Here is a 55,211-nt window from a genome sequence, read left to right as displayed (position 1 = left end):
AGGACCGCCCGTCATCCTCGGGCTCGGGCAAGCGACCGCCGCGCAGGTTGACCTGCAGCGCGGCCAGCATGCGGTCGGGCAGAGACAAGGTCGCATCGCGCGCCTGCCGGGTCTTCAGGAAGTCCTCGCGCGTCGCGCCGTCGAGATGCACGTTCCGGCGTTGCTCGGCCACCGTCGCCATCGGCTGCACCTCGGCACCCTCGTCGGGATAGTCATGGCCGATGAACAGCCGCGTCTCGTCCGGCAGCGACAAGAGCCGCCCGAGCGAGTCGTACAGGACCGAGGCGCTGCCGCCCGGAAAATCCGCCCGCGCGGTTCCGGCCTCGGGTCGCAGGAAGGTATCCGCCACGAAGGCGGCATCGCCCACGAGATAGCTGACCGAGGCCAGCGTGTGGCCCGGCGTCGTCAGCACCCGCAGCGTCATCTGCCCAAACGCGATCTCGTCACCCTCGCGAAACAGTCGGTCCCAGTCGCGGCCGTCGGCAGGGAAAGCCTCGGGCAGGTTGTAAAGGTCGCGCCAGAGCGCCTGCACCTCGGTCACCCGCGCGCCGATGCCCCGCCGCGCGCCCAGCGCGTAGCCGAGGTAATGCGCGGCCGAGAAATGATCGGCATGGGGATGGGTGTCGAGCACCCAGCCGATCCTCAGCCCCTCGGACCGGACATGGTCGAGAATCCTGTCGGCATTGGCGGTCGTGACCCGGGCCTCGGCCGGGTCGAAATCGAGCACCGGGTCGATCACGATGCCCTCGCGGGTGGCGGGGTCGTGGACCACGTATTGCAGGCTGCCTGTGGCCTCATCGTGGAACGATGTCACTGCGGGCGAAGCTGTCATGGGAAATTCTCCGGTCGTTTAAGCGTCCGGGGGATCTTTATCCCCCTGGACGAGAACAACCGGCATGGCGGACAGTTCCGCCGGAAGCGATGCGGCAGAGCCGGAGCGGGAGGTTATGAATGGAGGGTTCCGCAAGTGCAGAACCCTCCATCACCCCACGTGCACCCTAGCGCACCACACGTGAATTCTATGAGGGCCCTGCCGTCCTGGCGGGCATGAATTGACCATACGCCGACCACGCCCTTTGCACAAACCCAATGTTCCCGGCATTTTATACGACTTGCTGGAAACAGTTCCGGGGCAGGGCGGACTCTGTTGCGGTTCGTTCGGCCGGACCTAGCCGTAAATGTGTTCCTTCCCGAAATGCCGCACCAGCATGTAGTACAGCACGGCACGGTACTTGTGCGGGTTCGACACGCCATAGGTCTCGATCGCGGCCTGGATCGCCTCGTCCAGATCTGGACTGTCGGGCAGGCCCAGCTTGCGGATCAGGAAATTGGTGCGCACGGTTTCGATCTCACCCGGCTGGGTGGCCGCCACGACCTCGGCATCGGCATCGTAGATCGCCGGGCCGCAGCCGATGGTGACCTTGGTCAGCAGATCCATGTCGGGCTCCATCCCGCATTTGGTCTTGAGATCCTGCGCGTATTTCTCGATCAGCTGATCGCGCTTTCCCATCTTTCTTCCTCCTCCTTTGTCCTGAGGCCTCCTCGCCGGGATCGAGCCTAGGCGCACCGGACCGTCGGGCAAGGAAAATCCGGACGCAGCGCCGGCCGATGTGTCGCTTTCGCGTCTTGAGACCGGCGGGCGCAGGGTGTCAGATCGCGCCCAGCCTAGGACAGAGGGGCCAGGACAGAGGGGAAAACGACATGACCTACCTGAAGACCACACCGACCCGCGAGGGCTTCTTCGGCAGCTATGGCGGCGCGGTGTTGCCGCCGCCGCTGGAACCGCATTTCGCCGAAATCCGCGAGGCCTATGACCGGATCTCGAAATCTGCCGATTTCATCCGCGAGCTGCGCTACATCCGCACCCATTTTCAGGGGCGGCCGACGCCGGTCTCGTACCTGAGGAACCTCAGCGATCTTTGCGGCGGCGCGCAGATCTATGCCAAGCGCGAGGATCTGAACCATACCGGCGCGCACAAGCTGAACCATTGCATGGCCGAAGGCCTCTTGGCGAAATTCATGGGCAAGACCAAGCTGATGGCCGAAACCGGCGCGGGTCAGCATGGCGTGGCGCTGGCCACCGCCGCGGCCTATTTCGGCATGGAGTGCGAGATTCACATGGGCGAGATCGATATCGCCAAGGAAGCGCCCAACGTCACCCGGATGAAGCTTCTGGGCGCGACGGTGGTGCCGGTTTCCTTCGGCGGTCGGTCGCTGAAAGAGGCGGTCGACAGCTGCTTTGAAAGCTATATCGCCCAGGCCGATCACGCGCTTTTCGCCATCGGGTCGGTGGTGGGGCCGCATCCCTTCCCGATGATGGTGCGCAACTTCCAGCATGTGGTGGGCGTCGAGGCGCGCGAGCAGTTCCTGGACATGACCGGCGAGTTGCCCGACATGGTCGCGGCCTGCGTCGGCGGCGGGTCGAACGCGATGGGGATCTTCTCGGGCTTCATCGAGGATGACGTGGCGCTTTACGGGGTCGAGCCCGCGGGCACCTCGTCCAATCTGGGCGATCACGCCGCGTCAATCGCCTATGGCGAGGATGGCGACATCCACGGGTTCCGCACCATCGTGCTGAAGGACGCGAAGGGCGAACCGGCACCGGTGCACACCGTCGCCTCGGGGCTCGATTATCCCGGCGTCGGGCCGGAGCACGCGCATCTGCACCGCAGCGGACGGGTCACCTACACCACGGCCGACGATACCGAAGCGCTTAAGGCGTTCTTCGAGTTGTCGCGCCGCGAGGGCATCATTCCCGCGCTGGAAAGCGCCCATGCCGTGGCCTTCGCGATGCGCGAGGCCCGGGCCAATCCGGGCAAGTCGATCCTCGTCAACCTGTCGGGGCGCGGCGACAAGGATATCGACTATGTGACCGAGACCTTCGGCTTCGGCGAGGCTCTCTGAGCCGCGCGGCCGGACCTGCATAAAGCAAGGCGCCGCCCGGAAATCCGGACGGCGCCAGCCTCGCGGATCGCGCGGGGTTCAGTAGCGGTAATGCTCGGGCTTGAAGGGGCCTTCGGGCGTCACGCCGATATAGGCAGCCTGCTCGGGCGACAGGGTCGACAGCTTGACGCCGATCTTGGCCAGATGCAGCCGGGCAACCTTTTCATCCAGATGCTTGGGCAGGATGTAGACGCCGGGTTGATAGTCGCCCTCCTTGGTGAACAGCTCGATCTGCGCCAGCACCTGGTTGGTGAAGGAGGCCGACATCACGAAGGACGGGTGGCCGGTCGCGTTGCCGAGGTTCAGCAGGCGGCCTTCGGACAGCAGGATGATGCGGGCGCCCGAGGGCATCTCGATCATGTCCACCTGGTCCTTGATGTTGGTCCATTTGTGGTTCTTCAGCGCGGCCACCTGAATTTCATTGTCGAAATGGCCGATATTGCCGACGATGGCCATGTCCTTCATCTCGCGCATATGCTCGATGCGGATCACGTCCCTGTTGCCGGTCGTGGTGATGAAGATGTCGGCCGAGGCGACCACGTCTTCCAGCACGACCACCTCGAAGCCGTCCATCGCGGCCTGCAGCGCGCAGATCGGGTCGACCTCGGTCACCTTTACCCGGGCGCCAGCGCCGCGCAGCGAGGCGGCCGAGCCCTTGCCGACATCGCCATAGCCGCAGACCACGGCGACCTTGCCGGCCATCATCACGTCGGTGGCGCGGCGGATACCGTCGACCAGGCTTTCCTTGCAGCCATACTTGTTGTCGAATTTCGACTTGGTGACGCTGTCATTGACGTTGAAGGCCGGGAAGGGCAGCAGGCCGTTCTTGTGCAGGTCGTAAAGCCGGTGCACGCCCGTGGTGGTCTCTTCCGAGACGCCCTTGATCGCGTCGCGCTGCTTGGTGAACCAGCCGGGAGTTTCGGCCAGCCGCTTGCGGATCTGGGCAAACAGCGCCTCTTCCTCTTCCGAGGTCGGGACGGCGATCAGGTCTTCCTCGCCATTCTCGACCCGCGCGCCCAGCAGCACGTAAAGCGTGGCGTCACCGCCATCGTCGAGGATCATGTTGGCGGTGCCGTCGGCGAACTGGAAGATCTTGTCGGTATAGGCCCAGTACTCGGGCAGCGTCTCGCCCTTGATGGCGAAGACCGGGACCCCGGCCTTTGCGATCGCAGCCGCGGCGTGGTCCTGGGTCGAGAAGATGTTGCAGGACGCCCAGCGCACATCGGCACCCAGCGCGACCAGCGTCTCGATCAGCACGGCAGTCTGGACCGTCATGTGCAGCGACCCGGCGATACGCGCGCCTTTCAGCGGCCTGGCCTCGCCGTATTCCTCGCGGAGCGCCATCAGGCCGGGCATTTCGGTTTCAGCGATGTCCAGTTCCTTGCGGCCGAACTCGGCCAGCGCGATGTCCTTGACGATGTAGTCCGGCGCCATGGCGCAACTCTCCTCGTAATTGTCGGCTCGAAGGGCACATACCATCACGCGGATGGCTCGACAATGCGGCTGCGCCGTGGCAATCGGGCGTCCCAAGGGAAACGGATCGCTATGAAACAAGCACGCGCATGGCAGAGGATGCTGTCGGGGCGCAGGCTCGACCTGCTGGACCCGACGCCCTTCGATATCGAGATCGAGGACATCGCCCATGGCCTTGCCTTCGTGGCGCGCTGGAACGGGCAGACCCGGGGCGATTACCCCTATTCAGTGGCCGAGCATTCGCTGCTGGTCGAGGAAATCTTCGGCCGGATGCAGCCCGAGGCGCCGGTCCGCTGGCGGCTGGCCGCTCTTTTGCACGATGCGCCCGAATACGTGATCGGCGACATGATCTCGCCGGTGAAGGCCGCCGTGGGCCCAAGCTATGGCGAACTCGACAAGCGGCTGGCCTCGGCGATCCATATCCGCTTTGGCCTGCCAGCCGCGGTGCCCGACCGGATCAAGAAGGCGATCAAGCGGGCTGACAGCCTGTCGGCCTGGCTTGAGGCGACACAGATCGCGGGGTTCGACGCGACCGAGGCGAACCGGTTCTTCGGCCGTCCCCGGCCCGAGCTGATCGAGGGGCTCGAAATCCGGCTGCGCCCGCCGATCGAGGTACGCGCGGCCTATACCGCCCGCCATGCCGCGCTGATGGCGCGTCTCTAGCGCTTCTGCCCGATGGGACGGCGGCGCGGCAGATGAACCTCGGGCACCACCGGACGGTCGGGCAGGCGGTGATTGATCCGGTGCTCCTGACGCGAGGCCAGCAGAAGCATATCTGACAGGATGGCGAACATCGGGGGCTCCTCCCTTTCAAAGCTCTCCATCGTATTGTTAAGCTGTGACGGGAAGATCCGAGAGTCAGGAATTCTTTTGCCCTGTGAGCTAATCTAACAGATGGCCGATATCGACTGGACCCGCCTGCCGCCCCTGACGGCGCTGCGCGCCTTCGAGGCGACGGCGCGGCTGGAAAGCTTTTCGGCGGCGGCGCGGTCCTTGAACGTGACCCATGCGGCCGTCGCCCAGCAGGTGCGGGCGTTGGAGGATCATCTGCAGCTGGCTCTGGTCCGCCGCGACAGCCGCGGCATGACAGCAACGCCCGAGGGCGCCCGGCTGGCCGAGGCTCTGGGCGAGGCGTTCCGGAAGATCCAGGACGGGATCGACGCGGTCCGGGCGACGGAAGATGCAAGCCCGCTGAAGATCTCGCTGACACCTGCCTTTGCCGAAAACTGGCTGATGCCGCGGCTTGGCACCTTCTGGGCGGCGCATCCCGATATCGAGCTGGCCCTGATCCCCTCGACCGCGCTGGTCGATCTGCGGACTGGAGGCTATGACCTGGCGATCCGCTACGGGTCCGGCGCATGGCCGGGGCTTGAGGCCAACCCGCTGACAAGTACCCGGTTCGTGGTCGTCGGAACGCCCGAGCTGGCGGGCGATCCCCGGCCCGGAAGCTTCGCCGAGCTGACCCGCTTCACCTGGCTGACGGCGCAGGATTCCCCGGAACAGGCGCTCTGGGCGGAAAGCGCGGGGTTGAGCTGGAAGCGGGTGCGCGCGACGTCCTTCCCGACGACCGGCCTGTCGCTGGCGGCGACGCGCGCCGGGTACGGGCTGTCGATCCAGCCGATCACCCTGGTCGAGGACGATCTGGCCGCAGGCAGGCTGGCCGCGCTGTTCGAGCAGGACTCTCAGGGGCTCGGCTATCACATCGTGACCCGGCCGGGACACCATGCCCCGCGGCTGCGCGCCTTCATCAATTGGCTGCGGCACGCGGCGGGGCCGCAGGTCGGGATCTGAGCCCGACCCGAGCCGCCGGTCTTACCGCGGGCTGCGCTTGGCCAGGATCCGCTGCAGCGTCCGGCGGTGCATGTTCAGCCGCCGCGCGGTTTCCGAAACGTTGCGGTCGCATTGCTCGTAGACCCGCTGGATATGCTCCCAGCGCACGCGGTCGGCCGACATCGGATTGTCGGGCGGCGGCGGCAGCGCCTCGCCATTCGACAGAAGGGCGGCGGTGACGTCATTGGCATCGGCCGGCTTCGACAGGTAGTCGGTCGCGCCGATCTTGACCGCGGCGACGGCGGTGGCGATGGCGCCATAGCCGGTCAGCACCACGATCTTGGCATCGGGACGCTTTTCGCGAAGGGTCTCGACCACGTCGAGCCCGCTGCCATCCTCCAGCCGCAGGTCGACCACGGCATAGGCCGGGGGCCGCGCCGAGGCGATGGCCTTTCCGGCAGCGACCGTCTCGGCCATTTCGGGCTGGAACCCCCTCTTTTCCATTGCCCGCGCGAGACGCCGGAGAAACGGTTCGTCGTCGTCAACGATCAACAGCGACGGGTCGTCCCCGATTTCATACTCCTGCTCAGCCATGCGACACCCTCCTGGTGAGCGTAATATTCCGGACGTTCTAGAATGTTAACAGGGCAGGGTCAATTTAACTCGTTCCCTGTCATGGCTTTCCCGCGCCGTTGTCGACAAAGCACGCGACCCGCGCGGCCATGTCCTCGGGCGTGGTATCCCGGTCGAAAACCTCGACCACGCCCGTTTCCGGGAAGGCGAGGTAGGTGAAGGTCGAATGGTCGATCAGGTAATAGGGGTCCTCGGGGTCACGGATCCGAAAGAAGGTGCGGTAGGCGCGGCTGGCCGCCTGCACCTGATCGGGCGTGCCGGTCAGGGCCAGCATCCGCGGATGCATCATCGCGGCGAAAGCCGCCAGCGCCTCGGGCGTGTCGCGGGCAGGGTCGACCGAAATGAAGACCGGCCGCACGTCATAGCCGCGGGTTTCCAGCAAATCGACCGCATCGGCATTGCGGGCATTGTCGAACGGGCAGACATCCGGGCAGAAGGTATAGCCGAAATAGATCAGCGTCGGGCCTTCGATCACGTCGGCTTCGGTCCGGAGGGCGCCGGTCTGGTCGGTCAGGGCAAAGGGGCCGCCCAGTTCCGACAGGCCGGGCCGGGGACCGCCGCTGCGGCAGGCCGCGAACCGGTCCTCGGGCGCCCAGGGCCCCCAGATGAAAAGCGCGGGCACCGCGACCGCCGCCAGAAGCGCCACGGCCGCGCCTGCCAGAATGTAGCGTCTCATGCGTGCCTCCCTTGCCGTCCGTCCCCCTGCGGTTAGCGCATTGATCGGCCCTCGTGCCGCGATTAACAAGGGGAAAGCCTGAACCTGGGGGTCCGATGTCCGATATCGCAACCGGCCTGCTGCCGCCGACCGAGCGCAGCAACTGGATCCGCCTGCGGACCCTGATCCTTCTGCGCTGGGCCGCCATCGCGGGCCAGGTCGTCGCCATCGCGGTGGCCATTCTCTATTTCCACATCCAGCTGGATCTGGGGCTGTGCCTGCTGGTCGTCGGCGCCAGCGTGCTGGCCAACGTGATCGCGGTCGCGATCTATCCCGAGAACCGGCGCCTGTCTGAAAACGAGGCGATGCTGACGCTCCTGTTCGACGTGGTGCAGCTGTCGGCCCTGCTGTTCCTGACCGGCGGGTTGAACAACCCCTTCGCGCTGATGTTGCTGACGCCGGTCACCATCTCGGCCACGGCGCTGGGGCGGATGTCGACGCTGTTCATCGCCCATACCGCCTTCGCGCTGATCACGCTGATGACCTTCTACCATGTGCCCCTGGTCGATGCGTCGGGCGAAATCCAGCGGCTGCCGCATCTTTTCCTGTTCGGCTTCTGGGCCGCGCTGGTGATCGGGATCTCGTTCCTCGGGCTTTATGCCGACCGCGTGACATCCGAGATGAACAAGATGACCGATGCGCTGGTGGCAACGCAGATGGCACTGGCGCGCGAGCAGAAGCTGACCGATCTGGGCGGCGTGGTTGCCGCCGCCGCGCATGAGCTGGGCACGCCGCTGGCCACGATCAAGCTGATCAGTTCGGAACTGCTGGACGAGGTCGAGGACAAGCCGGGCCTGCGCGAGGACATCGAGACGCTGCGCGAACAGGCCGACCGCTGCCGCGATATCCTGCGCTCGATGGGCCGCGCCGGCAAGGACGACCTGCACATGCATACCGCGCCGCTGAAGGCGGTGATCGACGAGGCGGCCGAACCGCATCTGGATCGCGGCAAGGAGATCATCTTCAGTTTCGATCCGATTCATGGCGGCAGCCCGCGGATGCCGGTGATCTACCGCCGCCCCGAAGTGATCCACGGGCTGAGGAACCTCATCCAGAACGCCGTCGATTTCGCCGAAAGCCGGGTCTGGGTCGTGGCGCAATGGACCCAGGACGAAATCAGCGTGCGGATCATGGATGACGGGCCGGGCTATCCCTCGCATCTGCTGGGCCGCATCGGCGATCCGTTCGTGCGGATGCGCAAAAGCTCCGAACATCAGAAGAAGCGCCCCGAATACGAAGGCATGGGGCTTGGGCTTTTCATCGCCAAGACGCTGCTGGAACGCTCGGGCGCGAGGCTGAGCTTTGCCAACGGGCGCGACCCGATGCTGACCTCGGAACGGTCCGATCAGCGCGGCGCGGTGGTCGAGGTCGAATGGTCCGCCTCCAAGATCGGCGTCAGCGCCGAGGCACAGCTGGCGGCTCTGGGAGAGAACACTCCGATCGAAGCCTGAGACCGCCACATCCCGCACACGCATACGTTGAGTTAACTGGAATTTAACCAAGATGACGTTTTACTGAACAAACTGGCTAAAGGAGCACCGCCCGCACCATGGACATCGACTTGAACTCTGCGCTGGTTCTTGCGGGCGTATCCCTGATCAGCGCACTGGTGGCCGTGTTCCTTTTGCCATTCATTCCACGCCGGGCCCCGTCCCCGGGCGCCGAGTCCAGAAACAGCATGGTGTTTCTCTTCGATGGAGAACATCTGGTGGATGCCACGCCGGACGGGCGCCGGTTTCTGGCAGGCGGCCCCAAGGGCCTGACCGACTGGCAGCGGTTCTGCGCCCTGATCGTGCCGCGTTTCCCCGGTTTTCCCGAACGAATGGAGCGGTTGCCCAAGGACGGTTCGGCCCTTCTGACCGAAGCCGGGGGCGAGGCGCAACTGACCGCGACCTGGCTTGACGGGGTGATCCGCCTGACCCTGCAGATGCCGCGCTTCAACGAGGATGCGGGCCTGACCGACGCCCAGAGCCTGGCCGCGCTGACCGCGGAACTGGCCACGCTCCGCGATGTGGTCGAAGCGATGCCGACCCCGGCCTGGCAGCAGGACGACAAGGGAGGCGTGGCCTGGGCCAACAGCGCCTATCTCGACATCGTGCGCAGCCGCCATGACAAGGGCCAGATCGTCTGGCCGCTGCCGGTCCTGTTTTCACAACCCAAGGGGGAACCGGGCGCGCCGCACCGTCAGGCCATCGACACTGGCACCGGGACTGGCCGCGAGCGCTGGTTCGACTGTGTGGCCGTCGAGGCCCATGGCGCCTCGCTGCATTTCGCACTTCCGGCCGATGCCACCGTCCGGGCCGAGACCGCGCTGCGGAATTTCGTTCAGACCCTGACAAAGACCTTTGCCGAACTGCCCATCGGTCTGGCCGTCTTCAACCGCAAGCGCGAACTGGTGCTGTTCAATCCCGCCATGTCCGAGCTTTTCAACCTCGAGCCCGAATTCCTGACCGGACGGCCCACGCTTCTGAACGTGCTCGACCGGCTGCGCGAAACCCGGATGATGCCCGAGCCCAAGAATTACCGGTCCTGGCGCGAACAGATCCTGCGGCTGGAACGCGATGCCAGCGACGGCGTCTATTCCGACACCTGGACCCTGCCCGGCGGGCAGGTCTACCGGGTCACCGGACGGCCGCATCCCGACGGCGCCGTGGCCTTCCTGTTCGAGGATATCAGCACCGAAATGTCGATGACCCGCCGCTTCCGCGGCGAGATCGAGACCGGGCAGGCGGTCATCGACTCGCTGCCCGAGGCCATCGTGGTGTTTTCCAGCGCCGGGGTCCTGACCCTGTCGAACAGCGCCTATGCCGAGCTTTGGGGCGAGGACCCGCGCCTGGTGATGGGTACCACCGATATCGCCGGAGCCACGGCGAAATGGCAGGCGCAATGCCTGCTGACTCAATCCGAGGCCGCGGCCGACCTGTCGCACCGCATCCGCCAGCGCGAAGCCTGGAGCTGCGAGCTGATCCGCCGCGACGGCCGGCGGCTCGACTGTTTCCTCAAACCGGTCGCGGGCGGCTGCATGATGGTCGAGTTCCGCGCCGCGAGCCAGGCCGATACGGCGGGCGCCCGCCCGGTGCCGCGCGCCTCGATGGGCTGATCCGACTTGCGGGGCCTCGGGCAGGCGTTAAACATGCGCCCATGTCCGGAACCCGTCTTTCCCTTTCGCTGGCCGCCGAGGCCCAGACCCGCGCCCTGGCCGACCGGCTGGCGGCGGCTCTGGGGGCGGGCGACACGCTGCTGCTCGACGGGCCGATCGGGGCGGGCAAGACCGCCTTCGCCCGCGCGCTGATCCAGGCGGCGCAGACCCGCGCCGGGCTGCCGCCCGAAGACGTGCCCTCACCGACCTTCACCCTGGTCCAGACCTACGAAGCCGGGCCGTTCGAGATCTGGCATGCCGATCTTTACCGGCTGGGCCATCCCCACGAGGTGCTGGAACTTGGGCTTGACGAGGCGTTCGACCTGGCACTTTGCCTGATCGAATGGCCCGACCGGCTGGGCGATCTGGCCCCGGCAGACGCCCTGCGCCTGACCTTCGGCCCCGGCCCGTCCGAAACCGCCCGGACGCTCGATCTCGTTTCGGCCGACCCGTCCTGGGCCGACCGCCTGTCCTTCCTTGCCGCAAAAGACGACCCCGATGCGTGACACTGCCTGCGCCGATTTCCTCGCCCGCGCCGGATGGGCCGAGGCCCGCCGTGCGCCCCTTGCAAGCGATGCCTCGAACCGCCGTTACGAGCGGCTGACGCGCGGGACAGAGACCGCCGTGCTGATGGATGCCGATCCGGCGCGCGGCGAAGATGTGCGCCCCTTCATCGCCATCGCGCGCCACCTGACCGGGCTTGGCCTGTCGGCCCCCGCGATCCTGGCCGAGGACGCGGCGCAGGGCTTTTTGCTGCTCGAGGATCTGGGCGACGCCCTGTTCGCCCGGGTGCTTACCGACGATCCCCGACCGGAAGACACGCTTTACGCTGCCGCGACCGACCTGCTGGCCGATCTGCACCGCGCGGCCCCGCCTGCGGGCCTCGCCGCCTATGACGCCGAGACCATGGCCGATCTGGCCTGCCTCCCGTTCCAGTGGTACCTGACCGGGCTTGGCAGGCCCGCGCCCGAGGCAGAGATCGCGGCCTTTCGCGCGACGATCGGGACCCTGCTGGAGTCCACCGCACCGCCCTCGGTGCTGATCCTGCGGGACTATCACGCGGAAAACCTGATCTGGCTGCCCGACCGCAGCGGCGCCGCCCGGGTCGGGCTTCTCGATTTTCAGGACGCACGCGTGGGCCATCCCGCCTACGATTTGGTGTCGCTTCTGGAAGACGCGCGCCGCGACGTGCCCCCGGCGCTTCAGGCCCGGATGCGCGCGCGGTACGTCGCCCGCACCGGAAGCGACCCCGACGCCTTCGCCCGCGCCTACGCCCTGACCGGCGCCCAGCGCAACCTGCGCATCCTGGGCGTTTTCGCCCGGCTGTGCCTGCGCGACGGCAAACCCGGCTATCTGCGGCTGATGCCCCGTGTCTGGGCGCATCTGATGACCGATCTCGACCACCCGGCGCTGGCCGAACTGCGCGACCGCACGCTTCAGCTGCTGCCGCCGCCCGACCCCGACCGCCTTGCCAGGATCGAAAGCCGATGCGCCCGACGGCCCTGATGCTGTTCGCCGCCGGGTTCGGCACCCGGATGCGACCGTTGACCGACGACCGGCCCAAGCCGCTGATCGAGGTGGCAGGGCGGCCGCTGATCGACCATGCGCTGGCGCTGGCCGAAGGCGCCGGGCTGAACCGCATCGTCGTGAACGCGCATTACCGCGCCGGGCAGATCGAGAGCCATCTGGTCGGACGCCACGGCATTGCGGTCTTGCGCGAGGACCCTCAGATCCTCGATACCGGCGGCGGGCTGCGCCATGCGCTGCCGCTGCTGGGCGAAGAGCCCGTCTTCACGCTGAACAGCGACGCGGTCTGGACCGGGCCGAACCCGCTGGCCACGCTGGCCGCCGCCTGGGACCCGGCCCGGATGGACGGGCTTTTGCTGCTGATCCCGCGCGGCCGCGCGACCGGTCACGCCGGGACGGGCGATTTCCTGACCGATGCCGACGGCCGCCTGACCCGTGGCCCGGGCGCCGTCTATTCGGGCGCTCAGATCCTCAGGACCGACGGGCTGGCCGAGATCCCCGAGCCGGTCTTTTCGCTGAACCGGCTCTGGGACCGGATGCTGGCCGAGGGGCGGCTTTTCGGCGTTCTGCATCCCGGCGGATGGTGCGATGTGGGCCACCCCGGCGGGATCGCCGAGGCCGAGGCGCTGCTGGCGGGGCAGACCGATGCTTGAGGGCCCAGCGCCCCGCCTCTATGGCCTGCCGCCCGGCGCGGACTTCCCGCGCGAGCTGCTGATCGGGCTGGAACAGAGACTGTCCGGTGCCTCGCCCGAGGCCTGGGCCGAAGTCGAGATCTGGGTCAATACCGAACGCATGCGGCGGCGTCTGACCGCCCTTTTCCAGGCCGGGCCGCCGCGTCTGCTGCCGCGCATCCGGCTGGTGGCCGAGCTTTCCCGCCATCCGATCCTCGCCGATCTGCCCGCGCCCGTTTCGCCGCTTCGGCGGCGGCTGGAACTGGCGCAACTGGTCCGCGCTCTGCTGGACCGCGCCCCCGATCTGGCGGCGCGCAGTTCGGCCTTCGATCTGGCCGACAGTCTGGCCGCGCTGCTGGACGAAATGCAAACCGAGGGCGTGCCGCCCCGCGTCCTGCACCAGCTCGATGTCGGGAACCTCTCGGCGCATTGGGCGCGGGCGCGGCAATTCCTGACGCTGGTCGAGGACTGGCTTGGCGCCGACCTTTCGGACCGGCCCGGCACCGGCGCCCGCCAGCGGCTGGCGGTCGAACGGCTTGCCGCGCGCTGGCGCGCCGATCCGCCCCGCCATCCCGTCATCGTCGCGGGCACGACCGGGTCGCGCGGCGCGACCGCGCTGTTCCTCAGGACGGTCGCCGGTCTGCCCCAGGGTGCCGCCGTGTTGCCGGGCTTCGACTTCGACATGCCCGCCGCGATCTGGGAAGGCCTGGACGACGCGCTGGCCGCCGAGGACCATCCCCAGTTCCGCTTTCTCCGAATTCTCGATGACATGGGGCTGGCCCCCGAGGCGGTTGCGCCCTGGGTCGGCACGCCCGCCCCGTGCCCGCCGCGCAATCGTCTGGTCTCGCTCGCACTCCGGCCCGCGCCTGTCACCGATCAGTGGATGGAAGACGGGCCCCGGCTGACCGACCTTGACCGGGCCACAGGGGGGCTGACCCTGATCGAGGCGCCTTCGCCGCGCGCCGAGGCGCTGGCCATCGCGTTGCGGCTGCGCCGGGCCGCCGAGGACGGGCAAAGCGCAGCACTGGTCACCCCCGACCGGACCCTGACCCGGCAGGTGACCGCCGCGCTCGACCGCTGGGGCATCCGGCCCGACGACAGCGCGGGCATGCCGCTGCCGCTGTCGCCGCCGGGGCGGTTCCTGCGACAGGTCGCGGCGCTGTTCGGGCGGCCGCTGACGGTCGAGACGCTGCTGGCGCTGCTCAAGCATCCGCTGACCGCCTCAAGCCCGGGCCTGCGCGCCGATCACCTGCGCTGGACCCGCGAACTTGAACTTCATCTGCGCCGGAATGGTCCGGCCTTCCCAGATGGTCACGCGCTGATCGGTTGGGCGGCGGGCAGCGAGGACGGGCGCGAGGCCTGGGCCAACTGGCTTTCCGCAGCGCTGGAGGACGTGGATCGGGCCGGAACAGAGCCGCTTTCAGCCCATGTCGCGCGCCACCGTGCGGCCTGCGAAACCCTCGCCGCTGGTCCCGGCAGCACCGACCCCGGCGCGCTTTGGCTGGAGGAGGCGGGTGCGCAGTCACGCGCCGCGCTGGACCTGCTGGCCGACGAGGCCGACGCGGGCGGCGAGATGACCCCCGGCGATTTTTCGGCGCTGCTCGACTCGGTCCTGCGCGACGGCACCGTGCGCAGCGCGGTCGAGCCGCATCCCGGGGTGATGATCTGGGGCACGCTCGAAGCCCGCGTTCAGGGCGCCGATCTGGTGATCCTCGCCGGGCTGAACGAGGGCACCTGGCCCGAGACCCCGCCGCCCGACCCCTGGCTGAACCGGCAGATGCGGGCCGAGGCGGGCCTGTTGCTGCCCGAACGCCAGATCGGGCTGGCCGCGCATGACTTCCAGCAGGCGATCTGCGCCCCCGAAGTGATGATCTCACGCGCGATCCGCACGGCCGAGGCCCAGACCGTGCCCGCGCGCTGGCTGAACCGGCTGACCAACCTGATGGACGGACTGGGCGGCAATGGCGGCCCCGAGGCGCTGGCCGCAATGCGCGCGCGGGGCCGGAACTGGCTTGACATGGCGCAGGCGCTCGACCGGCCCGCGACGCCGCTGCCCGCCGTGCGCCGGCCCTCGCCCCGGCCGCCGCTCGACCGCCGCCCCGAGCGGCTGTCCGTGACCGCGGTCGAACGGCTGATCCGCGATCCCTATGCCGTCTATGCCCGCCATATCCTGCGGCTGAAGCGCCTCGATCCGCTGGTGCGCAGCGCCGATGCGCCGCTGCGGGGCACGGTCCTCCACAAGGTGATGGAGCGGTTTCTGGACCGGCCCATCGACCCCGATCCGGCCCGCGCCCGGGCAGATCTGATGGCCATCGCCGATGAGGTTCTCGCGACCGAGGCGCCCTGGCCCGCGGCCCGCGCGCTTTGGCGGGCACGGCTCGGGCGCGCAGCCGAGAGCTTTCTGCGCGACGAGGCGCGACGTCAGGCCGAGGCCGCCTGCATCGCCCGCGAACGCCCGGGCGCGGCACGGCTGGACAGCGGCTTCACACTCACCGCGCAGGCCGACCGGATCGACCGCCGCCCCGATGGGCGTCTCATCGTCTATGATTACAAGACCGGCACGCCGCCCAGCCTGAAGGCGATGGAAGCCTTCGACAAGCAGCTGCTGCTGGAGGCCTGCATTGCAGAACGCGGCGGCTTCGAGGAGATCCCGGCCGCGCCCGTCGATCACGTCACCTATATCGGCCTCGGCCAGCCGCCGAAGACCGTGACCAACTGGCTTGACGACGATCTGGTGGCGCGCAGCTGGGCCGAGCTCGGGCGCCTGATCGACCGTTATGCCCGCCCGGACCAGGGCTATACCGCCCGCAACCGGATCCAGAAACGCAGCGACATCACCGATTACGACCTGCTGTCGCGCTTTGGCGAATGGGACGAGACCGATCCGCCGGAACCGGAGGATGTGGGATGACCCGGAACGAGGCGAGCGAACGGCAGATCCAGGCCGCCGACCCGTCGGGGTCTGTCTGGCTGTCGGCCAATGCGGGCTCTGGCAAGACCCGGGTTCTGACCGACCGGGTGGCACGGCTTCTGCTGGCGGGGGTGCCGCCGCAGCGCATCCTGTGCCTGACCTATACCAAGGCCGCCGCGGGCGAGATGCAGAACCGGTTGTTCGACCGGCTGGGCGGCTGGGCGATGCTGGCCGATGCCGATCTGCGGCAGGCTCTGCACGAGCTGGGCGTCGAGACCGCCATCGGCGAGGACACCCTGCGCGAGGCAAGACGCCTGTTCGCGCGCGCCATCGAGGCGCCGGGCGGGCTGAAGATCCAGACCATCCATTCCTTCTGCGCGGGGCTTCTGAGGCGGTTTCCGCTCGAGGCCGGGGTCTCGCCGCAATTCGTCGAGATGGACGACCGCAGCGCCCGCCGCCTGCGGGCCGAGCTGGTCGATGCGCTGGCCGAGGGTCCTGAGGCCGGTCGCTTTGCCGATCTGGCGCGGTTTCACACCGATGCCGAGCTCGATGCACTGACCGCCGAGATCGCCAGCCATCGCGACCGGTTTCCGGCCACCGCCGACCCGGGCGCGATCTGGAAAAGCTTCGGCCTTTCCGCCGATGAGGACAGCGCGGTCCTGCTGCGCGGCGTCTTCACCGGGACCGAAGAGGGGCTGCTGACCCGGCTGAAATCCGCGCTGGCCGGAGGCGGCAAGACCGATCAGACCGCCGCCGCCAAGCTTGACGCGCTGAATCTCGGCGGCGCCGACCGTGCCCTGCTGATCGGGCTGGAGGATATCCTGCTGACCGGCACCGCCGCAAAACAGCCGTTTTCGGCCAAGACAGGGTCTTTTCCTACCAAGGCGGTACGGATGGCGCTTGGCCCAGATCTGGCGCCGCTGGAAGACCTTATGATCCGGGTCGAGACCGCGCGGCCCCGGCGGCTGGCGCTGGATGCGGCCGAGCGGACGCTGGCGCTCCACCGCTTTGCCGAAGCCTTCCTGCCCGCCTATGCGGCGCGCAAACAGCTGCAGGGCTGGCTCGATTTCGACGACCTGATCCTGAAGGCGCGCGATCTGCTGACCGATCCGGGCGTCGCGCAATGGGTGCTGTTCCGGCTCGATGGCGGGCTCGATCATATCCTGGTCGATGAGGCGCAGGACACGAGCCCGGTGCAATGGCAGGTGATCGAGCTTCTGGCGCAGGAATTCACCGCGGGCGAGGGCGCGCGCAGCGGGGTCGAGCGCACGATCTTCGTCGTCGGCGACAAGAAACAGTCGATCTATTCCTTCCAGGGCGCCGATCCCGAGGGCTTCGACCGGATGCGCGCGCTGTTCCGCGACCGGCTGGAAAATGTCGACCGGGGCCTTCTGAACCTGACGCTGGAATACTCGTTCCGCTCGTCCGAGGCGATCCTTGGCGTGGTCGACCGGACCTTCCCCGAAGGCGCCCGCGCCGGGCTGGACCGCGAGATGCGGCACCGCGCCTTTCATGCCGACCTGCCCGGCCGGGTCGATATCTGGCCCGTGGTCGAGGATAGCGAGGCCGCCGATCTGGGCCATTGGGCCGATCCGGTCGACATGCTGGGCGCCTCGCATCACAGCGTGCGGCTGGCGCGGCAGGTGGCGGGCGAAATCCGCGCGATGATCGACCGGGGCGAGACCGTCGCCGCCAAGGGCGGGGGCCGCCGCCCGATCCATGAGGGCGACATCCTGATCCTGGTGCAAAGCCGGACGGATCTGTTTCACGAGATCATCCGCGCCTGCAAGGCAGAGGGGCTGGAAGTGGCGGGCGCCGACCGGCTGAAGATCGGCGGCGAGCTTGCGGTGCGCGACCTGACCGCGCTTTTGTCCTTCCTGGCGCTGCCCGAGGATGACCTGTCGCTGGCCTCGGCCCTGCGCTCGCCCTTGTTCTGTTGGTCGGAGGATGCGCTGTTCCGGCTGGCGGCACCACGCAAGGGCTATCTCTGGCAGGCGCTTCGACACGCGGATCAGGCCGGAACAGAGACGGTTCCGGTGCTGCAGGCGCTGCTGGACGAGGCCGATTTCCTGCGCCCCTATGACCTTGTCGAACGCATCCTGACCCGCCATGACGGCCGCCGCAGACTGGTGGCACGGCTCGGGCAGGAGGCCGAGGACGGGATCGACGCGCTGCTGACCCAGGCACTGGCCTATGAGACGACCGAGGTGCCCTCGCTGACCGGGTTCCTGGCCTGGCTGTCGAGTGGCGAGGTCGAGATCAAACGCCAGCTCGATGCGGCGGGACGGCGGATCCGGGTGATGACGGTGCATGGCGCCAAGGGGCTCGAAGCGCCGGTGGTGATCCTGCCGCATACGGCGCAGCGCACTGTCACCATCCGCGACCAGATCTATACGCTGGAAAACGGCCTGCCCGCCTGGAAGACCGGATCGGACGAGCGGCCAGAGGCGCTGGCGACCGCCCATGCCGCGCGGGTGCAGCGCGAGGAAGAGGAACGCTCGCGCCTGCTTTACGTTGCGATGACCCGGGCCGAGCAATGGCTGATCGTGGCGGCGGCTGGAAAGCTCGCGAAGGATGGCAGCGACTGGTACAGCCGCATCCGTCGCGGCACCGAGGCGCTGGGGCCGGTGCCGCATGATTTCGGTTTCGGCGAGGGGCTGCGCTATGAACGCGGGCTCTGGCCCGGAGAGCGGATCGCGGTCGCGCCCGAAACGGACCAGCCCGAGATCGCGCTGCCCGACTGGGCGCTCCGCGAGGCCCCGCGCCCCGACCGGCCGCCGCAACCGCTGTCGCCCTCGGATCTGGGCGGCGCCAAGGCCCTGCCGGGCGATGCGCCCGCACCGGCCGAGGCCGGGGATGTCCGCGCCCGGGGCACCTGGATGCATCTTCTGCTGGAACATCTGCCGGGCACCGATCCGGCCGACCGCCCGACGCTGGCCCGCGCGCTTCTGACCGCGGCCGACCCGCCCGCGCCCGAGGCCGCGATCCCGGCCCTTGCCGACGAGGCCGCGGCCCTGATGGCGCGGCCCGATCTGGCGCCGGTCTTCGCGCCCGGCACGCTGGCCGAGGTTCCGCTGACCGCCCCCCTGGGCCACGGGCGGCTGAGCGGCACGGTCGACCGGCTGATCCTTGCGCCCGGCCGGGTCACCGCGGTCGATTTCAAGACCAACGCCATCGTGCCATACCGCCCCGAAGACACGCCCGAGGGCATCTTGCGCCAGCTGGGCGCCTATGCCGTGGCGCTGGCGCAGATCTATCCCGGGCGCGAGATCGAGACGGCGGTTCTGTGGACCGGGACGGGCAGGCTGATGACGATCCCGCGAGAGCTGGGCCAGGCGGCGCTGGCCCGGGCGGGGCTGGCTTGACGCTCAGGGTCGCGGTCCTTACCTTCCGGCCTCGATCCCAGGTTCCAAGGAGAGACCCAGATGCCCACCCATGCCGTCACGGACGACACCTTCGACGCCGAGGTGCGCCAGTCCGACATTCCCGTCGTCGTCGATTTCTGGGCCGAATGGTGCGGCCCCTGCAAGCAGATCGGCCCGGCCCTGGAAGAGCTGTCGGTCGAGCTGGAAGGCAAGGTGAAGATCGTCAAGGTCAATGTCGACGACAACCCGACCAGCCCGGCCCAGCTGGGCGTACGCGGCATCCCTGCGCTCTTCCTGTTCAAGGACGGGCAAGTCATTTCCAGCAAGATCGGCGCCGCGCCCAAGGCCGCGCTGCAGAACTGGATCCACGAGTCGGTCTGATCCGCCAGATCCCGACTGAGACAAAGGGGCGCCCCGGCGCCCCTTTTTCGTGCCCGGCTTGTGGGGCAGCATCGCGCGCATATATCGGACCCGGAAATCGCAGGAGAACGGCATGTCGAAAACCGAGTTTCCCGGATGGCACGGGACCACCATCATCGGCGTCCGCCGCGGCGGACAGGTGGTGATCGCCGGCGACGGTCAGGTCAGCCTGGGCCAGACCGTCATCAAGGGCACCGCCCGAAAGGTGCGCCGCCTGTCGCCCGGCGGCTATGATGTCGTCGCGGGGTTCGCCGGATCGACGGCCGATGCCTTCACACTCTTGGAACGGCTGGAGGCCAAGCTGCAGGCAACCCCGGGCCAGCTTCAGCGCGCCGCGGTCGAGCTGGCCAAGGACTGGCGCACCGACAAGTACCTGCAGAAGCTCGAGGCCATGCTGATCGTCAGCGACGGGGCCGAGCTTTACGTGATCACCGGCGCGGGCGACGTGCTTGCCCCCGAATTCGACGTGGCCGCCATCGGATCGGGCGGCAACTACGCGCTGGCCGCGGCCCGGGGGCTGATGGAAAATACCGAGCTTTCGGCCGAAGACGTCGCCCGCAGGGCGATGGCGATCGCGGCCGATATCTGCGTCTACACGAACGGCAACCTGACGGTGGAGACCATTTCCCGATGACCGACCTGACCCCCCGCGAAATCGTCTCGGAACTCGACCGGTTCATCATCGGCCAGAGCGATGCCAAGCGCGCGGTCGCGGTCGCGCTGCGAAACCGCTGGCGGCGCAAGCAGCTGGCCGACGACCTCCGCGAGGAGGTCTATCCCAAGAACATCCTGATGATCGGCCCGACCGGCGTCGGCAAGACCGAGATCTCGCGCCGTCTGGCCAGGCTGGCCCGGGCGCCCTTCATCAAGGTCGAGGCGACCAAGTTCACCGAAGTCGGCTATGTCGGGCGCGACGTGGAACAGATCGTGCGCGATCTGGTCGATATCGCGCTGGTGCAGACCCGCGACTGGATGCGCGAGGACGTCAAGGCCGCCGCCTACAAGGCCGCCGAGGACCGGGTGATCGCCGCCATCGCCGGATCGGACGCGCGCCAGCAGACCCGCGAGATGTTCCGCACCAAGCTGAAGAAGGGCGAGCTTGACGACACCATGATCGAGCTCGAGATCGCGGACACCTCGAACCCCCTGCAGGGGATGGAGCTTCCGGGCATGGCGCCGGGGCAGGGACAGCAGGGGATGATGTCGCTGGGCGATCTCTTCGGCAAGGCCTTCGGCGGGCGCACCGTCAAGAAGCGGATGACCGTCGCCGAGAGCTACGAGATCCTGATTTCGGAAGAGGCCGACAAGCTGCTGGACGATGAGACGGTGAACCGGACCGCGCTGGAGGCGGTGCAGGAAAACGGCATCGTCTTCCTCGACGAGATCGACAAGGTCTGCGCCCGGTCCGACATGCGCGGCGCCGATGTCAGCCGCGAGGGCGTGCAGCGCGACCTCTTGCCGTTGATCGAGGGCACGACCGTTTCGACCAAATACGGGCCGGTGAAGACCGACCATATCCTCTTCATCGCCTCGGGTGCGTTCCATATCGCCAAGCCTTCGGACCTGCTGCCCGAATTGCAGGGCCGCTTGCCCATCCGGGTGGAACTGCGCGCACTGACCGAGGGCGATTTCGTCCGCATCCTGACCGAGACCGACAACGCCCTGACCCGGCAATACACCGCGCTGATGGGTACCGAGAATGTCGCCGTCGAGTTCACCGAAGACGGCATCGCGGCGCTGGCCAAGGTCGCAGCCGAGGTCAATGAGAGCGTCGAGAATATCGGCGCGCGGCGGCTTTACACGGTGATGGAACGGGTCTTCGAGGAACTCAGCTTCACCGCGCCCGACCGGGGCGGCGACAGCGTGCGGGTCGATGCGGATTTCGTCGAGAAGAACCTGGGCGAGTTGACCAGATCAGCCGACATGACCCGCTATATCCTCTGATCCCGCCTAGCGGGGGCGCCGCAGATAGACGTAGAAGGCGCCCTCGCCGCCATGCTTGCGGTGGGCAGGCGTGACCTGCAGCACCGCGCCGGTCAGCGGCGCTTGCTGCAGCCAGTGCGGCACCTGCCGCCGCAAGACCCCGCGCCGGTCGGCAAAGGCCGGCTCCCATTCCGTGCCGCGCCCCTTGCCGGTAATCACCAGAACCAGACGCCGCCCCTCGGCCTGGCTGCGCAGGATGAACCCGATCAGCGCCGGATGCGCCTCGGCGAGCGTCATGCCATGCAGGTCGATCCGCGCCTCGGGGTCGAGCTTGCCGCCCTTCATCCGCAAAAACGCCTTGCGGTCCATGCGGATCGCGGCCGGGGCCGGGTCGGGCGCGGCGGCCGGGGAGGGCGCCTTCGCGCCCAGCCGGAACGGTGCCAGCGGCGCCGCCGCTGCCTTGAGCGGCGGGGCGGGGACCGGCGCGGGCGGTGCCGTGTCGGGCACAGGGTCGGGGGCTGCTTCGCGCATCGGGCGAACCCGGCGCGCGACCTCGTCCCAAACTGCGCGGTCCTCGCGGCTGAGGCGGCGACGACGCAAGGCTCAGCCTCCGGGCAAGAGCGCAAGCGCCAGGTCGATCGGCAGCAGCACCACCATCCGGCCCGGATCGCGCACCTCGCCCGCCAGCCGCCCGGCACCCGCGCCGGTGCCATAGAAGATGTCGGCTCGCTGCGCCCCCTTGATCGCCGAGCCGGTGTCCTGCGCGACCATCAGCCGGTGCAAGGGATGCCGCCCGCCCTTTTCGATCCAGACCGGCGCGCCCAGCGGCACGTAGGCGGGGTCGACCGCAAGGCTGCGCATCGGCGTGACCGGCCGGTTCATCGCCCCGAGCGGCCCCTTGCCCGGCGGCAGCGCGTCAAGTTCGCGGAAGAAGACAAAGGACGGGTTGTGCAGAAGAAGGTCCGCCCCCGCGTCGGGATGGCGCCGGACCCAGGCGCGGATCACCCGGGCCGAGACCTGATGCGCCTCATAGACCCCGCGCCGGACCAGCTCCTTGCCGATCGAGCGGTAGTCGTGGCCGTTCTTGCCGCCATAGCCGACGCGCAGCAGGGCACCGTCGGGCAGGGTCAGCCGACCCGATCCCTGCACCTGAAGAAAGAACACATCGACCGGGTCTTCAAGCCAGGCGATTTCCAGCCCGCGCCCGTCAAGCACCCCGCCTTCGGTGATCTCGCGGCGCGAGAACCAGGGCCGGTCGGCGGGAAGGTCGGGCGGCAGGCGGTAGATCGGATACCGAAAGCGGGCATCTGGGGCGCGGGCGGCCTTGAGCACGGGCTCGAAATAGCCGGTGAACAGCGCCGGGTTGTCGCCGCCGATCAGGACCGGCCGGAAAAACAGCTCGAAGAAGCTCCGGGCGCTCGATTGCCGTTCGGACAGGGCACAAAGCGCGGTCCAGGGCGGATCTGGCAGGTCGGGGCAGGTTTCGCGGAAAGCGGCCAGCGCCTGGGCATGGTTGTCGGTGTCCCAGCCCTTGAGATCGGCAAAGGAGAGCATCTCGACCGACGGCGCCGCCGTGCCCGGGCCGGCGCCGCCCAGGGCCATCGCCAGACAGATCGCGGCCCCGAAGCCGCGAAGCGCGCGCGTCGGCGCCGCGTCGCCGGTCGGGGAGGGTGATGCGCTGCGCTTTTCCACGGGGCCCTGTTGTCGCGATCCGCTGCGCCGCGTTCCGCCCGACCCGGGTCCGGCCGGGCGCAGGCGCGCGCCCCGGGCGCAGGTCGGGGCCAAGCCCCGTGATAGCGCCAAACGCCGCCCGGTCCCAGACCGGATGTGCCGAAACCGGCCCGGATCGGCGGAATGATCGAAAGACAGGCTGACCCGGCAGGCCGCAGTCCCGCCGGGCCGGGCGGCCGGTCAGCGGCAGTTTTCGAGCCGCGCTTCCAGCGCCAGTTTCCGGCCCTTGGCGGCCGCGAGATCGCCCGCCTTGTCGCCGCCCGAAAGGGTCGACATCGGCACCAGGATCAGGAAGACGCCGATCGCATCGGCCGTCGCGGCTCCCGATTGCTTGCGCGACAACTCTTCGACCTCGGCATTGACCTTCATCAGCTCGTCGCGCGCCTTCGCGCAGCTCATCTTGTCGTACATACCGGCGGGCATCGGGGCGGGGGCGATGGCGTCGGGGCGTTTGGCACAGGCGGAAACCGACAAGACCAGGGCACAGGACAACAGTCCGACGAAACGAAATTTCACTGCAGCGACCTCAAAAAATGGAACTCATCACGAAAGGGTGAATAGCTTCCCGGAATGAAAAGGCCAGCCGTTTCGCGCCGGGAGAAAATTTGACGCAGCGTTTGGAACCGCGGCACCGAGCGGAGAGGGTCAGGACACCGGAGCCCAGAGCACGTCCTCGATCCGCGGCGCGGCCGTGGCCAGCATCGCCAGCCGGTCAAAGCCAAGCGCGATGCCCGAGGCGGGCGGCATCAGCGCCAGCGCCGCAAGAAAATCCTCGTCCAGCGGATAGCGCTCGCCATAGACGCGCTCTTTCTCGTCCATCTCGGCCTCGAAACGGCGGCGCTGTTCGGCGGGGTCGGTCAGCTCGCCGAAGCCATTGGCCAGTTCGACCCCGCAGGCATAGACCTCGAACCGCTCGGCCTCGCGCGGGTCGTCAGCGCAGGCCCGCGCCAGCGCCGCCTCGGCGGCCGGATAGCGGTCGAGCACGGTGATCCGGCCGCGCCCCAGATGCGGCTCGATCCTCTCGACCAGAACCCGGCTGAAGATGTCCGACCAGCTGTCCTCCGCGCCAAAGGCGATGCCGGCAGCAGCGGTCTGGGCGGCAAGCCCGTCGCGGTCGGTGCCGCCCCCGGGCGCAAGCGTCGCCAGAAGGTCGATCCCGGCATGATCGGCAAAGGCCTGCGCCACCGACAGCCGCTCGACAGGCGCGAAGGGGTCGCAGTTCTGCCCGTCATGGCAAAGCCGCCTTGTGCCCGCCGCCTCGCAGGCCAGTTGCAGCATCCGGGCGGTGTCCTCCATCAGCCGGGTGTAATCCTCACCCGCGCGATACCATTCCAGCATGGTGAATTCGAGGCTGTGGCGCGGCCCGCATTCCCGGTTGCGCCAGACATGGGCGAAGGCCGCGATCCGGGTTTCGCCCGCGGCCAGCAGCTTCTTCATCGCGAATTCGGGTGAGGTGTGCAGATACATCCGCCGCGTCCCCCCGTCCGTGCCGATGGCTTCGGTCGCGAAGGCATGCAGATGCGCCTCGTTGCCGGGGCTGATGACCAGCGCCGGCGGGTCGACCTCGACGAAATCCTGATCCGCCAGCCAACCCCGGATCGCGGCCTGCACGCGGTTGCGCGCCAACAGCGCCGGGCGGCGGTCGGCATGCCGGGTCGGGGTCCACCAGGGCGTGTCGGTCATGCGCTGCGCCTTTCTTTCTTCTGGAATTTCGCGCCAAGTTCGGCTAGGGCCGTGTCCGATCAGCCGGATATACCGCAGCAAGACCGTCCACAAGGAAACCCCCGTGAAAGTCATCGCCTCCTCGCTCCGCAAGGGCAACGTCGTCGAAAAGGATGGCCAGCTCTACGTCGTTCTCAAGGCCGAGAACTTCCATCCCGGCAAGGGCACGCCCACCACGTCGGTCGACATGCGCCGGATTTCGGACGGCGTGAAGACCACCGAGCGCTGGAAGACCACCGAACAGGTGGAAAAGGCCAATGTCGACGAGCGCGAATACGACTTCCTTTACGACGACGCGGAAGGGTTCCACTTCATGAACCCCGAGAGCTTCGACCAGGTGGCGGCGCATCCCGACGTGGTCGGCGACTCGGCGGCCTACCTGCAGCCGGGGATGCGGGTTTTCCTGCAGACCTTCGAGGGCAACCCGATCTCGATCGAACTGCCGCAGAAGATGGTCGTCGAGGTCGCCGAGACAGAACCGGTGGTGAAGGGGCAGACCGCCTCGTCGAGCTACAAGCCCGCCATGACCGATATCGGCGTGCGGGTGATGGTGCCCCCCCATATCGATGTCGGCACCCGGATCGTGATCAACACCGCCGACAACACCTACGTCGAACGCTCGAAGGACTGATGCGGGCGGGATGTCCGGCCGCCTGCCGCGCGGCCGGACCCGAGGACGCCTAGCGCGTCTTCAGAAGCGCGATCACCGCCGCTCCGATCTCGGCCACAGCGGCGTTGCGCGTGGCCCAGTCGGCGGGACAATCGGACAGATAGATCGCCACGATGACCGGCGCCCGGCCCGGGGCCTGGATCATCGCCACCAGATTGCGGGTATAGTCCCTGCCGCCGCCCGACTTGTCCGAGACCGTCCAGTCCGGCGGCGTACTGGCACGGATCAGGGACGCGGTGACCGAGCCATGGCTCATCCAGTCCGCAAGGCGGGCCCGAGAGGCGGGCGACAGCACATCCCCCAGCAACAGCCTCTGCCAGGTCGCCGCCATCGCCGCGGGGCTGGTGGTGTCGCGCGGATCGGCCGGGTCGAACAGGTTCAGGCCGGGTTCGGTGCGGTCGAGCCGCGTCACCGGATCGCCGATCCGGCGCAGGAAGGCCGTCACCTCCTGCGGGCCGCCCAGCCGGTCGATCAGCAGATTGGCGGCGGTGTTGTCGCTCATGTCGAGAGCGGCGAGGCAGAGATCGCCAAGCGTCATCGTCCCGCCGACATGGGTCTCGGCCACCGGGGCATAGTCAAGGATCGCCTCGGGCGGGATCGCCACCGCATCGCCCAGCGACAGCAGCCCCCGGTCGGCGCGATCGAGCACGGCGCCGCACAGCACCGACTTGAAGGTGCTGGCCATCAGGAACCGTTCGGAGTCGCGGTGGCTCCAGCCCCAGTCGGACCCGCTGTCGCGGATCGCGACGCCGATCCGCGCGGGCAGGGCGGTTTCAAGCCGGGCAATGGTGTCGGCCAGGGCCCGGGCCGCGTCGTCTTCCGCAGTGCGGGCAAGGGCGGAGCCGCACAGCGCAAGGCCGAGGGCAAGTCCCGCCAGAAGGCGGGGCAGTCGAAGAGGATAGGACATCGCGAAGGACACTCCTTGGCTGCGACCGGCGGGCCGGGTCCGGGCCCGAAAGGGCCGGTCATGGGGATCGAGGATGTTCAGACAGCGCGCGTTGTCCTGTAGATCTGATAGCGAGGCGCCCCGTCCGGGACCAACGAGAAATCGTCACGCGCCGCATGAGCTGAGGTAATGGCGATGGACCGGCCCGACATTCCGCTGAACGCCCTGCGCGTCTTCGAAGTCGCGGTGCGGCAGGGCAGCTTTACCCGGGCGGCCGTCGAACTACGGGTGACACAGGCAGCGGTCAGCCATCAGATCGCGCGGCTCGAGGATCTGCTGGGCACCGCGCTGTTGCTGCGCACGCCCGGCGGGCTGGTGCCGACCGACGAGGGGCGAATGCTGTTTCCGGTGCTGGAACAGGGGTTCGACGCGATGGCGCGGGCGCTGGACCGGATCGCGGGGCGGCACCATATCGAGGTGCTGAAGGTGGGCGTGGTCACGACCTTCGCGCTTGGCTGGCTGATGCCGCGCCTGCCCGCCTTCACCCGGGCGCATCCCCGGATCGACCTGCGGATCTCGACCAACAACAACCGGGTCGAGATCCTGCGCGAGGGGCTCGACATGGCGATCCGCTTCGGCAGCGGGCTCTGGACCGGGATCGCAGCCGAGCCGCTGGTCGAGGCCCCGCTGGCGCCGCTTTGCGCGCCCGGTCTGGCGGCGCGCCTGAAAAGCCCGGCCGATCTGGCGCGCGCGCCGCTGCTGCGCAGCCATCGCAGCGACGAGTGGCCGCGCTGGTTCGCCGCCGCAGGCCATCCCTGTCCGCCGCTGACCGGCCCGGTCTTCGATTCCTCGATCGCGCTGGCCGATCTGGCGGCCGAAAGCGCGGGCGTGGCGCTGTTGCCGGTGCCGATGTTCGCGCGGCAGATCGCGGCGGGCACGCTGGTCCAGCCCTTCGCGGTCGAGCTGCCCGCCGGGCGCTATTACCTGACCTATCCGGCAGACCGGGCGCTGACGCCGGAAATGACCTGCTTTGCCGCCTGGCTGAAGGCCGAGGCGCTGAACGGGGAATGAGGGGGCCCTTTAGGCGTGCCGCCGCAGCGGGGCGTGGCGCGTCACTCGTCGGTCGCGACGAGCTGCCAGTTCGGATCGTCCGAGCCCATCACGCGGGCAAAGGTCCACACATCGCGCTGACGCTTGATTTCGCTCGGGCTGCCCTCGACGATCTCGCCCGCCTCGTTGCGCACGACAGAGGTCAGTTCGCCAACGAACCGCACCATCAGTTCGGCCTCGCCGGTGTCGCGGTCATAGGTCGCATCCTTCAGCGACAGCTCGCGCACGCCGACGAAATTGGCATCGACCGACAGCCCCTGTTCCTCGCGAAGCCGGATCACCTCGGCAAAGCTGTCGCGGACATCGGGAGCCAGAAACGCCGCTACATCCTCGATGGTGCCATGCTCGAAGGCCATCAGGATCATCTCATAGGCGCCGCGCGCACCATGGAGGAATTCGCCGACCGAAAAGCCCGGTTCGGCCAGCTTCATCGCCGCCAGCGCCTTCGCGGCCGGGCTGCCATCCTCGACATGATCGGTGATGTCGGTATCGGGACCGCCCTCGATCACCTCGAAGGACCGGCGGTTGTCGGCCCGGCGCGCCGCGGGATCGGGCATCTGCACGGGCGGCTTTTCAAACCCTTCGCGCGTGCCGAGGACTGACCGAAGCCGCAGGATCAGGAACACGGCGATCCCCGCAAGAACCAGAAGCTGGATGATGGCAGAGCTCATGAAAACCTCGCGGGTCGCGGGAAGCGTTTGTATCGAAGCGTTACCGCACATATGTAAGGCACGCCTTCGATCAAGTCCACCGGGCCGCCCGAAGCAGAATGAGGTGATGCAATGTGGCTTTTCCTGCTGTTCCTGTCGATCCCGCTGATCGAAATCGCGCTTTTCATCCAGGTGGGCGGGCTGATCGGGCTGTGGCCCACGCTGGGCATCGTGCTGGCGACCGCCGTGGCGGGCACCTGGCTGATGCGCCAGCAGGGCGCGCTGGCGCTGTCGCAGGTGCGCAGTTCGTTCAACGAGCTGCGCGACCCGACCGAGCCCCTGGCCCATGGCGCGATGATCCTTTTTGCCGGGGCGATGCTGCTGACGCCGGGCTTCTTCACCGACACGATGGGTCTTCTGCTGCTGATCCCGCCGGTTCGTGCGGCGGCCTATCGCTGGCTGTCCAAACGCGTGGTGGTGCAATCGGTGGGCTTCGGCGCCCCGCCGCGCGGCGGCACGGCCCATGCCCGGCCGCGCCCGGCCCGCGAAGACATCATCGACGGCGATTTCGAGGACCTGTCATCGCAAGACGTTCCGGAAGACCGCGGCTCGCTGTCGCCTTCGGGCTGGACGCGGCATTGAGCGACGGGGGCCGACCTGCTAAGCGAAGGCGCAACGCAACCCTTCGCAGGAGCACGCCATGAGCGAGACCGAGGGCAACGGCGCCGCCGCGCAGCAGCCGCAAGTGAGAATGCAGATCCTGGGCCAGTATATCCGGGACATGTCCTTCGAGAACATTCTGGTCCAGAAGGGCGCCTCGGGCGAGGTGACGCCCGACGTGACGGTGCAGGTCGCGCTCGACGCGCGCAAGCGTCCGGCCGAGCATCAATACGAGATCATCACCAAGTTCACCGTCTCGTCGAAGAACAAGGCCGACCAAAGCCAGCTTTTCCTGATGGAACTGGACTATGCCGGGCTCTTCCATATCGAGAACGTGCCCGAGGACCAGCTGCATCCCTTCCTGCTGATCGAATGCCCGCGGATGCTGTTCCCCTTCGTGCGGCGCATCGTGTCGGACGTGACGCGTGACGGCGGCTTCCCGTCGCTGAACCTCGAGCCGGTCGATTTCGTGGCGCTGTACCGTCAGGAAATCGCGCGCCGCGCCGCCGCCGTTCAGAACGAACAGACGCCGAGCGGCACCGCCTGAGCCTGCTCAGTCGTAGGTTTTCCAAAGCGCGCCGTCGCCCATCGCCTGAACAAAGGCCCGATGGGCGGCGGCTTCTTCGTCTGTCAGGCGCGGGGGCAGGGGGGTCGGCCGCGGACGCGGACGCCAGGCCGCCGCCTCGGCCTCGGACCCGCCGCCCGTGGCCCGGGACCGGGTGGCCAGCATGAAATCGGGCTGTCGGCCGCCGATCAGTTCCAGATAGACCTCGGCCAGGATCTCGGAATCGAGCAGCGCGCCGTGCTTTTCGCGCATCGTGTTGTCGATGCCGAAGCGACGGCAGAGCGCGTCCAGCGTCGCGGGCGAACCCGGAAATTTCTTGCGCGCCATGGCCAGCGTGTCGATCGCCTGGCTCATCGGCAGTTTGGGCAGGCCCAGCCAACCAAGCTCGGCATTCAGGAACTTCATGTCGAAGCTGGCATTATGGATCACCAGTTTCGAATCCTGCACGAAATCGAGGAATTTCTGCCCGACCTCGGAAAACGGCGGCTTGTCGCGCAGGGTGACCTCGCCGGGCTTGGCCGGACGCGGGTTGGCCAGAATATCGGGCCCGATCCCGTGCACACCGAAGGCTTCGTCCGGCATGTCGCGGCCGGGGTTGATATAGACGTGAAACGTCTCGCCGGTGGGCAGATGGTTCCAGAGCGCGACGGCGCCGATCTCGACGATCCGGTCGCCGGTTTCGGGCTCGAAGCCCGTGGTTTCGGTGTCGAGAACGATCTCACGCATCGGCGGCCCCCAGCTTTTCGATCAGCGCCACGACCTCTGCCCGGGCGCGGTCAAGCGTCAGCGTCTCGATCACATGATCGGCGCGGGCGCGTTTTTCGGCATCGGGCATCTGGCGGGCCAGGATGGCGTCCAGCTGCGCCTCGGTCATGCCCGGACGGTCCAGCACCCGGGCGCGCTGAACCTCCGGCGTCGCGGTCACCACCAGCACCGCGTCGAGCCATTTATCGGCCCCGGTCTCGAACAGAAGCGGGATGTCCAGCACCAGAAGCGGCGCGTCGCGGTGCCGGTCGATGAAGGCCTGACGGTCGGCCGCGACCAGCGGATGCACCACGGCCTCGATCCGCATCAGCGCCTCGGGCTCGCGGGCGATCCAGTCCTTCAGCGCCGCACGGTCGACCGCGCCCCGGCGGACCGCCTCGGGGCAAAGGCCGCCGATGGGTCCAACCGCGGCGCCGCCCTCGGCATAAAGGCCGTGCACGGCGGCATCGGCATCCCAGACCGGCACGGCCCGCTCGCGAAACAGTGCGGCGGTGGTCGACTTGCCCATGCCGATGGACCCGGTCAGGCCCAGAAGAAACGGCCGACTCATGCGTCCAGAAGAACCGCGCGGGCGGCCTCGTCGACCTCGGGACGGCGGCCAAACCAGCGCTCGAAGCCCGGCGCGGCCTGATGCAGCAGCATCCCCAGCCCGTCGACAGCGACACAGCCACGCGCCCGCGCCTCGCGCAGGAAAGCCGTTTCCAGCGGCACATAGACCAGGTCGCTGACCACCGCATCGGGCGAAAGCGCGTCGAGCGGCACCTTGAACTCGGCCTTGCCGACCATGCCCAGCGAAGTGGTGTTCACCACCGTCGCGGCGCCGTCGATCATCGCCGCCGCCTGCACCCAGTCATGTACCACGATCTTGGGGCCGAACTCGGCCCGCAGCGCCTCGGCGCGCGACCGGGTGCGGTTCGAGACGCGGATTTCGCGCACGCCCTGTTCCGACAGCGCGGCCACCACCGCCCGCGCGGCACCGCCCGCGCCCAGCACGGCGGCGGGTCCAGCGGTCGGGTCCCAGCCCGGGGCGCCCTGACGCAGGTTCTCGATGAAGCCGATCCCGTCGGTATTGTCGGCATAAACCTTGCCGTCGGCGCGGAAGATCAGCGTGTTGGCCGACCCGATCAGGGCGGCGCGGTCCGACACGGAATCGGCAAGGCTGAGGATGGTTTCCTTGTGCGGAATCGTGACGTTGATGCCCACGAATCCCATGCGCGGCAGCGCCTCGAGCACCTGCTTCAGGTCGGCATGGGCCACATCCATCGGAATGTAGAATCCGCGAATGCCGTAGCGTTCCAGCCAGTGGCGGTGCAGCAGGGGCGATTTCGAATGCGCGATGGGAGAGCCGATGACACCGGCCAGGGGGATCTTGTCACTCATGCCATCAAAACTCCTCGGGTCGTCAGGAAGGTCAGCAGCGGTAGCAAGGGCAAACCCAGAACATCAAAATAGTCACCCTCGATGGTAGAAAACAGACGCACGCCTTCTTCTTCCAGCTTGTAGCCGCCCACCGCATCGCGCACGGCGGGCCAGTTGCGGTCAAGATACTCGTCCAGGTAGCGGTCGGAAAACGGCCGCATCGTCAGCGAGACCTCGCCGACATGGCGCCAAAGCGGGCGCATGTCGTCATAGACCACCACCGCCGACAGAAGCTGATGCTTGCCGCCGCGCAGGCTGCGCAGCTGCTGGCGCACCGCCTCGCGGGTTTCGGCCTTGGCCAGCACCTTGCCGCGATGGGCCAGCACCTGGTCGCAGCCGATCACCAGGGTACCGGGGTGCTTTTCGGCCACCCGCTTGGCCTTGAAGGCCGCCAGTTCCTCGGCGATGTCGCCCGGCCCGGCGCCCTCGGCCTCCATCGCGGCACGGATCGCGTCTTCGTCGACGCGCGCGGGCACGGTTTCGAAGACAAGCCCCGCCCGGGTCAGAAGCTGGCGGCGGATGGACGAGCCGGAGGCGAGGATCACGCGGTCGGATGTCGGTTCGGGCATCGGTCGGGACATTGGTTCGGGCATTCGGGGCAACCCTGTGGATAAACCCAGGAGAGACGGTCGCACGGTTTCAGGATAAGTGGTGCCTGCCTGCTGGGGTGCCGGTCGGATGGGGAAATGTCAAGAATCCGGCTGTCCAAATCCACCGTGGATGATCGCCGACGCCGCCTGTTAGCGAATCGTCGCGCTCAAGATACACAGAAGTTATCCACAGGCAGGAAGGACAGATGAGGACAAAAATCTCCTTTTATTGCTTATCGTTGCAGGATTTTCGCAGAAATCGTGACGAGTTATCTTCACTTTCTTCCACAGGCTCGGGAACTGTGGATGAAGCCGGGGAGGGACAGGTAATCCACACCGTCCACAGGCCCTACAAAAACATCATCTTTTCTTTTCTTTTCCTATTGCTCTAGAAGAGGCGCGGTAGGCGACCGAGCGTAGCGAGGCAGACAATGTCGGAATTTCTGGCCAACATGTATCCGTGGACCAAGTCGCTCCACATCATTGCGGTGCTGACCTGGATGGCCGGGTTGTTCTATCTGCCAAGGATCTTCGTCTATCACACCGAGAAGGTGACCCCGGGCCACGAGACGGACGCGCTGTTTCAGGTCATGGAGATGAAGCTTTACCGCTACATCATGAACCCTTCGATCATCGCGGTCTGGGTCTTCGGGTTGGCTTTGGTGCTTACACCAAATGTGGTATACTGGGACTCGATCTGGCCCTATACCAAGGGGGTCTGTGTCATTGCGATGACCTGGTTCCACATGTGGCTGGGGGCGCGGCGCAAGGATTTCATCGCGGGCCGCAACACCCGGACTGGCCGGACCTTCCGCATGATGAACGAAGTGCCGACGCTTCTGATGCTGGTCATCGTGTTTTCGGTGGTGGTCAAGTTCTAGGCCGGTCTGCTCCGAGTTGACTCGGGGCCCGCACCGGACTATGCAGCGTCCTTAACTCGGGCCGTCCGGTCCGGGGATTCCCGTATAACGTGTGCGCAGCCTGCCCGGCGCCGTCATCCGCAAAGCTCTCCCATGACCCGAGACTGTCTGAACCTCGCCGATCTCAAGGCCCAGAGCCCCAAGGATCTTCTTGCCATGGCGGAAGAGCTTGAGATCGAGAATGCCACGACGATGCGCAAGGGCGAGATGATGTTCTCGATCCTCAAGGAGCGCGCAGAGGAAGGTTGGGAAATCTCGGGCGATGGCGTCCTTGAGGTGCTGCAGGACGGGTTCGGCTTTCTGCGCTCGCCCGAGGCGAACTACCTGCCGGGTCCGGACGACATCTATGTCTCGCCCGACATGATCCGCATGCATTCGCTCAGGACCGGCGACACGGTCGAGGGCGTGATGCAGGCGCCGCGCGAGAACGAGCGCTACTTCGCGATCACCAAGGTCACGAAGATCAACTTCCAGGACCCCGAGCAGGCCCGGCACAAGATCAACTTCGACAACCTGACGCCGCTTTATCCGGACGAGCGGCTGAAAATGGAAATCGAGGACCCGACGATCCGCGACCGGTCGGCCCGGATCATCGATCTGGTGGCGCCGATCGGGAAGGGTCAGCGCGCGCTGATCGTCGCGCCGCCGCGGACCGGCAAGACGGTCCTGCTGCAGAACATCGCCCATTCGATCGAGACCAACCACCCCGAGACTTATCTGATCGTCCTGCTGATCGACGAACGGCCCGAAGAGGTCACCGACATGCAGCGGTCTGTGAAGGGCGAGGTCATTTCCTCGACCTTCGACGAACCGGCGACGCGCCACGTCGCGGTGGCCGAGATGGTCATCGAAAAGGCCAAGCGCCTGGTCGAACACAAACGAGATGTTGTGATCCTTCTTGATTCGATCACAAGACTTGGGCGAGCCTATAACACCGTCGTGCCGTCTTCGGGCAAGGTGCTGACCGGCGGTGTGGACGCCAACGCGCTGCAACGGCCGAAACGGTTCTTCGGTGCCGCGCGGAACATCGAAGAGGGCGGGTCGCTGACCATCATCGCGACCGCCCTGATCGACACCGGCTCGCGCATGGACGAGGTGATCTTCGAGGAATTCAAGGGCACCGGCAACTCCGAGATCGTGCTCGACCGGAAGGTGGCCGACAAGCGGGTCTTCCCGGCGATGGACATCCTCAAATCGGGCACCCGGAAAGAGGATCTGCTGGTCGACAAGTCCGATCTGCAGAAAACCTTCGTCCTGCGCCGGATCCTCAACCCGATGGGCACGACCGATGCCATCGAGTTCCTGATTTCCAAGCTCAAGCAGACCAAGACGAATTCGGAATTCTTCGATTCGATGAACACCTGAGGCGGCTTCGCCCGGAGGTGATCCCTGGACACGATCTTCGCCCAGGCGACGGCACGCGGAAAGGCGGGCGTCGCCGTAATCCGCATTTCCGGTCCGCGGGCCATGACGGCCGCGCGCGCCCTGGCCGGGTCGCTGCCCGCACCTCGGCAGGCGGGCTTGCGTCGGCTGAGGAATGCCGAAGGCGTGCTGCTGGACGAGGCGCTGGTGCTGTGCTTTGCGAAAGGCGCGAGCTTCACCGGCGAGGATGTCGTTGAACTTCAATGCCATGGCAGCCCCGCCACCGTTGCTGCCGTGTTGCGCGCCCTTGGCGAACAGGATGGGCTGCGGCTGGCCGAGCCCGGAGAATTCACCCGGCGCGCTCTGGAAAACGGCGTTCTGGATCTGGCGCAGGTCGAGGGGCTGGGAGATCTGCTGGAGGCCGAGACTGAGGCGCAGAGACGTCAGGCCCTGCGCGTTCTTTCGGGCGCTTTGGGGGAAAAGGTTGCGCTGTGGCGCGAGTCTCTCATCCGCGCGGCCGCGTTGCTGGAGGCCACGATTGATTTCGCCGACGAGGACGTGCCGGTCGACGTGACTCCCGAGGTCACGGCCCTTCTTTCCGGGGTTTCAACCGCGCTTCAGACAGAGATCGAGGGCGTTGCGATGGCCGAGCGGATACGCGACGGCTTCGAGATCGCCATCGTTGGGCCGCCGAACGCAGGAAAATCCACGCTTTTGAACCACTTGGCGGGCCGCGAGGCGGCAATCACCTCTGAACACGCCGGCACCACGCGCGACGTGATCGAAGTGCGGATGGATTTGCGCGGCCTTCCGGTGACATTTCTCGATACCGCGGGTCTGCGCGACAGCGCCGACGACGTGGAAACCATCGGCATTGCGCGGGCCATCGAGCGGGCGACTGCGGCCGACCTTCGGGTGTTCCTGCTGGACGACAGCGGCCGGACCGAGGGCCTGGCGCAGGGTCCGGATGACATTGTGCTGCGGGGCAAGGCCGATCTGGGCGATGGGACAACCGGGGTGTCCGGCCGAACCGGGCAGGGCGTCGCCGAGCTGGTGGAAAGGATCGCGGCCATCCTCAACAGCCGGGCCTCGCGTGCGGTCACGGCCACGCGAGAACGGCATGCCGAAGCGATGCGGCGCGCGCGAGGCGCTATCGCGGAGGCGCAGAATCAGCTATCTCACGGCATGGGCTCGACAGAGCTGGCGGCCGAGGATATCCGTCGCGCAGCGCGGGCGCTTGAGTCTCTGCTTGGCAGGATCGATGTTGAAACCCTGCTCGACGAGATCTTCGCGCGTTTCTGCCTGGGAAAGTGAGGAGTGTTTCACGTGAAACATTGCAGCTTCGATGTCGTCGTGGTTGGCGGCGGCCATGCCGGCGCCGAAGCGGCCCATGCCGCCGCCCGTCTGGGCGCGCGGGTGGCCCTCGTGACGCTCCGCCGCGACGGGATCGGCGTGATGTCCTGCAACCCGGCCATTGGCGGGCTTGGAAAAGGTCACTTGGTACGCGAGGTGGATGCGCTTGACGGGCTGATGGGGCGGGCGGCCGACCGCGCCGGGATCCAGTTTCGTCTTCTCAACCGCCGGAAGGGGCCTGCCGTGCAAGGTCCGCGCGCCCAGGCCGACCGCAAATTGTACCGCGAGGCCGTGCAAGCGATGCTGACCGCCACGCCCGGTCTAGAGATCATCGAAGGCGAGGCCGCCGATCTGATCGAACGTGATGGCCGAATTGCGGGAATCGTTCTGGCCGACGGGGTTGAGATCACGGCGGGCGCCGTGGTTCTGACGACCGGGACGTTCCTGCGGGGTGTCATCCATATCGGTGACCGGCAAAGCCCCGGGGGCCGCATCGGTGACCGGCCCTCGGTGCGTCTGGCCGAAAGGATCGACAGTTTCGGCCTTCCACTCGGTCGGCTGAAGACCGGCACACCGCCCCGCCTTGACGGAAGGACCATCGACTGGGACCGGCTCGATAGCCAGCCGGGCGATGAGGATCCGGTGTTGTTTTCGTTTCTGTCGAACGGGGTCGAGGCTCGGCAAGTTGCCTGCGGGATCACGCATACGAATTCGCAAACGCATGAAATAATAAGGGAAAATCTGTCGCGCTCTGCGATGTACGGCGGCCATATCGAAGGCGTCGGCCCGCGCTACTGCCCCTCTATCGAGGACAAGGTCGTGCGCTTCGCCGACAAGGGGTCGCATCAGATATTTCTCGAGCCCGAGGGCCTCGACGATCCGACCGTCTATCCGAACGGCATTTCGACCTCGCTGCCCGAGGACGTGCAGGAGGCTTACGTCCACTCCATCGAGGGGCTCGAATCGGCACGTATCCTGCAGCCTGGCTATGCCATCGAGTACGACTATGTCGATCCGCGTGCGCTGCGCGCGTCTTTGGAATTGCGCGAGGTGCCCGGTCTCTTCCTCGCCGGGCAGATCAACGGGACGACGGGCTATGAAGAGGCGGCCGCCCAGGGGCTGGTCGCCGGGCTCAACGCCGCGCTGCAGGTGGCGGGGCAGGGGCCGGCGACGTTCACGCGGACGACAAGCTATATCGGCGTGATGATCGACGATTTGGTGACGCGTGGCGTCAGCGAACCCTATCGCATGTTCACCTCGCGGGCCGAATTCCGTCTCTCGCTCCGCGCCGACAACGCCGATCAACGGCTGACGCCGGTTGGTCTTGACCTTGGCTGCGTGGGGGAAGCGCGCAGGAGCGCCTTTGGCGACAAGATGGAGCGGTTGACCGCGGCGCGCGACCGGCTCGAATCCCTCTCGCTGACGCCGAAGCAGATCACGAGTGCCGGAATCAAGGTCAACGCGGACGGCGCTCGTCGAAACGGCATCGACCTTCTCGCCTTCCCGGATGTGACGTTCGAAGACCTGATTCCGCTCGATCCCGGGCTTGAGGATGTCGATCAGGAGATTCGCACGCAACTGGCACGCGACGCACTATATGCGCATTATATCGACCGGCAGGCCCAAGATGTAGAGGCGATGCGTCGGGATGAGGCTCAGAAGATCCCGTCGGACTTCCCGTACGATCAACTGGAGGGCCTGTCGACCGAACTGAAGGGCAAGCTTTCAAGGGCTCGCCCCGAAACGCTGGCCCAGGCCGGGCGAATCGACGGCATGACCCCGGCGGCGGCCACGCTCATTCTTGCGCGGCTGCGGCAGATCGAACGGCGGTCCGCATGAGGGAGTCCATCCCGGCGGCCGGCGATGTTTCACGTGAAACATCCGGGCGACTGTCCGCCTATGCCGTGCTTTTGCGCAAGTGGAACCCCGCGATCAACCTCGTGGCGCGCTCGACGCTGGATGATCTGCAGACCCGGCATTTCGACGATTCAGCGCAGCTTTTCGCGCTTTGTCCGCCGGATGCTCGCCATTGGGTCGATCTGGGAAGCGGCGCAGGCTTTCCGGGGCTTGTGATTGCGATTCTCGCAGCTGATTCGGTTTCGGATCTGCGCGTGACGCTGGTTGAAAGCGATCAGCGAAAGGCGACGTTCCTCCGTACGGTATGCCGGGATCTCGGTCTTGCTACAACGAACGTGATCGACACGCGAATCGAATTGGCCGAGCCGCAGGGTGCGGATGTCCTGTCGGCGCGTGCTTTGGCGCCCTTGCCCCGCCTTCTGGACTACGCGGAGCGGCATCTTGCCCCCGGCGGCACAGCACTTTTCCCAAAGGGCGCGCGTTTCGCCGACGAGATCGACGCGGCGCTTGCATCCTGGCGGTTCGACGTTCAAAACCATCCCAGCAAGACCGATCCGCAGGCCGTCGTTCTGAAACTCGGAGGCATCGCCCGTGTCTGATCCTACGCGCCCCAAGGGGCCGAAAATCATCGCTGTGGCAAACCAGAAGGGTGGGGTAGGCAAGACCACCACCGCCATCAATGTGGCCGCGGCTTTGGTCGAGCTTGGCAAGACCGTGCTGATTGTCGACATCGATCCGCAGGGAAATGCCTCGACCGGACTGGGAATCGACCCAGACGCGCGGGCCAGAACCACTTATGATCTGATCCTCGGCGATGCTCCTTTGTCCGAGATCTTGGTGAAGACGAAGTCTGAAAGGCTATATATCGCGCCGTCGACCACGGATCTGAGTTCGGCCGATATCGAAATGGTGGCGAACGAGCGTCGCAGCTTTCTGCTGCACGATGCCTTGCGTCAGCCCGCAATTGACGCCTTCGCGTTCGATTTCGTGCTGATCGATTGCCCGCCGGCGCTGAGCCTTCTGACCGTCAACGCAATGGTCGCGGCCCATTCGGTGCTGGTCCCTCTGCAAAGCGAATTTTTCGCGCTGGAAGGGCTGTCACAACTGATGCTGACCATCCGCGAGTTGCGCCAGACCGCAAACCCGACGCTTCGCATCGAGGGCGTGGTTCTGACCATGGCCGACCGGCGGAACAACCTGTCGCAACAGGTCGAGAACGACGCGCGGGCCTATCTGGGCGACCTGGTCTTCCAGACCGTGATTCCGCGCAACGTGCGCGTCAGCGAGGCGCCGTCCTACGCGATGCCGGTGCTCGATTATGACCCGAATTCGCGCGGGGCCGAGGCCTATCGGGCGCTGGCACTGGAAATGCTGGAGCCGAAGGTGCCGGTGGGCGCCTGAGGCAGGGGGGACTGACATGAGACAACCGGAAAAACGCGGCCTCGGACGCGGCCTGTCGGCGCTGATGGCGGACGTCAAGATCGAACCAGAGACCGAGCGGGGCGAGGCGCCGCGCGGCAAGGCCGATCTGATGATAGCGCTGGATCTGCTGGAGCCAAATCCCGATCAGCCGCGGCGGATGTTTGCCGAAGAGGCGCTGAAAGAACTCTCGGACTCGATTCGGGAAAAGGGCGTGATTCAGCCCCTGATCGTGCGGCCCAGCAAGCGCAGCGCAGGGCGGTATGAAATCGTCGCGGGCGAACGCCGCTGGCGCGCCTCGCAACTGGCCCAGCAACACGAAGTGCCAGTTATCGTCCGCGAGCTGGACGATATCGAAGTGCTGGAAATCGCCATCATCGAGAACATCCAGCGGGCCGATCTGAACCCGTTGGAAGAGGCGATGGGCTACCGCCAGTTGATGGATCGCTTCGGCCACACACAAGATAAGGTAGCAGAGGCGCTCGGGAAAAGCCGCAGCCACATCGCCAACCTGTTGCGTCTGCTGCAATTGCCGGAAGAGGTGCAGGGCTATCTGCGCGAAGGGCGGTTGAGCGCGGGCCACGCCCGCGCGCTGATCACGACCGAAGACCCGGCCAAACTGGCGCGGCAGGTGATCAAGGGGCAGCTCTCGGTGCGTGCGACGGAGAAACTGGCCAAGGCGGGCTCTGCGCCGCAACCGCGTCGGGTGCCGCCACCGCTTGCGAAAGATGCCGATACCCGCGCGCTCGAGCAGGATCTGGCGGCCAATCTTGGCGTTGGTGTCTCGATCGAGCATCGCACCGACGGATCGGGCGATCTTGTCCTGTCCTATGCCTCGCTTGAAGAGCTGGACAGGCTTTGTGCGGCGCTGAGCTCGCCCGGGGGCGGCTTCGACTGAGGGTCAATCGGGCAGCAGCGCGCGGATCACCGCATTCAGCACAGCGCGGCCCGCGGTCGTGGCGCGCAGGACTCCCGCCTCGACCCCGACCAGGCCAAGTTCGGACAACTCATTGATTCGCAATGAATCTAACGGCACGCCCGCCAGCCTTTCGTAACGCGCCAACGACAGTCCATGGGCGAGGCGCAGCCCCATCATAAGATTCTCGACACCCTGATCGGCAGGGGAGATCGGGCTTCGCGACAGCTCGCCCGTGCCGGTGCGGTCGACCCGGTCGAGCCAGGCGGTGGGCGCCAGCGGCGTTTCGGTCGCAAGCCGCACGCCGCCAAGGGTCAGGCGGCCATGGGCGCCAGGGCCGATCCCGGCATAGTCGCCCGCCTGCCAGTAAATCAGGTTGTGACGCGATTCGGCGCCGGGACGGGCGTGATTCGAAACCTCATAGGCGGGCATTCCCGCGGCGCCGCAGATCTCTTGCGTCAGGGCGTAAAGATCGGCGCCGAGATCCTCGTCGGGCAGACCCTTCAGACCGCCGCGCGCCAGCCGGTCCCCGAAGGCGGTGCCGGGTTCGACGGTGAGCTGGTAGAGCGACAGGTGATCGGCGGCTATGGCCAGCGCTTCGGTCAATTCCTCGCGCCAGGCGGCGAGGGACTGCGCTTGACGGGCATAGATCAGGTCGAAACTGACGCGGGGAAAGCGGGCGCGGGCGATCTCGAAGGCGGCGCGGGCCTCGGCCACGCTGTGCATCCGGCCGAGCCGCCTCAGGTCGGCATCGTTCAGGGCCTGGACACCCAGCGAGACGCGGTTGACGCCGGCCTCGGCAAATCCCGTGAAGCGTCCGGCCTCGACCGAGGTCGGATTGGCCTCGAGCGTGATTTCCATGTCATTTGCGGGCGTCCAGACCGATCGGGCGGTCTCGAGGATCGCACCGACCACATCGGGCGGCATCAGGCTGGGAGTGCCGCCGCCGAAAAAGACGGTGTTCAGCACACGCGGGCCGGTCTCGGCGCCGAGGCGGCGGATTTCGGAAAGATAGGCGTTTTGCCAGCGTTTCGTGTCGATCTCGGCCGACACATGGCTGTTGAAGTCGCAATAGGGGCATTTCGACAGGCAGAACGGCCAGTGGACGTAAAGCCCGAACCCGCCCTCCTGCCAGTCTTCAGCGGTCAAACAGGCTCACCAGTTTCTCGAACGCGCGGGCGCGGTGGCTGATCCTGTTCTTTTCCCAGCGGTCCATCTCGCCGAAGGTGCTGTCGTAGCCCTCGGGCTGAAAGATCGGGTCGAAGCCATGGCCCTGATCGCCGCGCATCGGCCAGACGATGCGCCCGGGCATGCGGCCCTCGAACACTTCGTCATGGCCGTCGGGCCAGGCCAGCACGAAGGTGCAGCAGAATTGCGCGGTCCGGGGCTCGGAGGCGTTCGCCTGCTGAAGCTTGGTCCAGACCTTTTCCATCGCCATCGGGAAGTCGCGGCCAGAGCCTGTTTCGGCCCAATCGGCGGTATAGACGCCCGGGGCACCGTCCAGGGCATCGATCGCAAGGCCGCTATCGTCGGCCAAAGCGGGAAGGCCGGTGGCCTTCGCCGCCGCATGCGCCTTGATCCGGGCATTGCCGACGAAGGTGTCCTCGGTCTCGTCCGGTTCGGGCAGGGCGTGGTCGGCGGCGCCGGTGACGGAAATGCCGAAAGGCTTCAGCAGATCGGCGATTTCCTCGAGCTTGCCCCTGTTATGGGTCGCGACCAGCAGCGTCTTTCCGTCAAACCGGCGCATGGGCTCAGGCCCCCACAGCGGCCTTCTGGGCGGCGACCAGCTCGGCCACGCCCTTTTCGGCCAGATCGAGCAGGGCGTTCATCTGCGCCCGGGTATAGGTCGAACCTTCGGCCGACATCTGCACCTCGATCAGCTTGCCGGACCCGGTCATCACGAAATTGCCGTCGACGCCGGCCTCGCTGTCTTCGGGATAGTCGAGGTCCAGCACTGGCTGGCCGGCATAGATCCCGCAGGACACGGCGGCGACCGGGTCGACCAGCGGATCGGAAATGACCTCGCCGGTCTTCATCAGCTTGTTGACGGCCAGACGCAGCGCGACCCAGCCGCCGGTGATCGAGGCGCAGCGGGTGCCGCCATCGGCCTGGATCACGTCGCAGTCGATGGTGATCTGGCGTTCGCCAAGGGCCACGCGGTCGACGCCCGCCCGCAGCGCGCGGCCGATCAGGCGCTGGATCTCGACGGTGCGGCCGCCCTGCTTGCCCTGGGCGGCTTCGCGGCGCATCCGGGTGGTCGTGGCGCGCGGCAGCATGCCGTATTCGGCGGTGACCCAGCCGAGGCCGCTGTTCTTGAGGAAGGGCGGAACGCGCTCTTCCAGCGTCGCGGTGCACAGCACATGGGTGTCGCCCATGCGGATCAGGCAGGAGCCTTCGGCATGCTTGGTCACGCCGGTCTCGATTGAAACGGGGCGGAGTTCGCTTACATCACGACCGGATGGGCGCATCGGACTGTCCTTTCTTGGCGTTGGCGCTTTGCTCCCATGAGCCGGAGGCCGATGCAACCCTGTTTGATCGGACCGATTGACGGGATCGGGATCTTCTTTTTAATGGCACCGCTTCGACGGAGGCGCGGCAGGTGAGTACCCAAGGCATTTTCGAAGAAATGAACGACCGCTCGCGCGAGGTGTTCCGGCGGGTGGTCGAGGGCTATCTGGAAACCGGCGACCCGGTGGGCTCGCGCACGCTGACCCGTACCATGAGCGAGAAGGTCAGCGCGGCCACGATCCGCAACGTGATGCAGGATCTCGAATTCCTCGGCCTTCTGAACAGTCCGCATGTCTCGGCCGGTCGGGTGCCGACGCAGCTGGGGCTGAGGATGTTCGTCGACGGGCTTCTGGAGGTGCGCGACCTCAAGGAGGAAGACCGCGAGAAGATCGACGCCACGCTGGGGTCGAACACGTCCGATGTGGGGGCACTGCTCGACCGGGTGGGGGCGGCGCTGTCGGGCGTGACCCATGGTGCCAGCCTCGTCCTGGCGCCCAAGCACGAGGCACCGATCAAGCATATCGAATTCGTCAGCCTCGGCGCCGACCGGGCGCTGACGGTGCTGGTCTTTGCCGATGGCCATGTCGAGAACCGCCTGTTCCAGCCCGCGCCGGGGCAGACGCCGTCCTCGATGCGGGAGGCCGCGAATTTTCTGAACGCGCTGGCCGAGGGCCGCACGCTCAGCGAACTGCGCGAGGCGATGAAGGTCGAGATCGCGCGGCGCAGGCAGGAACTGGACGAGCTGGCGCGGACCATGGTCGAGGCGGGGCTGGCGGTTTGGGAGAACGAGGGTCAGGACCAGGCGCGGCTGATCGTGCGCGGCCGGGCGAACCTGCTGTCCGATCCGGCCGAGGCCGCCGATCTGGACCGGATCCGCAGCCTGTTCGACGATCTGGAACGCAAGCGCGACATCGCCGAATTCCTCGAACTGGCCGAAGAGGGCGAAGGTGTGCGCATCTTCATCGGCTCCGAGAACAAGCTTTTTTCACTTTCGGGTTCCTCTTTGGTGGTCTCTCCATATATGAACGCGGACCGTAAGATCATTGGCGCCGTGGGGGTGATCGGACCGACCCGGCTGAACTACGGGCGGATCGTGCCGATCGTGGACTACACCGCCCAGCTGGTGGGCAAGCTGATCGCCGACCGCGGCAAGGGATGAAAGATGGCAGAACCTGAAAAGACCGAACCCGAAGACCTTGCGACCGAGACCGCAGGCGAAACCGAAGCCCCCGAGATCACCCCGGAGGAGGTCGAGGCGCTGAGGGCCGAGCGTGACGAGCTTCGCGACCGGTTCATGCGGGCGCTGGCCGATGCCGAGAACGCCCGCAAGCGGGCCGACCGCGACCGACGTGAGGCCGAGAATTACGGCGGCTCGAAACTCGCGCGCGACATGCTGCCGGTCTATGACAACCTCTCGCGGGCGCTGGAGGTGGTGACCGACGAACAGCGCGCGGCGAATGCCGCGCTGCTGGAAGGGGTCGAGCTGACCCTGCGCGAGCTTCTGAACGTCTTCTCCAAGCACGGGATCGTGCGGCTGTCGCCCGAGGCGGGCGACAAGTTCGACCCGCAGCTGCATCAGGCGATGTTCGAGGCCCCGGTGCCCGGCACGAAGGCGGGCGACATCATCCAGGTGATGGCCTCGGGCTTCATGCTGCATGACCGGCTGCTGCGCCCGGCGCAGGTGGGCGTCTCGTCGACCCCGGCCTCCTGAGACCCTCTTGTTTCACGGAAAACGCCCGGCCCATCGGCCGGGCGTTTTTCATTGGGGCCTAGTCAGGCCGGGCCAGGGCCTTCAGCTCGTAAAGCAGTTCCAGCGCCTCGCGTGGGCTCAGCTCGTCGGGATGGATGGCCGACATCCGGTCTTCCAGCGGCGAGGGGCCAGCGGGCGCGGGGGCAGGGCGCTGCGGGATCGCGGCGGCCGAGAACAGCGGCAGATCGTCGATCAGCGTCGCATGGGACCGTCCGCCCTCGCGCTCGCCCCGTTCCAGCGCGTCCAGCACCACGCGGGCGCGCTCGACCACGCTGTCGGGCAGGCCCGCCAGGCGCGCCACCTGCACCCCGTAGGACCGGTCGGCCGCGCCCTTGCGGACCTCGTGCAGGAAGATCACGTCGCCTTCCCATTCCTTGACCGCCACGGTCGCGTTCTCGACCCCCGCCAGCTTTTGCGCCAGCGCGGTCATCTCGTGGTAATGGGTGGCGAAAAGCGCGCGGCAGCGGTTCATGTCGTGCAGGTGTTCCAGCGTCGCCCAAGCGATCGAAAGCCCGTCATAGGTGGCGGTACCGCGCCCGATCTCGTCGAGGATCACCAGCGCCCGGTCGTCGGCCTGATTGAGGATCGCGGCGGTCTCGACCATCTCGACCATGAAGGTGGACCGGCCCCGCGCCAGATCGTCCGAGGCGCCGACCCGGCTGAAGAGTTGCGACACCAGCCCGATATGGGCCGAGGCGGCGGGCACGAAGCTGCCCGCCTGTGCCAGCAGCGCGATCAGCGCGTTCTGGCGCAGAAAGGTCGATTTGCCGGCCATGTTGGGCCCGGTCAAAAGCCAGATCGCGGCGCCTTGCCCGCCTTGGGCCAGGTCGCAATCGTTGGCAATGAAGGGCGCGCCGCCCTGGCGCCTCAGCGCGCGTTCCACCACCGGGTGACGTCCGCCCGCCACGGCAAAGGCGCGGCTATCGTCGACCAGCGGCTCGCACCAGTCCTCGCCCCGGGCCAGATCGGCAAGCCCTGTCGCAAGGTCGATCTCGGCCAGCGCGGCGGCGGCCTGTCCGACCGGCCCGGCCTCGTCGAGGATCGCGGCCCGGAGGGTCTCGAATAGCCGCTTTTCGATTTCCAGCGCCCGGTTGCCCGCATTCAGGATGCGGGTTTCAAGTTCCGACAGTTCGACCGTGGTAAAGCGCAGCGCATTGGCCGTGGTCTGCCGGTGGATGAAGGTTTCCGACAGCGGCGGCGACAGCATCCGGTCGGCATGGGTGGCCGTCACCTCGATGAAATAGCCCAGCACGTTGTTGTGCTTGATCTTCAGCGACGAGATGCCGGTCTCGTCGACAAAGCCCGCCTGCATCCGCGCGATCACGCCCCGGCCCTCGTCGCGCAGCGTCCGTGCCTCGTCGAGACCCTCGTCATAACCGGTGGCGATAAAGCCGCCATCCCGGGCCAGCAGCGGCGGTTCGGCCACCAGCGCCCGGTCGAGCAGATCGACCAGCGCGTCATGCCCGGTCAGCGCGCGACGCGCCTCGGCGATCAGGGACGGCAGATCGCCGCCCAGCCGGTCGGCCAGCGCGCCCGCCTGGGTCAACCCGGCGCGGATCGCGGCCAGATCGCGCGGCCCGCCCCGGTCGAGCCCAAGCCGCGACAGCGCCCGGTCCATGTCCGGGCATTTCCGCAACTCGTCGCGCAGCGCGTCGCGCAGCCCGGAATCCTCGACCAGCGCGCGCACCGCGTCGAGCCGCGCGCGGATCGTCGGCAGATCGCGCGAGGGGCTGGAAAGCCGCCGTTCCAGCAGCCGCGCGCCTGAGGCGGTGACGGTGCGGTCGATGGCGGCCAGCAGGCTGCCTTCGCGCCCGCCCGAAAGGCTGGCCGTCAGTTCCAGATTGCGCCGGGTCGCAGCGTCGATCTGCATGGTGCCGCCCATCGCCTCGCGTATCGGCGGGCGCAAGAGCGGCAGCTTGCCCTTCTGGGTGATCTCCAGATAGTCGACCAGCGCGCCCATCGCCGACAGCTCGGCCCGGCCGAAGCTGCCGAAGCCTTCGAGCGTGCCGACCGAGAACAGCGCGGTCAGCCGTTTTTCGGCCGAGGCGCTGTCGAAGCTCATGCGCGACAGCGGGGTCACGGCGGCGCCCGCATCAGAGACCGCCTCGGCCCAATCGCGTTCGGTGGCCTCGTTCAGCAGCACTTCGCGCGGGGCAAGCCGGGCCAGTTCGGCGCCCAGCCGCACGCCCGGGCAACCGATCACCCGGAACGCCCCGGTCGAGATGTCGACCCAGGCCAGGGCGGCCTCGCCGCGAACCTCGGCAAAGGCGGCAAGGAAGTTGTGGCGCCGGGCCTCGAGCAGGCTTTCCTCGGTCAGGGTGCCGGGCGTGACCAGCCTGACCACATCGCGTTTCACGACCGATTTCGACCCGCGCTTCTTCGCCTCGGCCGGGTCTTCCATCTGTTCGCAGACCGCGACGCGAAAGCCCTTGCGGATCAGAGTCAGCAGATAGCTTTCGGCGGCATGGACCGGCACGCCGCACATCGGGATGTCCTCGCCCAGATGCTTGCCGCGCTTGGTCAGTGCAATGTCCAGCGCCTCGGCCGCCGCCACGGCGTCGTCGAAGAACATCTCGTAGAAATCGCCCATCCGGTAGAACAGCAGCGCGCCGGGATGGGCGGCCTTGATTTCCAGATATTGCGCCATCATCGGTGTGACGGATGCGCCGGCTTCGGTCACGGAACCCCCCTGTCGCTGGTCCGCGGACCTTACAAATCCGCCCCTGCGGCGAAAAGCGGTAAATCCATGTCGATTTTCAAGTCTATTGAGACGCGGGCGTCGGAGGGTTAAGACGCTTTTCACCTAGGAGGAGAGCCCCGACAATGGCCGAGAAATCCAAGATCACACCGGAAGAAGCGCTGAGCTATCACATCGAGCCCGTGCCGGGGAAATACGAGATCGTGGCGACCAAGCCCATGACCACCCAGCGCGATCTCAGCCTCGCCTACAGCCCGGGGGTCGCGGTGCCGGTGCAGGCCATCGCCGACGCGCCCGAGACGGCCTATGACTACACCACCAAGGGCAACATGGTGGCCGTCATCTCGAACGGGACCGCGATCCTCGGCATGGGCAATCTGGGCGCGCTGGCCTCGAAACCGGTGATGGAGGGCAAGTCGGTCCTGTTCAAGCGCTTTGCCGATGTGAACGCGGTCGATATCGAGCTGGACACCGAGGACCCGGAAGAGATCATCCGGGCAGTGCGGCTGATGGGGCCGACCTTCGGCGGCATCAACCTCGAGGACATCAAGGCGCCCGAGTGTTTCATCATCGAGCAGCGGCTCAAGGAAGAGATGGACATTCCGGTCTTCCACGACGACCAGCACGGCACGGCGGTGATCTGCGCGGCGGGGCTGATCAACGCGCTGCATCTGTCGGGCAAGAAGATCGAGGATTGCAAGATCGTCCTGAACGGCGCGGGCGCGGCCGGGATCGCCTGTCTGGAACTGATCAAGGCGATGGGGGCGAAGCATGACAACTGCATCGCCTGCGACACCAAGGGCGTGATCTACCAGGGCCGCACCGAGGGCATGAACCAGTGGAAATCGGCCCACGCGGCCAAGACCGATGCGCGCACGCTGGAAGACGCGATGGTCGGTGCCGACGTCTTCCTGGGCGTCAGCGCCAAGGGGGCGGTGACGCCCGAGATGGTGGCCTCGATGGCCGAGAACCCGGTCATCTTCGCGATGGCGAACCCCGATCCCGAGATCACGCCCGAAGAGGCGCAGGAGGTGCGTCCCGACGCCATCGTCGCGACCGGGCGGTCGGACTATCCGAACCAGGTCAACAACGTCCTCGGCTTTCCCTATCTCTTTCGCGGCGCGCTCGATATCCATGCCCGGGCGATCAATGACGAGATGAAGATCGCCTGCGCCGATGCGCTGGCGGCACTCGCCCGCGAGGATGTGCCCGACGAGGTCGCCATGGCCTATGGCACCAAGCTGACCTTCGGGCGCGACTACATCATCCCGACGCCCTTCGATCCTCGGCTGATCTACACCATTCCGCCGGCGGTGGCGCGGGCCGGGATGGATACCGGCGTGGCGCGGCGGCCGATCGTCGACATGGACGAGTACGAACAGCGGCTGAAGGCGCGGATGGACCCGACGGCTTCGGTCCTGTCGGGGATCGCGGCGCGGGCCAAGGCGGCGCAGGCGCGGATGATCTTTGCCGAGGGCGATGACGAACGCGTGCTGCGCGCCGCCGTCAGCTATCACCGCGCGGGCTATGGCCAGGCCATCGTCGTCGGCCGCGAGGCCGAGGTGAAGGAAAAGCTGCAACAGGCGGGGCTTGCCGATGCCTATCGCGAGCTCGAGGTGGTGAACGCCGCCAATACCGGCCATCTCGAGGCCTATCGGTCGTTCCTTTACCAGCGCCTGCAGCGTAAGGGCTACGATACCCACGACATCAACCGGCTGGCCGCGCGCGACCGGCACGTTTTCTCGGCGCTGATGCTGGCCAATGGCCATGGCGACGCGCTGGTGACCGGGGCGACCCGGAAATCGGCCCATGTGCTGGAGCTTATCAACCACGTCTTCGACGCCCGTGCCCAGGACGGTGCGGTCGGCGTGACCGCTCTGCTTCACAAGGGCAAGATCGTCTTCATCGCCGACACGCTGGTGCATGAATGGCCCGAGGAAGAGGATCTGGCCAATATCGCCGTGCACGCGGCCAATGTCGCGCGCGGTTTGGGGATCGAACCGCGCGTGGCCTTCCTCAGCTTCTCGACCTTCGGCTATCCGGTCAGCGAGCGCGCGACCAAGATGCATCGCGCCTCGGAAGTGCTGGCCAAGCGCGGGGTCGATTTCGAGTTCGACGGCGAGATGACGGTCGATGTGGCGCTGAACCCGGTGGCGATGGCGCGCTATCCGTTCTGCCGGCTCTCGGGGCCTGCGAACGTGCTGGTGGTTCCGGCCCGGCACTCGGCCTCAATCTCGGTCAAGCTGATGCAGGAAATGGCCGGGGCGACGGTGATCGGCCCGATCCTTGCGGGCGTCGACAAGCCGATCCAGATCTGTTCCACGGTCTCGACCGTCAACGACATCCTGAACATGGCGCTGCTTGCGGCCTGCGAGGTCGGCTAAGCGCGGGTCACGAGCCTCCGGCAAAGGGCGCGGCGTCGCCCCAAAGCGCCCGCACCCTTTCGTCGCGGCCGCAGCCCGCGCGATACAGCTTGTAGGCCTCGGCCTTGGTCTTCGGCCCGAACCGGGTCAGGATCAGGTCGCGGCGGGCAATATCTCGGTCGCGATCTCGGACCCGAGGACCCGCCCGGCCTTCCCCTTTTCGGCCTCTGCCACGCGCCGTTCGGCCGGATCAGAGACGAAAATCGCGGTCCGGTAGGTTTCGCCCCGGTCGCAGAACTGACCGCCCGCATCGGTCGGATCGACCGAACGGAAGAACAGCGCGACCAGCTTTTCATAGCTCACCACGTCCGGGTCGTAGGTAATCTCGACCGCCTCGACATGGCCGGTGCCGCCGCGCGCCACCTGACGATAGGCGGGATGATCGACATGGCCGCCGGTGTAGCCCGAAACGACCTCGCTCACGCCCCGGACCATCTCGAAATCGGCCTCGACGCACCAGAAGCAGCCGCCCGCAAAAATGGCCGTTTCCGGTTCGGCGGCCTGCGCGCGATGGCTCTGCGCCAGATGCCCCAGAAGGATGGCGGCAATCAACAGCGCCGGTTTGACCCTGCCCAGAGAAACACCCATGATCGACCTCCCTTTCCCGGTCGGGTTCCCGGAAAAGGATAGGCTCCGCGCGAAATCGCGCGAAACCCAAAAGCCCGTGAGATCACGAAGGCGGGACCGGCCGCGCCATCGGCCGATCCCGACAGGGCTCAGCCCTTCAGCTTGCGGTTCCGCGTCGCCAGCAGGCGCAGGCGCAGGGCGTTCAGCTTGATGAAGCCCGCCGCGTCCTTCTGGTCGTAGGCGCCGGCGTCGTCCTCGAAGGTGACATGGCTTTCCGAATAAAGCGACGCTTCGGACCAGCGTCCGACAGTGCGGACCGAGCCCTTGTAGAGCTTCAGCCGGACCGTGCCCGAGACGTGCTCCTGGCTCTTGTCGATCAGCGCCTGCAGCATCTCGCGTTCGGGGCTGAACCAGAAGCCGTTATAGATCAGCTCGGCATATTTCGGCATCAGCTCGTCTTTCAGATGCGCCGCCCCGCGGTCGAGCGTGATCTGCTCGATGCCGCGATGGGCCTCGAGAAGGATCGTGCCGCCGGGGGTTTCATAGATGCCGCGCGACTTCATGCCGACGAAGCGGCCCTCGACCAGATCGAGCCGGCCGATGCCGTGCTTGCCGCCCAGCTCGTTCAGCTTGGTCAGGACCGTGGCGGGCGACATCGCCTCGCCGTTGATCGCGACCGCGTCGCCCTTCTCGAAGGTGATCTCGACATATTCGGGCTCGTTCGGCGCCTTTTCGGGGTCAACCGTGCGCTGATAGACATAGTCGGGCGCCTCTTCGGCGGGGTTTTCCAGAACCTTGCCCTCGGAGGAGGTGTGCAGCAGGTTCGCATCGACCGAGAAGGGCGCCTCGCCGCGCTTGTCCTTGGCGATCGGGATCTGGTTTTCCTCGGCGAAGGCCAGCAGCTTGGTCCGGCTGGTCAGCGACCATTCCCGCCAGGGCGCGATCACCTTGATTTCCGGGTTCAGCGCATAGGCCGACAGCTCGAACCGGACCTGGTCGTTGCCCTTGCCGGTGGCGCCATGGGCCACGGCATCGGCGCCGGTCGCCTCGGCGATCTCGATCAGGCGCTTGGAAATCAGCGGCCGCGCGATCGAGGTGCCCAGCAGGTAGAGCCCCTCGTAGACCGCATTGGCGCGGAACATCGGGAAGACGAAGTCGCGCACGAATTCCTCGCGCAGATCCTCGATGAAGATCTCCTTGGCGCCCATCATCTCGGCCTTTTTGCGGGCGGGCTCGAGTTCCTCGCCCTGGCCCAGATCGGCGGTGAAGGTCACCACCTCGCAGCCGTATTCGGTTTGCAGCCATTTCAGGATGATCGACGTGTCGAGACCTCCGGAATAGGCCAGGACGACTTTCTTGGGCGCGGACTTGGGCGCAGACATGGGGCGACCTTTCGTCATTCGGATATCGGGCGGCGGATAGCTCTTTTCCGGGGCCAGAGCAAGGCAACCCGCGCGCAACGGGACGCTTGCGCGCGCAGGGCGAACGCGCCATTGCTGCAGCATGACCGAGTTTGCCGAAAAGGCCCGCGCCGCCGAAAAGGCGATGCGCGCGCTGTTCCCGCCCACACCGCTGCAACGCAACGTGCACCTCTCCGAACGCTACAAGGCCGATATCTGGCTCAAGCGCGAGGATCTCAGCCCGGTGCGGTCCTACAAGCTGCGCGGCGCCTTCAACGCCATGCGCAAGGTGCTGGCGGGCGGGGCCGAGCCGCCGGTCTTCGTCGCGGCCAGCGCGGGCAACCACGCCCAGGGCGTGGCCTTCGCCTGCCGCCATTTCGGCGTCCGGGGCGTGATCTTCATGCCGGTGACGACGCCCGACCAGAAGATCGGCAAGACCCGGATCTTCGGCGGCGACAATATCGAGATCCGCCTGACCGGCGACTATTTCGACAACACGCTGGCCTCGGCCCAGGCCTATTGCCGCGAGGTGGGCGGGCATTTCCTTGCGCCCTTCGACGACGAGGACGTGATCGAGGGGCAGGCGTCGGTCGCGGTCGAGCTGATGTCGGTGCTGTATCACACCCCCGATCTGGTGATCCTGCCGGTGGGCGGCGGCGGTCTGGCGGCCGGTGTCGTGTCCTTCCTGCGTGAGACCGCGCCCGGCATCGGCTTCCGGTTCGTCGAGCCCGTGGGCGGCGCCTCGCTGACCGCCGCGCTGGCCCAGGGCGGGCCAGTGACCCTGCCCAAGGTCGACACCTTCGTCGACGGGGCGGCGGTGGCCCGGATCGGCGCGCGCACCTTCGAGCGGTTGCGCGGGATCGATCCGGCGGATGTGCTGCTGGCGCCCGAGGACCGGATCTGCACCACCATTCTCGATCTGCTGAATGTCGAGGGGATCGTGCTGGAACCCGCCGGCGCGATGTCGGTCGACGTGCTGCCGGGGCTGGCCGAGGAGATCGAGGGCAAGTCGGTGGTCTGCGTCACCTCGGGCGGCAATTTCGATTTCGAGCGGCTGCCCGAAGTGAAGGAACGTGCCCAGCGGTTTTCGGGGGTGAAGAAGTATTTCATCCTGCGGATGCCGCAGCGTCCCGGTGCATTGCGCGATTTCCTCGATCTTCTGGGGCCCGAGGACGATATTGCCCGGTTCGAATATCTGAAGAAATCGGCGCGCAATTTCGGCACCGTCCTGATCGGGATCGAAACGACGGATGCGCGCAATTTCGCGGCCCTTTTCGCGCGGATGGAGGCACAGGGCCTGACCTATCGCGACATCACCGAGGACCCGACGCTCGCCGATTTCCTGATCTGACGGGCGTGCCCGTCAGGTCCAAGGCCCGTCAGGCAACGTCGCGGCGCGTGCGGACCTTGCCCAGAAGCTCGACCTTCGAACTGGCATAGGCCGCGGTCAAGGGCACCAGATCGACGCTCTGGCCCTGGGCCAGCTGGCGTTCGATGCCCTGGCAGAGCACGCAGAAATCCTTGAACCCCAGATTGAGCGCAGAGCCCCGCACGAAATGCAGATCGGCGGCCAGATCGGCCGGGTCGCGCCCCGGGGCCACACGCTCGATCACCTCGTCGACCTCTTCGAGAAAAAGATCGAGCACCTCGTCGAACGCGTCTTCACCGACTTCGTCCCGCAACTCTTCAACACGAGTCCACTCGATCATCGCACATACTCCATCGCCTTGCATATCCACCCAGTCCGGACGCTAGCGGAGACCGCTTAACGGGGTCTTATTCCATACCCGGTCAGATGGGTCTAATTCGCGCGTTCATGGGGCGTTAAGTCGGCGGCTTTATGAACTAAAGCCAGATCAGGACCGGGACCCCCGTGAACGCCCAGCCAGACCCGACGCATCTCGACCCTGCGAAGACCGGCCTCGTACGACTGGTTCTTCTGGTCGATGACAGCCGCCTGCAACGGCGGATCCTGCGCGCGTCGCTGGAACGCTGGGGATATGAGGTCGCCGAATGCGGCTCGGCCGAAGAGGCTTTGGATATCTGCCGCGACCGGCCGGTCGACCTGATCATCAGCGACTGGATGATGCCGGGCATGAACGGCCCCGAATTCTGCCAGGCTTTTCGCGATTTGCCGCGCGAAAGCTATGGCTATTTCATCCTGCTGACCTCGAAATCCGAAACGGTGGAGATGATCCACGGGCTTGATGTCGGGGCCGACGAATTCCTGACCAAGCCGGTCAATGCCAGCGAGTTGCGCGCCCGGATCGCTTCGGGCGAACGCATCCTCCGGATGGAACATCAGCTGCGCGACAAGAACCGCCTGCTGACCGATGCCTTGGGCGAATTGCGCACGCTTTACGACGCGCTCGACCGCGATCTGGTCGAGGCACGCAAGCTTCAGCAATCTCTGGTGCCCGAACGCCACCGCCGGTTCGGCGGGTCCGAGGTGTCGCTGCTGCTGCGCCCCTGCGGCCATGTCGGCGGCGATCTGGTCGGCTTCTTTCCCGCCGGGCCGGGCGAGCTCGGGGTATTCTCGGCCGATGTGTCGGGCCACGGGATCAGTTCGGCCATGCTGACCGCGCGTCTTGCGGGGCTTCTGGGCTCGCGCTCGCCCGACCAGAACATCGCGCTGGAACCCGGGCCCGGCGGCACCTATCGCGCCCGCCCGCCCGCCGAGGTCGCCGCGCATCTCAACCGGCTTTTTCTCGAGGATATCGAGACCGAACATTACTTCACGCTGCTGCTGGCCTTCGTGGCGCTGGACACCGGGCAGATGCGGTTCGTTCAGGCCGGGCATCCGCATCCGGTCGTGCAGCGCGCGGACGGGCGCCTCGACTATCTGGGCGAGGGCGGGCTGCCGCTGGGGCTGATCCCCGGCGCCAGCTTCGACTGCTGCGAGGTCCGGCTTGCGCCGGGCGACCGGGTCCTGCTGGTGTCGGACGGCATCACCGAATGCCCCGCGCCGGACGGCACCCAGCTGGGCGACGACGGCCTGCGCCGCCTGATCGAGGCCAATGCCGCGGCTCGCGGCCCGGCCTTTCTCGATGCGATCCAGGCCGGGCTGACCGCCTTTACCGGCGGACGCAGCGATTTTCCCGACGATGTTTCGGCCGTGCTGTTCGAGTTCGGCTAGCGCGCCAGCCCCAGCCAGCGCCGCACCGCATGGCGGTCGCCAGCATTGCCGAGCTGCCGCGCGGCCACGTCTGCCGGCATCCACAGCGCGGTATGCCCGGGTTCGCTGGGCGGACCGTAGGGGCGGACCGGACGGCCCAGATAGATGGTGCAGAGCTTTTCCGCCCAGATGTCGTATTCGGGCATGTAGGTGAAGCGCCGGAATGCCCCCAGCCGCCGCCGCAACTCGATCTTCCAGCCGGTTTCCTCGAACACCTCGCGATGCAGCGCCTGCAGGGGCGATTCGCCCGGGTCGATGCCTCCGCCGGGCAGCTGGTATTCGGGCACCGGCGCCTGCTGATGGGTGACCAGAAGCAGCCCGTCGCGTTCCAGAAGGGCATAGGCGCCCGGTCTCAGCCGGTACCGCTGGTCCGCCCTGACCGCCTCTCCGAATCGCCGGATCATTGCCGCCTCTTTGTGCTTTCGTTGCCGCGTCTATATAAGGCGGGTATGCCAAGGCCCAGAGCCCAAGGAAACCCCATGTCCATCGGATCGAAGATCGCCTGGGACGATACCGTCCTTCCCTTCCAGCTTGACCGCAGCGACGTTCGCGGGCGGGTCGCCCGACTGGACGGCGTGCTCGACCATGTGCTGGCGCAGCACGAC

Annotated in this window: 53 protein-coding genes and 1 pseudogene (2 of these 54 cut by a window edge); 30 read left to right on the top strand and 24 right to left on the bottom strand. The window is 67.0% G+C overall.

The window, feature by feature from the left end; translation table 11 throughout:
* Positions 1 to 832, bottom strand: the 5' portion of a protein-coding gene (locus BYZ73_RS05765) for an MBL fold metallo-hydrolase (protein ID WP_112315235.1). The gene continues 29 nt to the left of window position 1, outside the view; only the first 832 of its 861 coding nucleotides appear in the window; the start codon lies at positions 830 to 832; its stop codon lies beyond the left edge, outside the window.
* Positions 833 to 1,168: 336 nt separating this feature from the next.
* Complete coding sequence (locus BYZ73_RS05760) at positions 1,169 to 1,510, bottom strand: DUF2853 family protein (protein ID WP_112315234.1); 342 nt, start codon at positions 1,508 to 1,510, stop codon at positions 1,169 to 1,171.
* Positions 1,511 to 1,701: 191 nt separating this feature from the next.
* On the opposite strand from BYZ73_RS05760, the gene trpB reads away from it, so the two are divergent.
* A complete protein-coding gene (gene trpB, locus BYZ73_RS05755) occupies positions 1,702 to 2,904 on the top strand; it encodes a tryptophan synthase subunit beta (RefSeq protein WP_108025740.1) in 1,203 nt (400 codons plus the stop codon).
* Between the two features lie 78 nt (positions 2,905 to 2,982).
* Here the strand turns inward: trpB and ahcY are convergent, their stop codons facing one another.
* Positions 2,983 to 4,377: an adenosylhomocysteinase gene (gene ahcY / locus BYZ73_RS05750; RefSeq protein ID WP_112315233.1), complete on the bottom strand. Its 1,395-nt coding sequence runs from the start codon at positions 4,375 to 4,377 to the stop codon at positions 2,983 to 2,985.
* A gap of 111 nt (positions 4,378 to 4,488) precedes the next feature.
* On the opposite strand from ahcY, the gene BYZ73_RS05745 reads away from it, so the two are divergent.
* Positions 4,489 to 5,079: an HD domain-containing protein gene (locus tag BYZ73_RS05745; protein WP_112315232.1), complete on the top strand. Its 591-nt coding sequence runs from the start codon at positions 4,489 to 4,491 to the stop codon at positions 5,077 to 5,079.
* Here the strand turns inward: BYZ73_RS05745 and BYZ73_RS23985 are convergent.
* A complete protein-coding gene (locus BYZ73_RS23985; protein ID WP_281258217.1) occupies positions 5,076 to 5,210 on the bottom strand; it encodes a hypothetical protein in 135 nt (44 codons plus the stop codon). The two genes, BYZ73_RS05745 and BYZ73_RS23985, sit on opposite strands and share 4 nt — an antisense overlap.
* A 100-nt stretch (positions 5,211 to 5,310) precedes the next feature.
* Here BYZ73_RS23985 and BYZ73_RS05740 point away from each other — a divergent pair, with 100 nt between their 5' ends.
* A complete protein-coding gene (locus BYZ73_RS05740) occupies positions 5,311 to 6,207 on the top strand; it encodes a LysR family transcriptional regulator (RefSeq protein ID WP_108025734.1) in 897 nt (298 codons plus the stop codon).
* Positions 6,208 to 6,228: 21 nt separating this feature from the next.
* On the opposite strand, the gene BYZ73_RS05735 is transcribed toward BYZ73_RS05740, so the two are convergent.
* A complete protein-coding gene (locus tag BYZ73_RS05735) occupies positions 6,229 to 6,780 on the bottom strand; it encodes an ActR/PrrA/RegA family redox response regulator transcription factor (RefSeq protein ID WP_075784115.1) in 552 nt (183 codons plus the stop codon).
* Positions 6,781 to 6,859: 79 nt separating this feature from the next.
* Entirely contained in the window at positions 6,860 to 7,495 is a 636-nt protein-coding gene (locus BYZ73_RS05730) for an SCO family protein (protein ID WP_112315231.1), read from the bottom strand.
* A 95-nt stretch (positions 7,496 to 7,590) separates the two neighbouring features.
* On the opposite strand from BYZ73_RS05730, the gene regB reads away from it, so the two are divergent.
* From regB to hslU, 10 genes are all read left to right on the top strand, one after another.
* The gene (gene regB / locus BYZ73_RS05725) at positions 7,591 to 8,985 is read left to right on the top strand and encodes a sensor histidine kinase RegB (protein WP_112315230.1); all 1,395 of its coding nucleotides are present in this window, start codon (positions 7,591 to 7,593) and stop codon (positions 8,983 to 8,985) included.
* A gap of 98 nt (positions 8,986 to 9,083) precedes the next feature.
* On the top strand, positions 9,084 to 10,634 hold the full coding sequence (locus BYZ73_RS05720) for a PAS-domain containing protein (RefSeq protein WP_112315229.1): 1,551 nt from the start codon (positions 9,084 to 9,086) through the stop codon (positions 10,632 to 10,634).
* A 41-nt stretch (positions 10,635 to 10,675) separates the two neighbouring features.
* Positions 10,676 to 11,179: a tRNA (adenosine(37)-N6)-threonylcarbamoyltransferase complex ATPase subunit type 1 TsaE gene (gene tsaE / locus BYZ73_RS05715; protein WP_112315228.1), complete on the top strand. Its 504-nt coding sequence runs from the start codon at positions 10,676 to 10,678 to the stop codon at positions 11,177 to 11,179.
* Entirely contained in the window at positions 11,172 to 12,179 is a 1,008-nt protein-coding gene (locus tag BYZ73_RS05710) for an aminoglycoside phosphotransferase family protein (RefSeq protein WP_112315227.1), read from the top strand. Before tsaE ends, BYZ73_RS05710 begins: the two co-directional genes overlap by 8 nt.
* Positions 12,161 to 12,853, top strand: coding sequence for a nucleotidyltransferase family protein (locus BYZ73_RS05705; protein ID WP_112315226.1), 693 nt, complete (start codon positions 12,161 to 12,163; stop codon positions 12,851 to 12,853). The genes BYZ73_RS05710 and BYZ73_RS05705 overlap by 19 nt, the downstream gene beginning before the upstream one ends.
* Positions 12,846 to 15,782: a double-strand break repair protein AddB gene (gene addB / locus BYZ73_RS05700; RefSeq protein ID WP_112315225.1), complete on the top strand. Its 2,937-nt coding sequence runs from the start codon at positions 12,846 to 12,848 to the stop codon at positions 15,780 to 15,782. Before BYZ73_RS05705 ends, addB begins: the two co-directional genes overlap by 8 nt.
* A complete protein-coding gene (gene addA, locus BYZ73_RS05695; protein ID WP_112315224.1) occupies positions 15,779 to 19,147 on the top strand; it encodes a double-strand break repair helicase AddA in 3,369 nt (1,122 codons plus the stop codon). The genes addB and addA overlap by 4 nt, the downstream gene beginning before the upstream one ends.
* 60 nt (positions 19,148 to 19,207) lie before the next feature.
* A complete protein-coding gene (trxA, locus tag BYZ73_RS05690; RefSeq protein WP_075784124.1) occupies positions 19,208 to 19,528 on the top strand; it encodes a thioredoxin in 321 nt (106 codons plus the stop codon).
* Between the two features lie 112 nt (positions 19,529 to 19,640).
* On the top strand, positions 19,641 to 20,201 hold the full coding sequence (gene hslV, locus BYZ73_RS05685) for an ATP-dependent protease subunit HslV (RefSeq protein WP_108025716.1): 561 nt from the start codon (positions 19,641 to 19,643) through the stop codon (positions 20,199 to 20,201).
* The gene (gene hslU, locus BYZ73_RS05680; protein WP_108025714.1) at positions 20,198 to 21,511 is read left to right on the top strand and encodes an ATP-dependent protease ATPase subunit HslU; all 1,314 of its coding nucleotides are present in this window, start codon (positions 20,198 to 20,200) and stop codon (positions 21,509 to 21,511) included. The genes hslV and hslU overlap by 4 nt, the downstream gene beginning before the upstream one ends.
* A gap of 6 nt (positions 21,512 to 21,517) precedes the next feature.
* On the opposite strand, the gene BYZ73_RS05675 is transcribed toward hslU, so the two are convergent.
* The 4 genes from BYZ73_RS05675 to epmA all read right to left on the bottom strand — a co-directional run bounded on the left by BYZ73_RS05675 (position 21,518) and on the right by epmA (position 24,904).
* A complete protein-coding gene (locus BYZ73_RS05675) occupies positions 21,518 to 22,090 on the bottom strand; it encodes a Smr/MutS family protein (RefSeq protein ID WP_112315223.1) in 573 nt (190 codons plus the stop codon).
* A gap of 3 nt (positions 22,091 to 22,093) precedes the next feature.
* Positions 22,094 to 23,092, bottom strand: a complete 999-nt coding sequence (gene mltA / locus BYZ73_RS05670; protein WP_112315307.1) for a murein transglycosylase A — start codon at positions 23,090 to 23,092, stop codon at positions 22,094 to 22,096.
* Between the two features lie 309 nt (positions 23,093 to 23,401).
* Positions 23,402 to 23,737, bottom strand: a complete 336-nt coding sequence (locus BYZ73_RS05665; RefSeq protein ID WP_146176241.1) for a hypothetical protein — start codon at positions 23,735 to 23,737, stop codon at positions 23,402 to 23,404.
* A gap of 129 nt (positions 23,738 to 23,866) precedes the next feature.
* A complete protein-coding gene (gene epmA, locus BYZ73_RS05660; RefSeq protein WP_112315222.1) occupies positions 23,867 to 24,904 on the bottom strand; it encodes an EF-P lysine aminoacylase EpmA in 1,038 nt (345 codons plus the stop codon).
* Between the two features lie 103 nt (positions 24,905 to 25,007).
* On the opposite strand from epmA, the gene efp reads away from it, so the two are divergent.
* A complete protein-coding gene (gene efp / locus BYZ73_RS05655; protein ID WP_075784130.1) occupies positions 25,008 to 25,574 on the top strand; it encodes an elongation factor P in 567 nt (188 codons plus the stop codon).
* A gap of 49 nt (positions 25,575 to 25,623) precedes the next feature.
* Here the strand turns inward: efp and bla are convergent, their stop codons facing one another.
* On the bottom strand, positions 25,624 to 26,520 hold the full coding sequence (gene bla, locus BYZ73_RS05650) for a class A beta-lactamase (protein WP_112315221.1): 897 nt from the start codon (positions 26,518 to 26,520) through the stop codon (positions 25,624 to 25,626).
* A gap of 168 nt (positions 26,521 to 26,688) precedes the next feature.
* Here bla and BYZ73_RS05645 point away from each other — a divergent pair, with 168 nt between their 5' ends.
* Positions 26,689 to 27,570 carry a LysR family transcriptional regulator gene (locus tag BYZ73_RS05645; RefSeq protein WP_220086792.1) on the top strand — a complete coding sequence of 294 codons (882 nt, stop codon included), beginning with the start codon at positions 26,689 to 26,691 and terminating at the stop codon, positions 27,568 to 27,570.
* A 41-nt stretch (positions 27,571 to 27,611) separates the two neighbouring features.
* Here BYZ73_RS05645 and BYZ73_RS05640 read toward each other — a convergent pair whose 3' ends face one another.
* On the bottom strand, positions 27,612 to 28,280 hold the full coding sequence (locus BYZ73_RS05640) for a Tim44/TimA family putative adaptor protein (protein ID WP_108025939.1): 669 nt from the start codon (positions 28,278 to 28,280) through the stop codon (positions 27,612 to 27,614).
* A gap of 111 nt (positions 28,281 to 28,391) precedes the next feature.
* Between BYZ73_RS05640 and BYZ73_RS05635 the strand changes: the two genes are divergently transcribed.
* A complete protein-coding gene (locus tag BYZ73_RS05635) occupies positions 28,392 to 28,901 on the top strand; it encodes an FxsA family protein (protein ID WP_112315220.1) in 510 nt (169 codons plus the stop codon).
* A 58-nt stretch (positions 28,902 to 28,959) separates the two neighbouring features.
* Positions 28,960 to 29,466, top strand: coding sequence for a protein-export chaperone SecB (gene secB / locus BYZ73_RS05630; RefSeq protein ID WP_108025702.1), 507 nt, complete (start codon positions 28,960 to 28,962; stop codon positions 29,464 to 29,466).
* Between the two features lie 6 nt (positions 29,467 to 29,472).
* On the opposite strand, the gene dnaQ is transcribed toward secB, so the two are convergent.
* The 4 genes from dnaQ to BYZ73_RS05610 are packed head-to-tail and all read right to left on the bottom strand — an operon-like array spanning position 29,473 to position 32,237.
* Entirely contained in the window at positions 29,473 to 30,210 is a 738-nt protein-coding gene (gene dnaQ, locus BYZ73_RS05625) for a DNA polymerase III subunit epsilon (RefSeq protein ID WP_112315219.1), read from the bottom strand.
* Positions 30,203 to 30,799 carry a dephospho-CoA kinase gene (gene coaE, locus BYZ73_RS05620; protein WP_112315218.1) on the bottom strand — a complete coding sequence of 199 codons (597 nt, stop codon included), beginning with the start codon at positions 30,797 to 30,799 and terminating at the stop codon, positions 30,203 to 30,205. The genes dnaQ and coaE overlap by 8 nt, the downstream gene beginning before the upstream one ends.
* Positions 30,796 to 31,629: a shikimate dehydrogenase gene (locus BYZ73_RS05615; protein WP_108025696.1), complete on the bottom strand. Its 834-nt coding sequence runs from the start codon at positions 31,627 to 31,629 to the stop codon at positions 30,796 to 30,798. The genes coaE and BYZ73_RS05615 overlap by 4 nt, the downstream gene beginning before the upstream one ends.
* Positions 31,626 to 32,237 (bottom strand): Maf family protein, encoded by a 612-nt coding sequence (locus BYZ73_RS05610; protein ID WP_112315217.1) that lies wholly within the window; start codon positions 32,235 to 32,237, stop codon positions 31,626 to 31,628. Before BYZ73_RS05610 ends, BYZ73_RS05615 begins: the two co-directional genes overlap by 4 nt.
* 452 nt (positions 32,238 to 32,689) lie before the next feature.
* On the opposite strand from BYZ73_RS05610, the gene BYZ73_RS05605 reads away from it, so the two are divergent.
* The 7 genes from BYZ73_RS05605 (at position 32,690) to BYZ73_RS05575 (ending at position 40,067) form a co-directional block, all read left to right on the top strand.
* Positions 32,690 to 33,139: a CopD family protein gene (locus BYZ73_RS05605; RefSeq protein WP_112315216.1), complete on the top strand. Its 450-nt coding sequence runs from the start codon at positions 32,690 to 32,692 to the stop codon at positions 33,137 to 33,139.
* Positions 33,140 to 33,271: 132 nt separating this feature from the next.
* Positions 33,272 to 34,543 carry a transcription termination factor Rho gene (gene rho, locus BYZ73_RS05600; RefSeq protein WP_112315215.1) on the top strand — a complete coding sequence of 424 codons (1,272 nt, stop codon included), beginning with the start codon at positions 33,272 to 33,274 and terminating at the stop codon, positions 34,541 to 34,543.
* Positions 34,544 to 34,567: 24 nt separating this feature from the next.
* Positions 34,568 to 35,854, top strand: coding sequence for a tRNA uridine-5-carboxymethylaminomethyl(34) synthesis GTPase MnmE (gene mnmE, locus BYZ73_RS05595; RefSeq protein WP_112315214.1), 1,287 nt, complete (start codon positions 34,568 to 34,570; stop codon positions 35,852 to 35,854).
* A gap of 12 nt (positions 35,855 to 35,866) precedes the next feature.
* On the top strand, positions 35,867 to 37,732 hold the full coding sequence (mnmG, locus tag BYZ73_RS05590) for a tRNA uridine-5-carboxymethylaminomethyl(34) synthesis enzyme MnmG (RefSeq protein WP_112315213.1): 1,866 nt from the start codon (positions 35,867 to 35,869) through the stop codon (positions 37,730 to 37,732).
* Entirely contained in the window at positions 37,729 to 38,349 is a 621-nt protein-coding gene (gene rsmG / locus BYZ73_RS05585) for a 16S rRNA (guanine(527)-N(7))-methyltransferase RsmG (protein WP_108025687.1), read from the top strand. Before mnmG ends, rsmG begins: the two co-directional genes overlap by 4 nt.
* A complete protein-coding gene (locus tag BYZ73_RS05580) occupies positions 38,342 to 39,151 on the top strand; it encodes a ParA family protein (RefSeq protein WP_112315212.1) in 810 nt (269 codons plus the stop codon). The genes rsmG and BYZ73_RS05580 overlap by 8 nt, the downstream gene beginning before the upstream one ends.
* Positions 39,152 to 39,215: 64 nt before the next feature.
* On the top strand, positions 39,216 to 40,067 hold the full coding sequence (locus tag BYZ73_RS05575) for a ParB/RepB/Spo0J family partition protein (protein WP_245943060.1): 852 nt from the start codon (positions 39,216 to 39,218) through the stop codon (positions 40,065 to 40,067).
* A 3-nt stretch (positions 40,068 to 40,070) separates the two neighbouring features.
* Here the strand turns inward: BYZ73_RS05575 and hemW are convergent, their stop codons facing one another.
* From hemW to rph, 3 genes are read right to left on the bottom strand one after another with little or no spacing between them, the layout of a single operon-like run.
* Positions 40,071 to 41,234 carry a radical SAM family heme chaperone HemW gene (gene hemW, locus BYZ73_RS05570; RefSeq protein ID WP_112315210.1) on the bottom strand — a complete coding sequence of 388 codons (1,164 nt, stop codon included), beginning with the start codon at positions 41,232 to 41,234 and terminating at the stop codon, positions 40,071 to 40,073.
* Positions 41,224 to 41,832, bottom strand: a complete 609-nt coding sequence (rdgB, locus tag BYZ73_RS05565; RefSeq protein ID WP_112315209.1) for an RdgB/HAM1 family non-canonical purine NTP pyrophosphatase — start codon at positions 41,830 to 41,832, stop codon at positions 41,224 to 41,226. Before rdgB ends, hemW begins: the two co-directional genes overlap by 11 nt.
* A gap of 4 nt (positions 41,833 to 41,836) precedes the next feature.
* A complete protein-coding gene (rph, locus tag BYZ73_RS05560; RefSeq protein ID WP_108025676.1) occupies positions 41,837 to 42,553 on the bottom strand; it encodes a ribonuclease PH in 717 nt (238 codons plus the stop codon).
* Positions 42,554 to 42,711: 158 nt separating this feature from the next.
* On the opposite strand from rph, the gene hrcA reads away from it, so the two are divergent.
* Positions 42,712 to 43,752, top strand: a complete 1,041-nt coding sequence (hrcA, locus tag BYZ73_RS05555) for a heat-inducible transcriptional repressor HrcA (RefSeq protein ID WP_215731116.1) — start codon at positions 42,712 to 42,714, stop codon at positions 43,750 to 43,752.
* Positions 43,753 to 43,755: 3 nt separating this feature from the next.
* The gene (locus tag BYZ73_RS05550) at positions 43,756 to 44,304 is read left to right on the top strand and encodes a nucleotide exchange factor GrpE (protein WP_112315208.1); all 549 of its coding nucleotides are present in this window, start codon (positions 43,756 to 43,758) and stop codon (positions 44,302 to 44,304) included.
* Between the two features lie 58 nt (positions 44,305 to 44,362).
* On the opposite strand, the gene mutS is transcribed toward BYZ73_RS05550, so the two are convergent.
* Positions 44,363 to 46,993 carry a DNA mismatch repair protein MutS gene (gene mutS, locus BYZ73_RS05545; RefSeq protein WP_112315207.1) on the bottom strand — a complete coding sequence of 877 codons (2,631 nt, stop codon included), beginning with the start codon at positions 46,991 to 46,993 and terminating at the stop codon, positions 44,363 to 44,365.
* A gap of 173 nt (positions 46,994 to 47,166) precedes the next feature.
* Here mutS and BYZ73_RS05540 point away from each other — a divergent pair, with 173 nt between their 5' ends.
* Positions 47,167 to 49,425, top strand: coding sequence for an NADP-dependent malic enzyme (locus BYZ73_RS05540; protein WP_108025670.1), 2,259 nt, complete (start codon positions 47,167 to 47,169; stop codon positions 49,423 to 49,425).
* 7 nt (positions 49,426 to 49,432) lie between these two features.
* Here the strand turns inward: BYZ73_RS05540 and msrA are convergent.
* Positions 49,433 to 50,052, bottom strand: a pseudogene (gene msrA, locus BYZ73_RS05535) (peptide-methionine (S)-S-oxide reductase MsrA).
* Between the two features lie 128 nt (positions 50,053 to 50,180).
* Positions 50,181 to 51,413: an argininosuccinate synthase gene (locus tag BYZ73_RS05530; RefSeq protein WP_112315206.1), complete on the bottom strand. Its 1,233-nt coding sequence runs from the start codon at positions 51,411 to 51,413 to the stop codon at positions 50,181 to 50,183.
* Positions 51,414 to 51,534: 121 nt separating this feature from the next.
* Between BYZ73_RS05530 and ilvA the strand changes: the two genes are divergently transcribed.
* A complete protein-coding gene (ilvA, locus tag BYZ73_RS05525; protein WP_112315205.1) occupies positions 51,535 to 52,782 on the top strand; it encodes a threonine ammonia-lyase IlvA in 1,248 nt (415 codons plus the stop codon).
* Positions 52,783 to 52,810: 28 nt separating this feature from the next.
* On the opposite strand, the gene BYZ73_RS05520 is transcribed toward ilvA, so the two are convergent.
* Complete coding sequence (locus tag BYZ73_RS05520) at positions 52,811 to 53,140, bottom strand: Hpt domain-containing protein (RefSeq protein WP_108025662.1); 330 nt, start codon at positions 53,138 to 53,140, stop codon at positions 52,811 to 52,813.
* Between the two features lie 164 nt (positions 53,141 to 53,304).
* Between BYZ73_RS05520 and BYZ73_RS05515 the strand changes: the two genes are divergently transcribed.
* Positions 53,305 to 54,567 (top strand): PP2C family protein-serine/threonine phosphatase, encoded by a 1,263-nt coding sequence (locus BYZ73_RS05515; RefSeq protein ID WP_245943059.1) that lies wholly within the window; start codon positions 53,305 to 53,307, stop codon positions 54,565 to 54,567.
* Here BYZ73_RS05515 and BYZ73_RS05510 read toward each other — a convergent pair.
* A complete protein-coding gene (locus tag BYZ73_RS05510; protein ID WP_108025660.1) occupies positions 54,564 to 55,010 on the bottom strand; it encodes an NUDIX hydrolase in 447 nt (148 codons plus the stop codon). The two genes, BYZ73_RS05515 and BYZ73_RS05510, sit on opposite strands and share 4 nt — an antisense overlap.
* A 75-nt stretch (positions 55,011 to 55,085) precedes the next feature.
* Between BYZ73_RS05510 and hslO the strand changes: the two genes are divergently transcribed.
* Positions 55,086 to 55,211, top strand: the beginning of a protein-coding gene (gene hslO / locus BYZ73_RS05505) for an Hsp33 family molecular chaperone HslO (RefSeq protein WP_112315204.1). Its footprint extends 879 nt past the window's final position; the window shows 126 of its 1,005 coding nt (coding positions 1–126); the start codon lies at positions 55,086 to 55,088; the stop codon falls past the right edge of the window.

It is taken from the genome of Rhodovulum viride, from assembly GCF_003265965.1.
GTDB classification, from domain to species: domain Bacteria; phylum Pseudomonadota; class Alphaproteobacteria; order Rhodobacterales; family Rhodobacteraceae; genus Rhodovulum; species Rhodovulum kholense.
Note: the sequence above shows the minus strand (reverse complement) of the source record. Positions and strands in the feature narration are given on the sequence as shown.

Bases quoted from the DNA above. Each gene is read 5' to 3' on its own strand.
- BYZ73_RS05510 (WP_108025660.1), bottom strand. From the start codon at position 55,010: ATGATCCGGCGATTCGGAGAGGCGGTCAGGGCGGACCAGCGGTACCGG.
- ahcY (WP_112315233.1), bottom strand. From the start codon at position 4,377: ATGGCGCCGGACTACATCGTCAAGGACATCGCGCTGGCCGAGTTCGGC.
- BYZ73_RS05740 (WP_108025734.1), top strand. From the start codon at position 5,311: ATGGCCGATATCGACTGGACCCGCCTGCCGCCCCTGACGGCGCTGCGC.
- BYZ73_RS05705 (WP_112315226.1), top strand. From the start codon at position 12,161: ATGCGCCCGACGGCCCTGATGCTGTTCGCCGCCGGGTTCGGCACCCGG.
- BYZ73_RS05520 (WP_108025662.1), bottom strand. From the start codon at position 53,140: ATGATCGAGTGGACTCGTGTTGAAGAGTTGCGGGACGAAGTCGGTGAA.
- regB (WP_112315230.1), top strand. From the start codon at position 7,591: ATGTCCGATATCGCAACCGGCCTGCTGCCGCCGACCGAGCGCAGCAAC.
- rsmG (WP_108025687.1), top strand. From the start codon at position 37,729: ATGAGGGAGTCCATCCCGGCGGCCGGCGATGTTTCACGTGAAACATCC.
- BYZ73_RS05730 (WP_112315231.1), bottom strand. From the start codon at position 7,495: ATGAGACGCTACATTCTGGCAGGCGCGGCCGTGGCGCTTCTGGCGGCG.
- BYZ73_RS05635 (WP_112315220.1), top strand. From the start codon at position 28,392: ATGTGGCTTTTCCTGCTGTTCCTGTCGATCCCGCTGATCGAAATCGCG.
- coaE (WP_112315218.1), bottom strand. From the start codon at position 30,799: ATGAGTCGGCCGTTTCTTCTGGGCCTGACCGGGTCCATCGGCATGGGC.
- BYZ73_RS05540 (WP_108025670.1), top strand. From the start codon at position 47,167: ATGGCCGAGAAATCCAAGATCACACCGGAAGAAGCGCTGAGCTATCAC.
- BYZ73_RS05745 (WP_112315232.1), top strand. From the start codon at position 4,489: ATGAAACAAGCACGCGCATGGCAGAGGATGCTGTCGGGGCGCAGGCTC.
- mutS (WP_112315207.1), bottom strand. From the start codon at position 46,993: ATGATGGCGCAATATCTGGAAATCAAGGCCGCCCATCCCGGCGCGCTG.
- BYZ73_RS05710 (WP_112315227.1), top strand. From the start codon at position 11,172: ATGCGTGACACTGCCTGCGCCGATTTCCTCGCCCGCGCCGGATGGGCC.
- BYZ73_RS05760 (WP_112315234.1), bottom strand. From the start codon at position 1,510: ATGGGAAAGCGCGATCAGCTGATCGAGAAATACGCGCAGGATCTCAAG.
- BYZ73_RS05720 (WP_112315229.1), top strand. From the start codon at position 9,084: ATGGACATCGACTTGAACTCTGCGCTGGTTCTTGCGGGCGTATCCCTG.
- addA (WP_112315224.1), top strand. From the start codon at position 15,779: ATGACCCGGAACGAGGCGAGCGAACGGCAGATCCAGGCCGCCGACCCG.
- BYZ73_RS05645 (WP_220086792.1), top strand. From the start codon at position 26,689: ATGGCGATGGACCGGCCCGACATTCCGCTGAACGCCCTGCGCGTCTTC.
- BYZ73_RS05615 (WP_108025696.1), bottom strand. From the start codon at position 31,629: ATGAGTGACAAGATCCCCCTGGCCGGTGTCATCGGCTCTCCCATCGCG.
- ilvA (WP_112315205.1), top strand. From the start codon at position 51,535: ATGACCGAGTTTGCCGAAAAGGCCCGCGCCGCCGAAAAGGCGATGCGC.
- BYZ73_RS23985 (WP_281258217.1), bottom strand. From the start codon at position 5,210: ATGTTCGCCATCCTGTCAGATATGCTTCTGCTGGCCTCGCGTCAGGAG.
- BYZ73_RS05640 (WP_108025939.1), bottom strand. From the start codon at position 28,280: ATGAGCTCTGCCATCATCCAGCTTCTGGTTCTTGCGGGGATCGCCGTG.
- secB (WP_108025702.1), top strand. From the start codon at position 28,960: ATGAGCGAGACCGAGGGCAACGGCGCCGCCGCGCAGCAGCCGCAAGTG.
- hslU (WP_108025714.1), top strand. From the start codon at position 20,198: ATGACCGACCTGACCCCCCGCGAAATCGTCTCGGAACTCGACCGGTTC.
- rdgB (WP_112315209.1), bottom strand. From the start codon at position 41,832: ATGCGCCGGTTTGACGGAAAGACGCTGCTGGTCGCGACCCATAACAGG.
- addB (WP_112315225.1), top strand. From the start codon at position 12,846: ATGCTTGAGGGCCCAGCGCCCCGCCTCTATGGCCTGCCGCCCGGCGCG.
- mltA (WP_112315307.1), bottom strand. From the start codon at position 23,092: ATGGCCCTGGGCGGCGCCGGCCCGGGCACGGCGGCGCCGTCGGTCGAG.
- trxA (WP_075784124.1), top strand. From the start codon at position 19,208: ATGCCCACCCATGCCGTCACGGACGACACCTTCGACGCCGAGGTGCGC.
- rho (WP_112315215.1), top strand. From the start codon at position 33,272: ATGACCCGAGACTGTCTGAACCTCGCCGATCTCAAGGCCCAGAGCCCC.
- bla (WP_112315221.1), bottom strand. From the start codon at position 26,520: ATGTCCTATCCTCTTCGACTGCCCCGCCTTCTGGCGGGACTTGCCCTC.
- tsaE (WP_112315228.1), top strand. From the start codon at position 10,676: ATGTCCGGAACCCGTCTTTCCCTTTCGCTGGCCGCCGAGGCCCAGACC.
- hslV (WP_108025716.1), top strand. From the start codon at position 19,641: ATGTCGAAAACCGAGTTTCCCGGATGGCACGGGACCACCATCATCGGC.
- BYZ73_RS05530 (WP_112315206.1), bottom strand. From the start codon at position 51,413: ATGTCTGCGCCCAAGTCCGCGCCCAAGAAAGTCGTCCTGGCCTATTCC.
- BYZ73_RS05575 (WP_245943060.1), top strand. From the start codon at position 39,216: ATGGCGGACGTCAAGATCGAACCAGAGACCGAGCGGGGCGAGGCGCCG.
- BYZ73_RS05605 (WP_112315216.1), top strand. From the start codon at position 32,690: ATGTCGGAATTTCTGGCCAACATGTATCCGTGGACCAAGTCGCTCCAC.
- rph (WP_108025676.1), bottom strand. From the start codon at position 42,553: ATGCGCCCATCCGGTCGTGATGTAAGCGAACTCCGCCCCGTTTCAATC.
- hrcA (WP_215731116.1), top strand. From the start codon at position 42,712: ATGAACGACCGCTCGCGCGAGGTGTTCCGGCGGGTGGTCGAGGGCTAT.
- dnaQ (WP_112315219.1), bottom strand. From the start codon at position 30,210: ATGCGTGAGATCGTTCTCGACACCGAAACCACGGGCTTCGAGCCCGAA.
- trpB (WP_108025740.1), top strand. From the start codon at position 1,702: ATGACCTACCTGAAGACCACACCGACCCGCGAGGGCTTCTTCGGCAGC.
- BYZ73_RS05610 (WP_112315217.1), bottom strand. From the start codon at position 32,237: ATGCCCGAACCGACATCCGACCGCGTGATCCTCGCCTCCGGCTCGTCC.
- BYZ73_RS05735 (WP_075784115.1), bottom strand. From the start codon at position 6,780: ATGGCTGAGCAGGAGTATGAAATCGGGGACGACCCGTCGCTGTTGATC.
- BYZ73_RS05550 (WP_112315208.1), top strand. From the start codon at position 43,756: ATGGCAGAACCTGAAAAGACCGAACCCGAAGACCTTGCGACCGAGACC.
- epmA (WP_112315222.1), bottom strand. From the start codon at position 24,904: ATGACCGACACGCCCTGGTGGACCCCGACCCGGCATGCCGACCGCCGC.